The organism is Pseudoalteromonas sp. MEBiC 03485, from assembly GCF_004195145.1.
In the GTDB taxonomy this organism is placed as follows: domain Bacteria; phylum Pseudomonadota; class Gammaproteobacteria; order Enterobacterales; family Alteromonadaceae; genus Pseudoalteromonas; species Pseudoalteromonas apostichopi.
On the sequence record NZ_SGBT01000001.1, the window covers coordinates 3,427,423 to 3,485,093 of the forward strand.

Here is a 57,671-nt window from a genome sequence, read left to right on the forward strand (position 1 = left end):
TGCAAGTTTCATTAAATTTTAACGAAATATGTTGTGTAGCATCAGCAGCCGTTTGTTGTGCACGAATGTAAGGACTCACCAACAAGGCATCGGGTTTATGATAGGTTGCTAACCACTGCCCCATACGACTGGCTTCATAGTGACCGGTCTCGGTAAGTTGTCTTGCTGCATCATCTGCTTGCATTGGCGTAGCTTCGCCATGGCGCATGATTAAGATTGTTTTCATAAAAAATCAACCGATTAAAGAATATAAAACAGTAGCCAGTTTGCTTGATTGTCCGCTATATTAGAATATCATCACTAGATACATTAAACATCCGCTTATGATATTCAGGTAGATTTTCGTAGCTCTGTCTTTTTTAGCTTTCCTGAAAATATCATCTGTTGTTAGGACATTAACGCACTCTTTCAGGAGCATCTTTTGAATATCAGCCGCAATGATAACAGAACATATCAACCCCTAACACTGGACAATGGTCTAAAAGTACTTTTAGTGCAAGACTTAGAATCAACAAAATCAGCGGCTTCTATGGCTATCAACGCAGGCCATTTTGACGATCCTCTTGATAGACAAGGCCTTGCACATTTTTTGGAACATATGCTTTTTTTAGGCACAGACCTGTACCCGGAGTCGGGTGGTTTTTCTAATTTTGTATCACAATCTGGTGGCAACACTAACGCGTGGACAGGCACAGAGCACACATGCTACTTCTTTGATATTAAAAACCAACAGTTTGCTGAAGCATTAGCACAATTTAGCCGTTTCTTCATAGCACCGTTACTAAACCCTAAAGAAACAACTAAAGAGCGTAATGCCATAGATGCTGAGTTTAAGCTAAAAATAAAAGATGATGGCCGACGCATCTATCAGGCTCACAAAGAAACAGTCAATCCAGCCCACCCTTTTGCAAAGTTCTCGGTCGGTAACCAGCAAACCCTCGCTGATCGTGAAGGCTGCATAAGTGATGAGTTACGTGCTTTTTTCGATAGCCATTATCAAGCTCAGTGGATGACACTTGTGATATGTAGCAATGAAGATATTGCGACAATGACTGCTTGGGTAAAACAGTTTTTCAGCGAAATTAAAGGTCAACCAAAAAGCAAAGAGATCATAGAACAGCCACTTTACCGTAAACAAGACTTAGGTAAGGTGTTACACATTGAACCACATAAACATATGCAAAAGCTGATCATTAGCTTTGCAATGCCTAATATTGACGACTTTTATCGTCACAAAACCGTTAGTTTTATTGCTCACCTACTCGGTTACGAAGGCAAAGGATCACTGTACTCTATTTTAAAAGAGCAAGGCTGGATAAATGCCCTTTCTGCAGGTGGGGGCATTAACGGTAGTAACTTTAAAGACTTTAACATCAGCATGGCTTTAACTGATGAAGGTATTGAGTACTATGAAGATATCGTAGAGGTGGTGTTTGAGTATATCTGTTTAATAAACCAAAACTGCGATAAATTGCCACGTCTTTATCAAGATAAAAAGAATCTCTTACAAATTGCCTTTGATAACCAAGAAAAAGCTCGCTTAATTGATTGGGTTAGTAATTTAAGCATAAATATGCAGCATTACGATGAAGCTAATTATGTACAAGGCGATTATTTAATGGACGGCTTTAACCGTTGCGCTCACGAAATTGCCATGCAATGGCTCACACCTGACAATATGCGCTTGGTCTTAATTCATCCAGGTGTAGAACCAGAGCACACCACAGCTTGGTACAACACCCCCTATAAAGTGGAAGATATCTCGACAAGTTGGTTAGAAGCACTCAGTGAAATTAACACGCCATTGCCACAGATGTGCTTACCAAGTGCTAATCCATACCTCACTAAAGATGTTGAACTACTGCCATTAGAGAAACCAACTAGATCGCCTGAATTGCTAGTCAAAAAAGAAGGCTTTGACTTTTGGTTTAAACAAGATGCTACTTTTCGAGTGGCTAAAGGGCATTTTTACTTAGCGATGGACTCAACCTTTGCCATTAAAGATGTTAAACATATGGCCCTCACTCGTTTGTTTGCAGACTTGTTTATGGACAGTGTTGCTGAGCAATTTTATCCGGCAGAACTGGCAGGCCTTAGTTATCACTTAACATCTCACCAAGGCGGCTTGACCTTGCATACCGCAGGTCTTTCATCGAGCCAGTTAGAGCTAGTTAACGAATTACTTGAAGCTCTATTTAATGTTGAGATATGTGCAAAACGCTTTGCTGAATATAAAAAACAACTAGTTAGACACTGGCGAAACAGCAATCAAAACAAGCCTGTTAGTGAATTATTTAGTATTTTGGGTGCGCAAGTTATGCCGTGGAACCCAGAGCCTAACGCGCTCGCACAGGCTTTAAAGGATACTAGCTTTCATCAATTCAATTGCTTTAGAAATGAGTTTTTTAAAGCTTTGCATGTTGAATGTTTTTTACATGGTAACTGGCAACGAAGTGATGCGCTTAAGTTTCAAAAGCAAATTACTGAACACTTGTCTGGTAGCACCACTATCATTGATTTAACGCGACCACTTAATAATATTACCGAAGTGGAGCAACAGCGCTTCACGTTAAATTGTAGTGATCATGCGATGGTACTTTACTATCAAGCTCAAACTGATAACACCACCGAAAAAGTGCAAATGATGGTACTTAATCACCTGATAAATCAAGACTACTTTAATGAATTAAGAACCAAGCAACAACTAGGCTATTTAGTCGGTGCTGGCTATGCACCTTTTAACACACGCGCTGGTATCGCTTTTTATGTTCAGTCACCTAAACATAGTGCTGATGAGATTCTTCAACGTCACCAACAATTTATTAATAATTATGTGTCGCAAATAAATAACATATCTGAGCAGCAGTGGCTCGACACCAAAGCAGGTCTTGTCACTCACATCGCTGAAAAAGATAAAAATTTACGCTTACGTTCGCAGCGTCTATGGCTAGCTATAGGCAATCGCGATACAGAGTTTAATATGCAACAGCAGCTTTTAGAGGCGCTTGATAAGTTAAGCCTAACCCAAATGCAGCAATATATTGCCGTAACGTTTAGTGACAACAGGCCAAGAATAGAACTTTTAAGCGAACCTAAGGACAAAAAACAGCCAAAAGCAACACTTTCTTCGCATTCTCTTTGACTCGAACGCGAGCTTAGATTAGATTAATTGTTGCGAATTACGGTAATGCATTAATGATAAAAATAATAAAAATGATTTCTGCTTTTTTAACAATAACTATGACTGGGATTTTTTCAGCATCCGCTAGTCCTATAGAGCTTGAACAGAGCACATTGCTGCTTATCCCAAGCGCTATTATGATGCTATTATTGCCGTACCTATTATTTGTCATTTTTAAATTGAAGCGCTCTCGAAAGCAACTGCGTATTTCAGAACATCGCTTAAAAAGTACCGTAGAAGGCAGTGGCGACACCCTCTGGGATTGGAATATTAAAACCGGAGAAGTGTTACGAATTAATGATAAATACACTTCAGATACTAATAATAGCAGCGGCTTCCCCCCTAACCGCGAACATATCCACCCTCACGATTTACAACACGTCGAAAAAGCTCTTAAAAAACACTTTGCCGAACATACCGCCTTTTTTGAAGCGAGTTATCGCATTAAAGACACCCTAGGTCGTTGGCATTGGGTTCTAGATCGCGGCAAGATCATAGAAAAAGACGCAAACCTAAACCCTTTGCGAATGACAGGAACTGTGCGAGATATTTCTCAGCTCAAATCAACGGAAGCACGATTAAACCTATTTGCTAAATGCGTTGAGTCATTAACTGATGCTATCGCTATTTACGATAAAAACTTCAAGCTGGTTGACTTAAATCCAAGCTTCTTAACTTTGTTTGGTGGTAGCCGCGAACAATACTTAAAGAAAGAATTTACCCTAAATGGCTACGATCAAAGCTATGTAGATGAAATTAAAGCCACTGTAAAAGCGACAGAACACTGGCAGCAAGAGGTAAAACTTCGCAATGCGAAGAGGCAGCTGTTACCGATTGAAATTTCAATTGATGAGATTAAAAATGAGCACAATCAAATTTGCAACTATGTAGTTGTTTTTTCAGATCAAACTGAGCGTAAAAAAGCCGAATCACAATTACATAATTTATCGAACCGTGACCGCACAACGGGCTTACCAAACAGAAACTTGTTTTTCACAAACTTGAAGAAGCTCGCTAAACAAGATAATCATCACGCTTTATTAGTCTTCGACTTAGATAACTTCAAAAAGATCAACGACTCACTCGGTCATCAACTCGGTGATAGTTTGCTATCTAAGCTTGCGATGCGTTTGAATAAGTTAACCCGTGAAAAAGATGTGTTCTATCGCCTAGGGGGAGACGAATTTGCACTGGTAATGTCCGGAACTAACGATATTCATACCATTACTCGTATGGCTAAACTTTTTTTAGCGGCAATTGCCACACCGTTTAATATGGCTGGCCATGAACTTGTGATCACCTCAAGTGTGGGTATTGTGCTGTTTCCTGAGGATGGGAATACCCCAGAGTTATTGCTTAAAAATGCCGATACAGCCATGTATCACGCTAAGAAAAAAGGTAATAGCTACCTGTTTTTCAATGACACTATGAACCGTGAAGCAGTTAAACGCCTACAAATCGAAAACTTGATGCGCTACGGCCTAAAAGAAGATCACTTCGAAGTCTACTATCAACCGAAAATGAACATTCGCACAGGTAAGCTAGATGGTATGGAAGCACTGGTGCGTTTCATTACCCCAAAAAAAGGCGTGATCAGTCCAGGTGTGTTTATACCGATTGCTGAAGAAACTGGGCAAATTATCGAAATTGGTGAAGTTGTCTTAAACAAGGCATGCCGAGACGTAAAAGCATGGATTGATCAAGGCTTATTTAATGGTCGTGTCGCGGTGAATTTATCGGCTAAACAGTTTAGCTTGCCTGATTTAACCACCCGTATTGATGTAATATTACAAAAGAATGAACTGCCCTCTTACTTCCTTGAGCTTGAGATCACAGAAGGCACCGTAATGGATGATCCAAACGAAGCTATTGCCGTAATGCGTTCACTCAGCGCCCGTGGTATACACCTTGCAATGGATGACTTTGGTACGGGTTATTCATCATTAGCGTACCTAAAACAGTTTCCGCTTAATACCTTGAAAGTCGATAAAGCCTTTATTGACGATATGCAATCTGAACGAGGCCGCAATATGGTCGACTCTATTGTGACAATTGCTCATAACCTTGATTTACATGTGGTTGCAGAAGGTGTGGAACAAGCTGAACAAATAGCTATGTTAGAACAGTTAAAGTGTCAGACAATACAAGGCTACTATTATTCTAAGCCATTATCTCAGCCAGAATTTACCGCATTCTTGCAAAAGCAACTTGATAAGTCAGCGCCGAGTCTATTAAAAACCGTAAAAGCTTAAGGTCGCCAGCCACATGACTTGCGGCCAACATGGCGTACAAATGCGCGGCGATAGTGCACATTAAACAAACACCAAGCTACGGGCCCCAGCACACCACCTAACAGCATCCAACGTTTCACTGGCATCCCTTTAGAAAGAGACTCTAAATACATAACCACTATAAAAATACAGCTCAAAAATATAAATAGCACAAAGCACCTCATTAAAATCAGCGGCAGTGTACATAATTTCATCAAGCATTGAAACTTCACGCATGCTATAGCCTCTATAAGGCCTATTTATGCTCGCTTTAATACTCTTTAGCTTTGTCATCTAGGTTATTGAAACAATGTACAAAAACCAACCATTTTGCTATTATAGGGACGTGCGGTTAGCACAAAGGAATATACAAAAATAATCATGAGGAATCGTTATGTCTGAAGAATCAGCTAACATTTATGCAACGCCAGAAGCCGAACTTACTCAACAAAATAATGGCGGAAATAAACCAATTTTGAATTTTGATCGTTTCTCAGCTTGGGGCGTGTTTTTTTTAAGTCTTATCACATTGGGAATTTACTCAATATATTGGCTTGTAAGCCGAACAAATAAGGCAAACATGCTTGCTAAACATAAAGTAAACCAAAACTTAGTTTATGGTTATATTGTACTTTATGTAATCAACTTTGCTTTAGCATTTACAGCTATTCCAGAAGTAATATCTTCTATCTTTTCAATCATTACTTTTATTGTTGGTCTAGTATTCATTTTCTCCTTAAGAACTTCACTTCAAGAGCTTATTAATGAAGGCAGCAATGAACCTGTGCACTTAAGTGGCATACTTACATTTTTCTTTTATGCTATTTATTTCCAATACAAAATTAATGAAGCTATTGATAATCAGAAATAACCATTTCGTTATCTAATAAAAAAGGCATTGAATTCAATGCCTTTTTTATTGCCGGATGGTATTACAATGCCCCTGAGTGCTTCACATTTAAATAGGTGTTAAGCACATGCGGTAGTAGCTGCTCAGGGTTACAGTCTATGGCTATCACCCCTTGTTTTTTAAGCTTAGCCATATTGGCTTTGTGTGAATTTAATAGCGCTAATGCTGCACAATAGCTGGTTGCATCTTCGTACTTTTCTATAGGCTCTTCGAGTACTTCATTCACTGCACGATTGTTAATATTAATAAGTGCGACTAAGTGATGCTTTTGTAATAGCTTAATTGCAGGCATTAATTCATCAATACTTTGCTCATCGAGCGTGGTGACTAATAACACTAGAGAGCGTTTACTGCGCTTGGCAATTAATTGGTTCACAGCCACTAAATAGTCACTACTGCTTTTATCTGGGTATAGATCATAAAAGTGATTCATCACCCTTGATACATTTTGTGCGCCTTTTACATCGGGTAACCAACGCAGATTTTGGTTAAAGCTTTGCATGCTAAACCAGTCACCTTGCTTTAAAACCGTGTGTGACAGCAATAATAATGCATTTAAAGCATGATCAAAGTGACTGCCTTTATTGGCTTCTATGGCCATTTTTTTAGAGGCGTCTAGCATCACTATGACGTGTTGGTTTTGTTCTTCTTGATACTCACGAGAAATGAGTTTTCGACGCTTACTAGTCGCCTGCCAATCAATCTGCCTGACGCTATCACCTTGGCGATATTCACGTAACTGCTGAAACTCAATACCATCACCGCGCTTTTTAGTGAGTTTTAAACCTGAAATTGGCTTATTCACCACCCCATTTAAATGCTGCTTTGAAGTAACACGGCTAAAATCTGGGTAAACCTTTAATTGGATAGCTTGAGCAGTTAACCAGTTTGTTTGCCAAAGGCCCAGTGGTGACCCAACTCTAAGCTCAATCGCACTAATCTCTGCATCGCCTCGTTTGTGAGCACGTAAATTAAAGCTCTGCTTAGCTTGTTGCATCGCATCAATAAACACAGTTTGCTGTGGTTTTTGCAGCTCAATCGCATTACTTAAATGAACACTGACATCTAACATAGTCGCATGCTTAGCTTTATTTTTAATAACTACATTTAATGCTTGGCGTCGATATAAGGCCATGTTGAGATTAGTTTGTGCACTCACTTCAAGTAAAGGCTCTGACTTCGCTGCCATATAATCTACAAATACCACCAATAAGGGCACTAATAACAAGGCCGTTAGCACTAAGCTGTCAACCGATGCAATAGCACAGACAAGCAACAATAACAGCAGCAAAGCTGTTAATTGTACTAAGCGTTTTGCAGGTCTATGCTTGATGCGATTCATGAGCGCGGCGCTTCAACACTGGCTAAAATGGCACTGATCACTTCATCAAATGATACCCCTTCAAGCTCCAGATCAGCGGATAAAATTAAACGGTGCCTTAAAATATTCACTGACACTGACTTCACGTCATCTGGGGTTACAAAGTCACGGCCATTCATCAATGCCATTACTTTTGCAGCTTTAATGATGTTAATTGAGGCCCGTAACCCTGCGCCGTGCAGCACACCCTGCCAAGTTCGTGAACTTCGCACAATATCAACAGCATAATTAAGTATTTGTTCGTCCACTAAGATATCTGCACAAAGCTGTTTAATTTCAGCAATACGCTTAGCATCCAATACTGCAGGGAGCTGCTCTACTTTGGTTTCATTAGAAACTATTTGTGTATTCAGTTTTAAAAGCTCAACTTCCGATTCATGTGAAGGAAAACCAAGCTCGACCTTCATCATAAAGCGGTCTAATTCAGCCTCTGGCAGTGGGTAAGTCCCTTCTTGATCTAACGGGTTTTGAGTAGCGAGTACCATAAACGGTGAATCAATAGATAATGACTCACCATCAATGGTGATTTGTTGCTCTTGCATTACCTCAAGTAGTGCTGATTGCGTTTTAGCTGGTGCACGGTTAATTTCATCAGCCAGCAAAATATTAGTAAATGCTGGGCCTTTTTTGATATTAAATTCACCTGATTTCATATCATACAAACTATGACCAACAACATCTGACGGCATTAGATCCGGCGTAAACTGCACTCGCGAGAAATCTACATTTAAGCTCTTTGCTAGGGCTCTAACCAGTAGCGTTTTACCAAGTCCAGGAACCCCTTCAAGTAACACATGACCACCCGCAAATAGAACGGTAAGTACATCTTCAACAATGGCATCTTGACCAACTAACACACGTGAAATGTTATGCTTTACTTGTTTTACTGCATCAGCTGCCTCAATTAAGCTCATGCGATTAGTATCCAATTCCGTGCTCATAAGGCATTCCTTAATTGTTTGAATCGTTTTATATATTCTGTTCGTTGTTCTTTTGACTCAGGCAACTTGCTAGCAAGTAACTGAGCCACATGTTGTTTTTCAAAATGAGTTAAATTAGCGATGATCTGCGCCTGTTTTTCAGCACTGAGCATTTTAAAGTTAGGCACTCGCGACTCTACTTTGGCGTAAAAATCTTTTTCTAGTGCGGTAAATAATACGGCTTCGTGACCATGCTCTGTATAGAAATTTGCTACTGCACGAATATGCTGATTAAAGCTGGTTTTTATATCGAATTCAGGAGTATAAGAGCGGCCAATGCGACTACTTATATGCCACACTGCAAGCACAATTAATAACAGCAACGTCACCACAAATTGCCAGCTCCAGTGCCATAATTTGGCAAACCAATTTGGGTAAGTTAGGTAAGGTACATAAGTGACTTTATCAGCTCCTTTACTTAGCCAAAGTAATAAGCTGCCATGATCAAGATGGCGAAGTCGGTAATTGGTAAAAGGTAACAGTGACGGCATAACGATGACCCGACCTTGACCAAATGCAAAGTCACACATCAGGGTGTCACTATTTTCACTATTGGTGCTAACACCGGGGCAATTTTCTATATAAAACGCGCGACTTAACTCAAGATCGAGCTGAGTGTTTTCATCGATAGATAGCGTACTGTTTTTATTCCCTTCTTTAAGCATCGCAAAGTCATATTCAAAGACATCTTCTTGGCTTTGCACATTGATGCCAAGCTGACTAAAAAACACCGTGTTATCAATCGCCAGTTCATCGCGTTGCCTATTTAATACATAAATTAAACGCCCGCCATCAGCGACCCAATCAGCAAGTTGTACATCTAACTGGTAAGAATCAGCAAGCACTGCTTCATCCAAAATTAAGATACTTTGCGGGTCTATGTTTAACTCATCACTTTGTACTTGTTCTACCAAGCGCTTATTCTTCTGCCAATCGATGCCATTGGCTTTGAGTAGTCGTTGAGCCATCGTGAAATTGTCTTTTGCCACATCACTATGAAAACCAATTTCGATTTCTTTTTTCTGCCAATCTAAAGAAGCAATACCAGCAATAGCAAATATGCTAAACACCACTAGCGCCGCAATCAGCACATATTTAAGCTTCACGGGCTTGCTCCTTAGTCTCTGCTGTCATTGCTGTAATTTGCTCAGTCAGCTCGATAAAGTCGATATCAGGGGTTTTATGGCCCCAAGCAACTGTGACCCATGCAGAAAATAAGCGGGCAAAAATCGCTTGCCCTTGGCTAGGTACCTTTGCATCAATTGCACCTTTACATTCGCGCTCAGTCATCGAGCGGTGCAAGCGAACTTCATGTCGCTGCTGCGCCCAAGTCAGCGCATGATGAAGCAAGTACGCTAGCGCCAAGCGATGCTGACCTTGCTCAAAGCATTGCTTTGCAGCGGCAATTAAATCAGTAGGTAAATCTTTACTTTTAATTTCTGCAAATAAGGTCGGGATCACCGACTCTTCATTCACTTTACTACGCTCAGGCAAGCTTAAATTGGCAAAAAAACCGCGCTTTTGCATCAGGTAATAAACTAGCCAAATGACTAATAAACCTACCAATACCCAAACCAACATACCAAACATCTGACCAATGGCTGTAAACACATCGATAAGCCACGACCAATCACTATCTGATGAACTCGCTTTCGCTTCAATATTTGGCAGCCAGGTAGTCTCAGTTTCAATGACATTAGGCTCATTATAAAGAGCTGTAACTTGCTCTTTTACCGCTTGCTTATCGATTTGCTCTGCATAGCTAGTTGATGGTTGCAGCGTGAACGTTGTAAGTATAAGTAGTGCTACAGCACTGACTACGCCTGCAAGGCGGGTACGAATGTTTTTGAATGCGAGCTCTATATCCCAGCCCTCAAGTTCAACACGGCGATGTAAATAAGCAAGGAAACCGCCAGTGACGAAAAGCGGCGCCACTAAGGAAATACTAAGGATGTATATAAAATTAAACGCTATCTCAACCCAGATTGGCGCTTCGAAAATTTGATACATGGCTTCTTGTGCTGAAAATGAATGGGGCACAAGTGCAATTGTCAGCGCAGAAATCCCCATTAATAAGATAAACTCAAAATGCACACAAAATAGCATCCACAACGTTTGCTTTGGCTTCGTTGAGGCAAATAAAACCTGCTTGCGCTTTGTTTTTCGCTCGCCTGATAGCCGCTCAAGTTGCTCAACGGGCGCTAAAAATGCTCTATTTGGGCTAAGCCTGAAAATGGTTAAATGCGCTAGCATATCGGCAACTTTTAACTGTTTAAGTGACTTTAAGCTACTACTTATTTTGACCGGTTGATTGAATACCGCCTTTGACATGTAATCGAGTAAAGGTCGTTCAAATACAGGTTTAAGCCACCAAACAACAAATCCGCCTATGCCCCAATTTAATAAAAAGCCGACAATTAAAAATACTGGAACAGCCATCATCAAATACAAAGTGATCAGCGCCACAATATGCTGCTTAACTAACAACACAGTTAAATCAAAGGTCTCGTAAGCACTGCGCTTGCGGGGTGTGAAGCTAAGACGATTAAGCTCCATAGCGCATTCCCTTGTACAAACGGAAAATGACATAACACCAACAGCCGCTGCCAACTATATATTTAATTTCGTAAGCAATATCACGAGGTGACCAAAACGCTTCAATAAAAGCAGCAATTACTAACATTAAAAAAGCACCAACAATGAGCGGAAGTGCCTTTTGTGCAGCCTGTTTCATTGCATATGCACGGGTATACTGCCCAGGGCTTAATATGCCGTAACCAATCTGACATCCTGCAGCTGAGGCAATGATGATAGCAGTCAACTCAAACGAGCCATGAGTGATAACAAACGAAAAAAATGGCCCTTCAAAACCTACATTAACAATATGAGCAGCAACTGCACCAAAGTAAAAACTATTAAATAATAGGAAAAAAGCAGCGCCAACACAGAACAGCACACCACCTGCAAACATCTGAAATGCAATTCCTATGTTATTGTAAATGTAGACACCGAACATCATTAAGTCTTGCGGTGCACCGCGCTCAGCCGATTGAACGCTGCCACTGGGGTTATACATTTGTTCGATATTAAGCACTGTGCCTTGCCCTAAAAATGTATAAACGGCATCAGGGTCAATTGTCACCCAAATAAAAGCGATAAGGGCCAATCCCCAAAACGCGATTAAGTTTACAGCCAGCATTAAACGGTTTTCATACAGTGCGCGTGGAAATGCAGTTCGCGCCACATGCCATATTTCAGAGAATTGATTGCTTCGAGACAAATAAAGGCGCTTTTGCCCTAACTGCACAAGCCTATTTATTTGCTCAATCAACACAGGGCTGTATTGACGACTTTGGGCAATGGCTAAATCATTACAAACTTTGCGATATAAATTAGGAAAATTAACAGGTAAAGACTCAGCATTATTTTGCTCACAAAGGGCTTCGAACTCATCCCAACTTACGCTATTTGATTTTACAAATTGAGTTTGCTTCATTGTTTACCCTCCTGCTGCGGGTAATCGTTATCGTGTTGAACTTGCCCAGCGAAGTGGCGTGCGTAACTAACGAGCTGCGCTTCAATCTCGTGCTCTGCTGTAGAAAACGGTGCAGCTAAAATAGCTGCCAACTCACGACGCCTTGCATCAGATAATTCATCATGGCGCTCAGCAAAAGCAAGTACAGCTAATTGCTCTTCGGTAGTTAAGCTAATTGAAGGAATATGCACTTCACCTTGAGCTATTTCAGGCCGCTCTGCGAACTCATCGTCGTAAATAACCATGGTGCCTGCCGCCCAATCACCAATGCGTTTAAAGCGGTTGTTAAACAACATAACTACAAGGCCCAAAAAATAGCCTATCGGTAGCATATCTGCGGGGCGTAGCAAGTTACGCACAACTATTTGCGAAAAGCTCGCTGGTAAGCCATTGTCTTGCACAACACGAATATTAAGTCGTTTTTTACCTGGGGTTTGGCCACTTTCCATTTCAAACAGGATGTTATAGCCCCATGAAATTAAAAAGTAAGCAATTAATATAAGTCCTTGCCCTGCATCGCCAAAAAAGGCAAGTACAGTGCCTACAGCAAGTAAAACCAAACTACGGATAATAAAATCGATGGTGTAGGCATAGCTTCGGGCGACAACACCTGCTGGAGTGATAGCGATATTAACGCCTTCGGGGAGTTTGATGTATTCTCTGTTTTCCAATCCGTGGTTCAACATTAATCTACTACTGGTATTTATTGTTGTTTTCGTAAGCCAATAATAATGCGCGTTTTTAGTCCCTTTTTCAATGCATTTTGTTATAAGCGCGTTACAAATAAAACAAAAAAACCGGCTAAAAGCCGGTTTTTGAAGAGCCACAAAGTTATTTTTCTGCGCGGCCCATAAACTTATGTTCAACCGTGTTGATACGAATGCGATCGCCTGTAGAAATATGCTCAGGTACCTGAATCGTTAAACCGGTTGTCAAACGTGCAGGCTTTGAACGTGCACTTGCTGATGCACCCTTAATTGAAGGATCGGTTTCTTCAACAACAAGCTCAACACTTGATGGCAAATCTAGGCCAACCGGAGCGCCATCGATTACAATTACGTGAAGACCTTGAGTTTCTTCATTTACGAATAAAATCTCTTCGCTAATCGCTTCTTTATTTAAGTTATAAGGCGTGTAGTCTTCATTATCCATGAATACATACTCTTCACCGTCAATGTAAGAGAACATTGCTTCACGACGAATTAGATCCGCTAGTTTTAGCATGTCGCTGTCTTTGAATGTTTCATCAACTTTACCACCAGTTACCACATCGTATAAACGCATACGGTATAAACTGCCACCAGCACGACCTTGTGGTACAGAACGTTGAATATCTTTAACTACTAAAACACGGCCGTTATGCTCGATAGCGGCGCCTTTTTTAACTTCACTTGCCTTAGGCATGGGTGTATTCCTATCGTTTTTTGTTGACAGAAATTTACCACGTAATGGCTATTGTTCAATAAAAATTTGCAGTTTTAACTCACAGCCGTTATTTATTCGATTTTTCAGCAAATTATAATATTAGTTGTCTCAAAACTAAGAAAAAGCTGCTATGTTTATAACTACGAAAAATGACTTCAAGGATTGGATCATGAATCAACACACAGTACACGAATATTTAATGAAAAAGCCATTGGTGATGATCACCCAACCATTTGGCCAAGATGTCGACGTTTACAAGGTGAATCATAAAATGTTTGCCACCCTTGCTGAGGGCAAAGAAGGCCAAACAGACGATGAAGGTAATCTTGTATGGTGGCTAAATCTGAAATGCGAGCCAGATGAAGCCCAAGCATTGCGTGATATTTTCCCGTCGGTGATCCCGGGTTATCACATGAACAAACGTTTATGGAATACGGTTATTTTAGATGGTACCGTACCACAAGGAGAGATTGAGCGGATGATTGATAATTCGTTTGATTTAGTGGTTGCGAATATGCCAGAAAAAGACAGAAAAGCGATTGAGCTTCATCTGTAAAATTGCGCACTGATCACGCTCTGTGATCAGTGCAACCTAAATAAAAATGATGATCGGTATACAAAACACCGCCAATAGCATACGCATCTAGCTGCTTATCGACTAACTGAAAACCACATTTCTCAAGTACTTTTTCTGAACCGATATTACCTTCGGTGACAACCGCTTTAAATTCCCGCACAGCATGTTCTGATTTGGCGTAATCAAGCACTGCTTGCAAAGACTCTGTGGCATAGCCACGACCATGAAAATTAGGCAGCAGCAAATAACCGACTTCTTGACTATCAGGCACTGTTGATGAAGTAAACCCAGTTACACCCACCTCTTTACCTGTACTGGTTTCAACAATAACTAAGCACAGTGGTGAATTCGAATTTGGCTGCCAAGGCTTTAAGCGTTCATTAAACTTAGCTCGTAGCTGCGCCTCTGAGGGCTTATCGAAGCATTTCTCTATCACTTGGGCATCATTATGCAAAGTATAAAACAATGGCCAGTCATCGGCATTTAACAGCCGTAGTGTTAATCGCGAAGTGGTGAGAGTCATGGTGATTAATCGCTTAGTAAATAAACCTAGTTATAACAAACTGATTTCGAGAATTAAATACCACTTATGGCCAATATATAAGTAAAAAGCCCCGCTCAATAAGCAGGGCTTTTAAAATTAACTAATTAATTTAAAGAATTAGCTTTTAGTCGTTTCTGTATTAGCTTCTTCTGACGCTTGCTCGTCTTCAACCACTTCTTTGGTTACTTCAACCGGATCGACAGGCGTAGCTTCAGCTATTGCCAGCTCTTCGCTTTCTGCTTGGTAAAAACGCCCCCCCTTTTCAGCCATTGCTTTTAACGTATCGCAAGGTGTGAAAATAGGGTTGTAGTTAGCAAAAGTCGCCATTTCTGAGCTCACTTGTGCTGCACCCAGTTTATCCATATAGCTAAATGGACCGCCTAAGAATGGTGGGAAACCGATACCAAAAATAGCACCAATATCACCGTCACGCGGGCTTGCAATAATGCCATCATCTAAACAGCGTACCGCTTCGTTAAGCATTTGCGCAACACAACGTTTAGCAATTTCGCTCTTGTTTAAACGAGGTGATGGCGTAACACCAAGTAGCTCGTATACTGACTCATCCACTTTTTTATCTTTCTTGTCGTAAAGGTAAAAACCACGGCCAGTCTTACGACCTAAACGCTTAGAATCGATTAAGCGATTAAAGGCGTCAGGTGCTTTAAAGCGCTCGCCCAACTCTTTTTCAAGGATTGGCGCAATTTTAGAACCTATATCAATCCCTACTTCATCAAGTAACGCTAAAGGCCCTACCGGGAAACCAAACTCAACCAATGCTTGGTCAATCTTTTCAATTGGCTCACCTGCAAGCAGTAAATTAGCCGCTTCATTAACATAAGGCGCTAAGATACGGTTTACATAAAAACCAGCCATGTCTTTAACCACAATCGGGGTTTTACCTTGCTTACGGGCAAAGTTAACAACGCGTGCGATAGTTTCTTCAGACGTACCGGCGTGTGGAATGATCTCAACAAGTGGCATCTTTTCAACTGGAGAGAAGTAATGCAGACCAATTACATTTTCTGGGCGTGCTGCATCAGCAGCGATTTGTGCAATCGGTAATGATGAGGTATTACTTGCAAAAATAGTGTTGTCTTGGCATTCACGTTCAACATCAGCCACCATACCTTGCTTTAAAGCAAGATCTTCAAACACTGCTTCGATAACGATATCAATGTGTTTAAAGCCGCTGTAATCGGTTGTACCGGTAATGCGGTTCATGGTTTGTTGTAAATCAGCTTTAGATAAAATACGACGCTTTTGCTTTTTATCTAAAATCTTATAGCTGTAGTTCATTGCATTGCTGATGCCCTTTTCAGCCACATCTTTAATGCGCACTGGAACACCCGCTTTTACAGCACTAACATGGGCAATACCCGCGCCCATGAGGCCGCCACCTAATACTGCCGCTTTAGCGACTGCTGGTGCATCATCATTACGCCACTCTTTTTTCATTTCAGTGGTTGCAAAGAAAATACCGCGCAATGCTTTTGACTCATCACTCATTACCAGCGTGGCAAAGCCTTCTGCTTCAGTTTTGTATGCTTTTAACTGATCAAGCTCAACACTTGCACGAACCGCTTTAATAATGGCTAAAGGTGCTGGGTAGTGACCGCCTGTTTTCTTCAGCACGTTTTCTTGTGCTTTTTTGAAAATAATATTGCGACCAAATGGGTTTGACTCAAGTAATTGACTCAAACGGTCTAGCTTAGGTTTAGTAGCCTTCGCCTTACCTTTCAGAGCAAACTCTTTAGCAACGTCAAGTAATACACTGTGTGGTACACAGTCATTTACTAAGCCTGTTTTCTTCGCTTGCTTAGCACGCACTTGCTTACCTGTAAGCATCCACTCAAGTGCTTTTTGCAAGCCAACTAATTTTGGTAAACGTTGAGTACCGCCACCACCAGGTAATAAGCCTAACTGTACTTCTGGCAAACCAAGCTTAGTGATATCGCTGTCAGAACACACTCGATAATCACATGCTAAAGCAAACTCTAAACCACCGCCTAACGCTGCACCATGAATAGCACTTACTGTTGGGAAAGGTAGCTTTTTCATATCGAAAAAGGCTTGTTGGCACATTTCGCTTAACGCTAATGCATCTTCACGGCTATTCGCGCTATCAAGCATTTTAATATCAGCACCAGCGATAAAGTTATCGCTTTTACCACTAATAAATACCATACCTTTTACAGCTTGCGCTTGTGCGTCTTTGAGTAAGGTTTTTAAATCTTCTGCAAAACTGCTGCGCAGGGTGTTCATTTTCTCACCCGGCACATCAATGGTTACAACGGCTACGCCGTCATCAGCCACTGATAAACTAAATACTGAATCTGTCATTACGCACTCTCCAATACAAAGGCTGCGCCTAAGCCACCCGCTGCACACGCAGTCGTAAGCGCTAAGCCGCCACCGCGACGATTAAGTTCATTTAAGCTTTGCGTGATCAGGCGTGCACCTGTTGCCGCAAATGGGTGACCGTATGCTAGTGAGCCACCTAATACATTGAACTTGTCCATGTTAATTTCGCCGATCGCTTTACTGCGACCAAGCTTTTCTTGTGCAAATTTGTCTGACGCAAACATCTTCATATTAGCCAGTGTTTGCGCTGCAAATGCTTCGTGCATTTCGATTAAATCTAAATCTGCTAATGTAATACCTGCACGGTCAAGAGCAATTGGCGTAGAGTGAGCCGGACCCATTAGCATGTCCTCATGGACACCGATTGCCGAGAAAGCAAAGCTACGTACATAACCTAAGATATTGTAACCCAATGCTTTTGCTTTACTTTCACTCATCATTAATACCGCAGCAGCACCATCAGTTAGTGGCGTAGCATTAGCGGCTGTAACAGAACCGTGTTGACGGTCAAATACTGGTTTTAATTTCGCATAGCCTTCAACAGTCGAGTTATGGCGAATGTTATTATCTTGCTCAATAAAACTCTTATAAGGCGCTACATGCGCAGTCATCACTTCGTCTTTAAGTTTGCCATCAGCCCATGCTTGGCTTGCAAGAGTATGAGAACGATGTGCTAAAGCATCTTGGTCTTCACGGCTAATACTATGCGTTTTAGCCATTTGCTCTGCCGTTTGACCCATAGATAAGCCTGTAGAGTACTCAGCTACCGCTGGTGGCACAGGAAGTAAATCTTTTAGACGTAGTTTTGAGAAAATCTTTAATCGCTGACCAAGCGTGCGTGCTTTGTTTAAATCAACAAGGCTACCCGCTAATTTTTTGCTGACACCAATAGGTAATACAGACGATGAGTCAGCACCACCAGCGATACCCACTTGCACTGAGCCTGCCATAATTGACTCGGCTACGTTAGCAATGGCTTGGAAACTTGTCGCACACGCACGCGAAACAGAATAAGCATCAACAGAAACAGGCATGCCCGTACCTAATACGATTTCACGGGCAATATTTGGGGCTTCTGGCATTTGCACTACTTGACCAAATACAAGTTGATCAATTTCAGATTTATTAAAGTTAAGTCGTTCAAGCATTTCGTTGACAACTAACTTACCCATATCAAGGGCTGGTACATGATGAAATGCTGTGGCTTGCTTTGCGAATGGCGTTCGCAGGCCGCTAACGATAGCGATACGATCGCCTTTTGCTGTTTTAAGTATATTTTGCTCAGACATTTATGCTCTCCCGCTGACAGGTCTGACCTGTTTGTTTTTCCTGATTCTAAAACAACCCGTGTACGAATGCCAATATTAAGTTTTCAACCATAGGCTTTTTTTGGCCTATTTACAAAAAAACACTGTATTTATATGGTAGGCTAAAAATCCTTAAAAAATAACGAACTATTTGAGGATTTTGTGTCTAACACTTGTGTTATAACTTTTGAATCCTTATAACTTGTTAATAGCGCCCCACCACGGTACCGCGTAAAGAATTTATCGGTACTGAATATAACGCATTGGCGCATAACAAAAACAATTTTTGACTCACGCTTTTAGGACAGTCTTTTTATTATGGCAGTTAACGCATTTTCACAATTAAAATCATACTTAGACACGCAAATTATCGGCCAACCACAATTAACCCAAGCACTGTTAATCGCGATTTTGGCAGATGGCCATTTATTAGTAGAAGGCCCTCCGGGTCTTGCAAAAACCCGTGCAGTCAATGCCTTAGCAAAAGGGGTTGAAGGTAGCTTCCAACGTGTTCAGTTTACCCCAGACTTATTACCTGCGGATGTCACAGGTACCGATATATATCGTCAGCAAACCAGTGAATTTGTATTTGAAAAAGGACCGTTATTTCATAACCTAATTTTGGCTGACGAAATTAACCGTGCCCCTGCTAAAGTACAATCTGCGCTACTCGAAGCCATGGCTGAACGCCAAGTAACGGTTGGTAAAAACACTTATCCACTGTCTGATCTATTTATGGTTATGGCAACCCAAAACCCGCTAGAGCAAGAAGGCACTTACCCACTACCAGAAGCACAGCTTGACCGCTTTTTATTGCATTTGAGCATTGATTACCCGGGTGCTGAACACGAATTAGATATCCTACGCCTAACCCGTGGCGAGGCTATTTCTGATAAGCAAGCAGAGACACAACAAATTAGTCAAAGTGAACTTTTTGCTGCGCGTAAAGCTATTTTAGGCTTGTACTTAGCTGAGCCACTTGAAAAGTACCTAGTGCAATTAATTGTTGCAACCCGTGAAGCTTCAGAGCTTGATGAGCAACTTGGCCGCTGGATTGAATATGGCGCAAGCCCGCGTGCAACCATTGCCCTTGATAAATGCGCACGAGCTCATGCTTGGCTTGAAGGCCGTGATTTTGTAGCCCCAGATGATATCCAAGCGGTGCTGCATAATGTGTTACGTCACCGTATCATTTTAAGCTACGAAGCGCAGGCCGATGGCATCAGTAAAGATGACGTGATCAGCCGTATTTTAGAATTGGTAGCAGTGCCATAAGCTATGTCGAGCCAATTTGATACAGCGGCGTGGTTAGCAACGAGCCATAGTCAAGGCGTCAATTTATCACTCAAAGAGTTGATGTATTACAAAGCCAAAGCTCGTTTACTAGAACTTGCGCCCAAAGTAAAAATCAAAAACAGTTTAGCTGGGCAATACCTTGCGCCACATAAAGGTCGCGGGATGGAGTTTGCTGAAGTGCGTCATTATCAAGCTGGTGATGACATACGCTCTATCGACTGGCGTGTTACCGCCCGTACAGGCGAAACCCACACTAAACTGTTTCAAGAAGAAAAAGAACGCCCTGTTTTTGTATTTACCGACTTTTCTAACTCGATGCTGTTTGGCTCAAAGTTACTGTTAAAATCGGTGCAAGCAGCGCATATTAGCGCATTAGTTGCTTGGTCGGCGTGTCAAAGAGGTGACCGCATTGGTGGTCTGGTGTTTAATCAACATAGTCATCACGAATTAAAGCCTACGTCACGCGAAAAGGCGGTGTTAAAGCTCTGTCACAACTTATGTGATATTCACAACCAAGCGCTCAATAATATCGACAAAACAGCCAACAGCCTATTTAGTGAAAACCTAAAACGCCTTAACCATTTGGCTAAACCCGGTAGCCTAGTTTATATCGTTTCTGATTTTAGTGCCCTTGATGAAGCGAGCTTTAAACAACTTGAAATGCTGAGCAGACACTGTGAGTTGGTTGGTTGCCATATTAGTGACCCATTTGAACATCAGTTACCTGCTTTTAAACAAACAGTAACTGTGTCGGCAAATGGACAAGATCTTGCTTTACCATTAATGGACAAGCAATTTCGCGAGCGCTTCGCTAAATCTGCTGAAGAGTCTTTTTCTAATAGGTTAAAGCGCCTACAAAAATCTGGGCTTAGTTTAATTTCATTCAGTGCAGCCACTCCACTTGAGCTGCAATTAGTGAGAAAGTAACAATGCAAAAAAATCCGCTAGATGGCTTACATGATGTCATTGCACCGACCGAGGTTGCATGGTGGCCACTTGCTCCAATTTGGTGGCTGATCATCGCCTTAGTTGGTTCGTTATTAATTATCGGCTTAGTGCTTTTATATAAAAACCAACAGTTCAAAAAAGCCAAGAAACAAGCCATTAAATTAAGTAAAACCCTTAGTGATGATGATGCACAAGAGCTACACATTATTTTAAAACGTTTAACCCGTCATTATTACAGCAGTCAACTTGCCTCTCAGCCTTTGGCAAAGTGGTCTGAAAATTTATCTAAGCTAAGTGGCGATAACTTTAGTTACGACGAGTTGATGCCGCTTTATCAGCAGCAAAGTAATAATGCTGAACTTGCAGCTAAATTACGCAGTGCCATTCGCAACTTTAAACTCAAGGAGCCAATTAATGTTTGAGTTTAGTTGGCCATGGTGTTTTGTGCTTTTACCCCTACCTTGGCTTTTAAGTCGCTTTATGCCGTTAAAGCAACAAGGGCAATTACGGTTGCGTATTCCTGGCTTTGCAAAGCTTGGTTTGAATAATCAAGCGATGCAGCAACATAGTCGTAAAGTATCTTTGCTCGAATGGGCAGTATGGGGATTATTAGTTATTGCTATCGCAAACCCGACTTGGCTTGATGACCCCATCACCTTGCCCAATGAAGGCCGCGATATCATGCTTGCAGTAGATTTATCTGGTTCTATGACAGAACAAGATATGGCCTATCAAAACCAGTATGTCGACAGACTAACTATGGTAAAAGCGGTACTGAGTGACTTTATTGAGCAACGTCAAGGTGACCGCCTTGGTCTCATTTTATTTGGCGACACCGCATTTTTACAAACACCTCTTACGCGTGATGTTAAAACCGTGAGCCAAATGCTGAGCGAGGCGCAAATCGGCCTAGTAGGTAGAGCAACAGCTATCGGAGATGCATTAGGTTTATCGGTAAAGCGTTTTGCTAATAAAGATGAAAGTAACCGTATCGTTGTACTATTAACCGATGGTCAAAACACCGCAGGTAACCTTGACCCAGAAGATGCCCTGCTGTTAGCCCGCGAAGAAGGCATTAAGGTATATACCATAGGTGTTGGCTCTGATAACCCGCGTGGATTTAGCCTGTTTAATATGGGTGGTATGAGTGGCGGTAACTTAGATGAAAGCTTACTCAAGCGCATTGCCGAGCAAACCGGCGGCTTATACTTTAGAGCAAAAGATGTGGCTGGTTTACAGCAAATTTATCAGGAGCTCGATAAACTTGAGCCTATTAGTAGCGATGAACAAACGTTCCGCCCACAAATTTCATTGTTTTATATTCCACTGCTTGTGGCGCTAGGCTTAATCAGCTTAACAATGTTAGTCAATTTTATTCGCCAATTTAAGCAGGAGAGCTAGTATGGATTTTGAATTTATTCGCCCTGCACTACTTTGGTTATTGCTCCCCGCACTGATTATTTTTAGTGTGTTGTTAGTACGCAATAAAAAGAACGCCCCCGCTGATTTAATTGCCCCCCATTTGGCGCAGTTTGTAATGAGCGACAATCATAAAAAGCAAAGCCAACCGCTTTGGCTAGTTGCTATTTTTACCTTGCTAGCCATTGTGTTTGCAGCAGGTCCAAGCTTCGAGAAAAAACAAGTCCCAGTGTTTCAAGCGAAAAACGCACGGGTTATTGTGATGGATATGTCGTACTCAATGTTCAGTACCGACATCGCACCAAATAGATTAGTTCAAGCTCGCTTTAAAGCACTTGATATGATTGAACTTTTCAAAGAAGGTGATACGGCATTGGTTGCTTATGCAGGTTCTGCATTTACCATTTCACCGCTAACCAATGACGCCAGCACCTTAGCTAACCTCATCCCAAGCCTAAGCCCAGATATCATGCCGAGCAAAGGATCGAACGTTATTGAAGGTTTAGAAAAAGCCGACGATTTACTTAAACAAGCAGGCTATTTAGATGGTGATATTATTTTAGTTACCGATGGGGTTGATAGCCTTGATCAAGAAGATATTAGTCGCTTTACCGCTCAGTCGAGTTATCGCTTGAATGTCTATGGCGTCGGCACGGAGCAAGGTGCGCCTATTAAGTTACCTGAAGGTGGCTTTTTAAAAGATTCGCAAGGACAGATTGTTATTCCGACGCTAAATATGAGTCGTTTAAGTGCTTTAGCGCGCAACAGCGGTGGCAAATTTGCACTTTATCAAACCAGTAATCAAGATATTCAAACATTTGCCCCAACAGCCAATGCTGAAGTACTCAAAGACGAGAAACAAAGCCAAGCGTTATGGCGTGTTGATGCTGGTATATACGGTCTTGTTATTTTACTACCATTAGCGCTCTTTTTAATTCGCCGAAGCAGCCTAGTACTTGGCTTTTTGTTCGTTATGCTATTACCTCAGCAACAGGTTTACGCCGCCGAGTTACCAGAGGTGTTTAAAAACCAAGACCAACGCGCTCTCGATGCCTATCAGCAAAATCAATTTGAACAAGCCGCCCAAGCTGAAAACACGCAATTAAAAGGCGCAGCCCTTTATCAGCAGGGTAATTACCAAGCTGCCATGGATGCGTTTAGTGAAGATAAATCTGCGACGGGTTTGTACAACTATGGCAATGCCCTTGCAAAGGCAGGTGAACTAGAGCAAGCAATAGAAGCTTATAAGAAAGCCCAACAGCTTAAAAATGACTTCACTGAAGCAAAAGAAAACCAAGCCCTTGTTGAACAGTTAATGCAGCAGCAAGAGCAACAGCAGCAACAAGATCAACAGCAAAACACTGATCAACAAAACTCCGATGGTCAGCAAGATAACCAGCAAAAGCAACAGGGTGAAAACTCCCAGCAAGGCGATAACTCTGAGCAAAGTGAGCAGCAAGATAGCCAACAACCCTCAGAGCAAGGCGAACAGTCAGATCAAAAAGGTGAGCAAAGTGACTCTGAAAGTGATCAACAAAACAAACCTGAAATGCAATCTGAATCAGAAAAGTCGCCACAATCAGGTGAGCAAAAGCCAGAGCAATCTCCTGAGCAACAAGATGCCCAGCCAGAGCCATCGCAAAGCGATGAACAAGCTAAACAGCAAGCAGAGCAACAGGCTATGCAGGCACAAGCTGCTGAGCTGACTAATGAAGAGAAAGAAAAAGCCCAGCAACTTAATCAATTGCTGCGTAAAGTTCCCGATGATCCTGCGATCTTATTAAGAAATAAAATGCAATTAGAAGCACAAAAACGAAACTATCAACGTCGTCCACGAGGAGCCGAAAAATCATGGTAATGCGATTATTATGTTGTTTATTGCTAATCGCGGCAGCGCCGCTTTGGGCTGCCACCCAGCTACAGGCAAGTGTTGATAAAAACCCAGTCCTTGCCGGTGAGTTTTTTATTTTAACCATCTCAGCAGACGACTCTATTAACAGCGAACAACCCGACACTTCAGTGTTATTAAAAGACTTTGTTGTAGGGCCTACCAGTGTAAGCTCGCGTACCAACATTATTAATGGTGAAATCAGTAAGCAAACTAACTGGTCTGTAAAACTGATGACCCGCAAAGAAGGCACTTATACCATTCCTGCTTTTACCGTTGCTGGTGTCAGTTCAAAACCGATTGAGCTAACGGTGGCTAAGCGCAGCCAAACCTCTGAGCAAAATAAAGAAGCCTTCATTAAAACAAGCATCAAGCCAACTAGCTTATACGTGCAAGAAGCCGGTGTTTATACGGTTAAATTGTATTTAGACAACAACAAAGAACTGCTTGATGGCAACTTAACCACACCAGAAATGGAAAACGCTGAGCTAACTCCAATTAACAAGCAATCTGAAGACTATGAGTTAATTGATGGAAAACGCTATTTAGTGATCACCCGTGAGTATTTAGTGCAACCACAAAAAAGTGGCGTGAATACCATCACAGCCCCAGTATTCAATGGCCGTATTCGTCAAAATTACCGACAAATGGCTGTTTCAGCAATGGGCGAAGATGTCGATATTGAAATCAAGCCAATTCCAGAAAACTACTCAGGTGCTTGGTTACCGAGTGAATTGGTTAACCTTGATGAGCAATGGCAACCAAAAGATGACACCGTGGAAGTCGGTACGCCGATCACTCGAACTATCACCTTAACCGCATTGGGGGTTACTAAAGAGCAACTTCCTGATATCGATATGCCGCAGGTGCAAGGTTTTAGAAGTTACCCTGATGAAAAAGAGAGTAATCATCTGGTACGTGATGGCCGTGTTATTTCACAACAAACGGCTTCTTATGCTTTATTACCGCAAACACCGGGCACTTATACATTGCCTGAAATAAAGCTGCCTTGGTTTAATACCAAAATCAATCGTATTAGCTACGCGACCATACCTGCTCGAACATTAACAGTTGTGCCAAGTACAAATCCACTCACACCAACAGCCCCAGCTATCGCAGAGCCGCAAACAGCAAGCTCTAATGAGCTGAGTCATACGCCAACTAATGTGCAAACCGTTACGCAAGTCACGAGCCCGATGTGGCTTATTATCGTGGCAATTGTCGGCTATGGACTTTGGTTAGTCACCTTAGTGCTTTACATTAAAAAGCGCCCTCAACAATCAACGCCTAAAGCATTATCTAAGAGTGTTACATCCGTGTCATTAAATGAGTTAAAGCTGTTTGCAAAACAAAACAATAGCTCAGCGTTTTATAACGCATTAAACCTCTATGCAAAACAGTACACAGGTAAGAATGTAGCGGCCATTGAGTATTTACTCGCATCACTCAAAAACACACAACTTAATGATGAAATTGCTAAATTACGCACTAAACTTTATAGTTCAGCAGATGAACAAGTTGATTTAAGTTTAATTGTAAACTTGCTAAGCCAAGCAACAAAGCACACTCAATCGACAAGTAATAGCACTGAATTAAAAAATCTTTACGATTAACGATTAATCTAATAGATTGAATATAAACGGCTAATCTTGAATTAGCCGTTTTTTTAAGAAAAAAATAATAATCTCAGAAAGATTTTTTCTGATAGGCAGGTCTTAGTTACTATGACAGAAAAACAAAAGCGATATGAAGCGCTGGTTCATGTCTACCACAGTGAGCTTTTTCGCTTTGCGTATTGGTTGTGTCGTGATCAGAACATTGCTGAAGACTTAGTGCAGGAAACTTTCCTGAGGGCTTGGCGTGCCTTGGATTCACTGCAAGATCAACAAGCGGTAAAACCTTGGTTGTTAACTATCTTACGTCGCGAGAATGCACGTCGCTTTGAACGTAAACAATTTGATTACGCCGATGTTGAAAACGACACCCTTGTAGATGAAAAAAGTACAACCCTTGATGCTGAAATGGAACAAACAGTGATTCAACGACAAATTGGAAAGTTATCACAAGAGTATCGAGAACCATTACTGCTGCAGGTGGTAATGGGTTGCTCTGGCGACGAGATTGCCCAGATCCTCGATTTAAATAAAAATACTGTCATGACACGACTTTTTCGTGCCAGAAACCAGCTTAAAGAGGCTTTAAGCAGTGATGATGATCAACTTAGAGGAGCATCAAATTAATGGATGAACTCGAGTTTCGCCGCCGCATCCTCGCCGAGCCAAGCACTATTGATAAGGAACTTGAAGCGTTTGCCGAGCAGGACACTGATAAACAGGCGTTTATTGATGATGTACGTGCCCTCGATGATGAACTAAGCAAAGCGCTTAACGTACCCGTGCCTGAAAATTTGGCAAAGCGAATTATTGATAACACCTATGCTTGTGAAGAAAACCATGAGCAGCCGCTAGACACTATTATTGAGGCTAAGTCGCGCTTTGCCTTCAATCGCCTGTATTTAGCCGCCGCAGCATCGTTTTTAGTGGCAATTAGTGTGTTCTTTGTCATTAACAAACAACATACTTTATACAGTGTGGGTGAGCATGCCTTTACACACCTTTATCATGAGATTGGCGCGTTAGATAAGCATGAAGCGATAGACCTTGCTTATGTAAATGAAAAGTTTGCTACTATTGGCGGACACCTAGATGAGCTACCAGGTAAAGTAACCTATTTGATGTTTTGTGACTTTCAAGGCAAAAAAGGCCTACACTTGGTGTTTGAGTCTGACTTTGGCCCAATGACAGTATTCATAGTGCCTTCTGACGAGCAACCGTTTGGCACTGGCTCTGATGATTTCAATGATGAGCGTTTTGCTGGTCACATTAACCGCGGAGAGCGAGCAGATACTATCTTAATAGCGAGTATTGGCGCTCCGCTTGACAGCTACAACAATATGATTAATGACGCCATTCGCTGGCTACATTAATACCTACTCGTAGTAACACATATTACAGGCACAAAAAAACCGCAGTCATGCGGTTTTTTTTATCGCTATAGAGCCGATTATTTACAAACGTCTGCTACTGCATTTGCGAAGTAATCAATGTTTGCATCGCTGATACCAGCAACGTTTACACGGCTAGAACCAACAATGTAGATTGAGTACTCTTTTTGTAAACGTTCGATTTGCTCTTTATTAATACCTAGGAATGAGAACATACCATTTTGACGGTCAATAAATGAGAAGTCTTGATCAATGCCTTTCGCTGCTAAGCTTTCTTTGATTAAAGTACGTAAGCCATTAATACGATTACGCATTTCATCAAGCTCGTCATGCCACATTTGCGTCAGCTCAGTGCTGCCTAAAATCGTGCTAACAATATCAGCACCATGTGCAGGCGGCATTGAATAGATGCTACGTACAACGCTTAATAATACAGAGTTAGAGATATCAGCAGTCGCTGCATCTTTAGCAATGATTGAACATGCACCGATACGTTCGCGGTATAGACCGAAGTTTTTCGAACATGAAGAACAGATGATTAGTTCATCTACCGCTGCTGCTAATTTGCGAAGACCCGCTGCGTCTTCTTCAAGGCTTGAACCAAAACCTTGGTAAGCAATATCAACCAGTGGCGTGAAACCAACTTCAACAGCAAGCTCTGCAACTGTGCTCCATTGCTCAGCATTTAAATCCATACCGCTTGGGTTGTGACAACATGCGTGGAATAACACAACATCACCTTTAGGCACTTGCTTAAGGGTATTAATCATGTCATCAAATAAAAGGTCTTTATTTTCGTAATCGTAGTAAGGGTATTCTTTTACTGTTAAGCCCGCCGCTTCAAATAAGCTGATGTGGTTTGCCCACGTTGGCGTAGTTACCCATACCGTCGCATCTTTGTTGCAACGCTTGATGAATTCAGCTGCAACACGTAATGCACCTGTACCACCTGGTGCTTGTGCAGTGCGAACACGGTTAGCTAAAAGTGCTGGATGCTCACCCAGTAATAAGTTTTCCATTTTTTGACAGTAATCTAAGTTACCAGCCAAGCCAATGTATGATTTACTGGTTTCGTTTTCTAAACGAAACGCTTCCGCTTTTTTAACCGCTTTTAATACAGGCGTATTGCCTTGCTCATCCTTATAAACACCTACACCCAAATCAATTTTCTTTGGGTTTGTATCTTGTTTAAAGGCCGCCATTAGGCCAAGAATAGGATCTGTTGGTAATGGTTTTAATTCTGAGAACATTGACTATCTCTTTTTATAGGGGTTAGCGTTGCCACTAGCTTAACATAAAAACCCAGCCTGATTACTAGTAAAATTAGACCAAGAGTTGAGGAATTTTAATACAACAAGCCACAAGTAATGCAAGGGTCTGCTGATCAAAGAAATCATTACTAAATGCTTCTGCATCTATAATACCTAAGCATTCATTTTTAGCTGATAGTAAGGGTAAACAGGTTTCAGCTTTCACCTTTGGATCGCAGGTATAATACTCACCACCTTTTGCAAGATAATCAGCAACGTTATTGATCACGCGACCTTGCTTAGAAAGCGCGACTTGAACATTGTTACTACCTTTAGCAAACGCTTCTGTAAGCGGGAATAATGGTCGGCTAGGTGCCCCGTGATAAACCAGTTTTAATAACTGAGGGCCTTCCTCAGTATTTGTTGCTTGATAAATACCAAACCAATCAACTTGAGTCTGAGCAACGACAAAATCGATGATTTGTTGAAGCTTAGTCAGCTTTTCAGTATTTGTAGCATCATCTGCAACATAATCGTTTAATTTGAATGGTTCATCTTGCAAATAACCAAATAAGCTACACGCCCCCCCCTCGCCTAGCTCAGGAATTTGATACTCCCAACGCACTGCTGGTAAAGCGGACTCTGCAAGATATTGTTCAAGGTTCGATAATTGCTCAGCAACCAAGTTTTCTGGTAATTCAAGCTGTGCAGTAGATAAGTAGTTAGAAATCATTTAGCCATCCAAACATCTATAATGCCAGAATGATAACATGCGATTTTAGTGTGAGCTAGTACTGCTTGCTGTTAATTGATAATAAATTTCGACTTGATTACCAGCACTATTAAATGTCACTTTTGAAGCAACTTCTCTAAGTAAGCACAAGCCTCTACCATGCTCCCTTGCAAGGCTTTGTTGATTTGTTTGCTCTTTACTAAAACCGTTTCCTGAGTCACAAACGGTAAAATATAGAGCACACTCTTCGGGGCAATAACGGATATCAATAATGATTAAAGCATCTGTTAAATTTGCGAGGGCCTCTTCTCGTTGTTGATAATAAATTAAAAAGCCATCTTCTTGATTCTTAATCTCTGAGTCGAGACCTAACACACCGTGATCTAAGGCATTATTATAGGCCTCTGAGAGTATCAAAAAGATATTTGCGCGATGGGCATTTAACCCCGCCACTTTACTTATTACATCAACTACTTCCAACACAGGATCTGTGCTTTTGATTTGCTTTGAATTTAAGCTCAATGAAAAATTAAAGGGTAATGCAGATAGCTGTTCAGACTTTTGCTCAGACTCATCCATAGGTAAACAATTTAATAATACTAAGCTTAAGTCGTCTTGTTGTTTATTGCCGCGGGCAAATTTGTTTACTCGTTCTAATACTTGATTTGAAGAAATATTTGGCTTTGAGCCAAGCACCTTTTTAAAACGCTGCTCACCAAAATATTCATCATTTGGGCTAGTCGTTTCAATAATGCCATCGGTCGCCATCACGATACGAGAAGTATCTTCTACCTCTATGTGAATAAGTGCACGTTCAAATTCATCCTCTTCTAAAATACCCAGTGCCATGTGTTGAGATTCAAGAGTGCGAATGAGTTCTCCATTTTGGTCGATAATATACGTATCAGGTAATCCTCCAAGCCAAGCCGAAACACTTTTCCCGTTGTTACTGAGCTCTATAATGGTGGCAGCACAAAACATATGTCCTGGCAGTAATTTACCTAGTACTAAATTAATTTCTGCAGCAATATCACTGACTGACATCCCCTTACTTACCATTGTATAAAATACCCTTGAAGCAGGAAGTGCTCCGACCGCAGCAGCTAAACCATGGCCGGTAAAATCACCAAGCATGCAGTACAAGCTGCCAATTGGGCTTTGTGCTACCAAAAACATATCGCCATTAAACATAGCGGCAGGTGATAAATGAAAGTCTAAATGCGACGGAAATGACTGTTGGTTTTCGAGGGCGTTATTAAAAATATGTTCGACGATTTCATGTTCGCGCTCGACTTGATTTTGATGATATTCAAGTTGTAGATTTTGCTCTCTTGCCTTTTGGCTTAAATTACGGATCCGGCTATGCGCTTTAATTTTCGCGTTAAGAATGACCTCTTGAAATGGCTTATGTAAAAAGTCATCGCCGCCAACCGCTAAGCAACGCTCAAAACTCGCTTCATCTTCTAAAGAGGTAATAAATATAATCGGTAAGTAAACTTGGCTAAAGCGCTCTTTGATAATCGCTGCGGTTTCAAAGCCGTCCATCACAGGCATAATGACATCGAGTAACACAATATCAATGGTGTGTTCTTCGAGCAGGTTTAAAGCAACAAGCCCGTTTTCAGCGGTATAAACACGGTAGCCCTGCTGCTCTAACATCACGGTTAATAAGCGACGATTTAAGGCTAGATCGTCTGCAACCAGAATATTAAGCATCAATCAATGTCGAACTTTTTATCGAAACGTGAAATTTGCAGGATTTTTTTCAGTTGCGGTTGGCAATTACTAATTTGAATTGTCTCAACCTTGCCGGTAAGGTTTTTTTTCATGTTCAGCAACATGCCTAAAGCCGAGCTGTCCATGTAATCTGTTTCTCTGAGGTCAATAACCACTTTATCGATATTGTCGTTAAGATCGGCGTACGCCTGACGAAAAGATTGCACCAAATTAAAATCAAATTTTCCTTTGATTTGTACGGTTAATATAGCGCCATCAGCAGAAGTGCTGCGCGATAAACTCATAATAAACTCCTAATAAACAAATCTTTCCTGATACCTAATTAAATATAACCGCTTAGAACAAATAAGCCAAAAATTAAAACACTTAGGATGAAATTTGTTATCATTTAGCCAAGCTTCTACTACGAGATCCACTATGAGCGATAATAATCTAGTTTATTCAACTGCTACGGGTCGCATTGAGCAACCTAAAGAAAGCAAACCAACCCAAGGTAAAATTTTTAAAGACGGCTTTTTGCGTATTGAACGTCAAACCAAAGGCCGCAAAGGTAAGGGTGTCATGTTAGTTGTTGGGATCGACAGCGAACAGCACGACTTAAAAAAATTAGCTAAGACCATTAAAAGTAAAATGGGCCAAGGCGGTGCAGTAAAAGACGGTATCATCGAAGTTCAAGGTGATGACAGAGATAAGCTAAAAGCGATTCTCGAAGGACTAAAATTTAAAGTTAAAATTGCAGGGGGCTAGTCGCCCCCTATATTTTTGAGTTCTGTATTTTATGAATTCAACGAGTTGAGCTGTTCATAAAGTGCAGGCAACTCATCTTCAGGGATAGGCTTACTATAGTAGTATCCTTGCACAATATAACAGTTGTTATTTTGTAAAAACTCAATCTGTTCAATAGTTTCTACCCCTTCAGCAACAACATTAAGTTTCAACTTTTGCGCCATCGCAATGATCGCAGCGGTAATTTCCATATCATTAGTATCCTCAGGGATATCTTTCACAAAAGAACGGTCTACTTTCAAGATATCCACAGGGAAACGTTTTAGGTAACTTAATGAAGAGTAACCTGTTCCAAAGTCATCGATTGAAATTGATACCCCCAATGCTTTTAATTGATGCAGTTGTGAAATAGCGGCTTCAACATGCCCCATCAGCATACTTTCTGTTAACTCAAGGTGTAAGCGTTTAGGCTCAACCCCTGTTTGCTTGATTATCGTATCAAGAGTCGTCACTAGGTTGGCATCTTTAAACTGGCGAGCCGATAGATTGATTGAAATATTATTCTTCAAATCTTGGCTTGCTAAACGAGCCGCAAATTCACAGGCTTCCCGTAATATCCATGCACCTAACTCAACAATTAAACCGGTTGCTTCAGCAATTGGAATAAATTTCGTCGGTGGGATCATTCCTTCTTCAGGGTGGAACCAACGAATAAGCGCTTCGTACCCAACTACCTGATTATTGCGACAATCCACTTGTGGCTGATAATAAACTCTAAACTGCCCTTCACGGATACCAGTACGTAACTCATTTTCAATAAATAAGCGCTCATTCGCAGCTGCATTTAATTCTTGGCTATAGAAGTGGAAGGTATTGCGCCCTTTGGCTTTTGCTTCATACATCGCAAGGTCAGCATGTTTAAGTAATTGATCTTCTTCTTGACTATCAAATGGCGCCATAGTGATACCAATACTGGCACTAATGATCACTTCATTATTACCTAATTTGATAGGCTCATTGAGAGTGCGTTGAATCGTATTTGCGACTTCCATGGCGTGTGTTTGATGCTCAATACCACTTAATAATACCGCGAATTCATCGCCGCCTAAACGTGCAATCGTATCTTCTGTACGCAGACGCTTTTTCAGGCGATTAGCAACTTCTACTAGCAACTGATCACCCGCATCATGACCTAGCGTATCGTTGATACGTTTAAATTCGTCTAAGTCAAAATAGAATAAGGCAAATGCATAATGACCACGCTCGGCAAGTGCCATTGACTTGCGCAGCTGCATTCTGAAGAAAGTACGGTTAGCAAGTCCAGTTAAAGTATCAAAGTAAGCCAGTTGTTCCATTTTACGTTGGCTTTCTTTCACAAACGAAATATCTTGCGCAGATGCCACATAACTGGTGATCTCACCACCATCTTCACGAATTGGTGAAATACTTAGCGAAACCCAAACAGATTGGCGTTCATTAGCTTGTAATAAGGTATCCCCTCGCCAGTAATTACGGCTACGTAAGTCAATATCAATATCATCAACTAAAATAGCCATTTCTTGAGAGATGATATTTAACAGTGGCGAACCAATGAAATGACGCTCTTCGAAACCGGTCATTTCAACCATTTTCGGATTCACGTATTTGATCTCAAAATCTTGGTTCGTGATCACTACACCGGTGCCCGAGAAAGCCACAGCTTTAGATAAGCGGTTAGCTGCCTTTTCAGCTATTTCTTTTTCGCTAATGCGCTGGTTGAGACCATCAATTAATTTACGAATTTCAATAGCCATGTCTCTGAACGAGCCATTTAAGGTACCAATTTCATCTTTATTGGCTTTTGGAAACTCTGTTTGTAATTGCCCTTTGCCAAAACTCACCACCGCGTTAACTAATGAGTGAATACGACGCAGTACTAATTGGTAAAGTGCTTGATGCAATAACAAGGCAACTAAAATAGCGTACAAGATAAACAAGCCAAAGAATTTTACTTTTAGCTCTTCTAGTGCTGAAAGTGCCGACGAACGCTTTTTATAAATACCAATATACCAATTTAGGTTCTCAACTTTACGAATATTGATAATGTGAGTTTCGCCATCTTGGACAAATGAATTTGCAGACTCAGGTAATTTTAAGCGAATCGTTTCAGACACTAGCTTTTGCAGATCGGGATTAACAAAATCTTCTGTCAGTAATTTTTTACCTTCTCGTCCATATTGCTCTAAAGTTGTCCTATCTAAATCAGGGTGAGCTAATAACTGACCTTTTGCATCGAAAACAAATAGATGTTGCTCACGATCACCAATAGGCAGTTGTGCCAATAAAGTTTCAAGAGCAATATCGCTACCTGTTACACCAAAAAATTCGTTATCAAGGTAGATTGGCACAAGTACACTAACGACCCATTTATGCCAAATAGTGTCGTAATACACTTTTGACCATACCGCTTCTCGGCTTGGATTAGTTGCAGCTTGGGCATAATTGAAGGCTTCGTCTTTGGTGAAGTCAAAGTCGCCAGGTACATTTAGCGCCCAGTTTGGTGGCGCTATACGAATAAAGTTGTCTTTCGTAACTAAGTAAAAATTAAAGAAATCTTGAATTAAAGTAGGTGAAACGATTTTCCACAATGATTCAGAATCGTTTATAAGCTGCTTATAAAATTCAGAATATTTATCTTGAGGGATAAACGCTGCAGATAAACCATTTTCTGAAGTACTGCGGATACTGCCATCAACGGAAAATTTAATATCGGCGCTTCGTTTGCTTTGTAAGTGAGACTCATTGTGAAGCAGTTGGCTGCTTACAACATTATTAGCCTGCTCAGCGATATTTATTTTAGTTTTAATCAGGCGGTTAAATTGACGACTCAAGCGTTCACTCGAGTGTTTTAAAAGTTCATGCTCTTCAAAAACAAGCTGTTTTTCTTCAGATTTAAGCATCAAAGCCGCAGCACATATACCTGCAATCAAACAAATCGCAGAGATCAGCAGCGACAATTTCATACTTAATGAATTCACACCAAAACGTGATGGCGGTCGTCGATACACCACAGGACTACCTTATTAATAATTGTTATTATTTATTGTGCAAAAACAAATATACCAGATTCATTTTTATATTTATAAATTTTTTATGAAGATTAATGAATTTTCTGAATAAACACATATGATTTCAAAATTAGCCTCGATAGGCGGTTGACTTTACATACAAGTGTTTTTACATTAACTCAATGAAACAAATTATCTCTCGCACTTACTTTTCGTTTTTTAGCTTCTTTAAATAGAGGAGGCTTAACTGTTTGCGAGATAAATTCACCGAATAGCTAAAGCCTCCCACTTGGGAGGCTTTTTTGTTTGCGCACTGTTTTGGAATGAGGAAACCAACATGAGCATTGATACATTAAATGCGTTACGACACGATATTAATGAAATAGATTCCGACTTACTTGTCTTACTGGCAAAAAGACGTCGTATCAGCCACAGCGTGGTTGAGTACAAGATAGCCAATAACAAACCAATTCGCGATGAGGCTCGCGAACAAGCATTACTCGAAAAGCTCATTAGTTATGGAAAATCATTAGGTCTTGATGCGTACTACATTAATAACGTGTTCCAAACCATTCTTGAAGATTCTGTTCTAAACCAACAAGCGATGTTGCAAAAAAACCTTAACCCAGAAGCCATGAGCGAAAGTCATCGTGTTGCTTATTTGGGTGGTCAAGGTTCATATAGTCAATTAGCCTGTCATAAATATTTCAGCCGCCGCCCGGGTAAAGTAATTGAAATGGGTTGTTCTAGCTTTGACCAAATCACCGGTAAAGTAGAAAGTGGCCAAGCTGATTTTGGTTTATTACCCATTGAAAACACCAGTTCTGGTAGTATCAATGAAGTATTCGATTTATTACAGCACGCTCAAGTATCAATTGTTGGTGAAGTGACGCACAGCGTTGAACACTGTTTATTAGCGATGCCTGGTACTGAGTTATCTCATATCAATAAAATATTTGCTCACCCACAGCCTTTTGCTCAATGTAGCCGTTTCATTCAGGGCTTAGGTGACATTCAACATGAAACCTGTGATTCAACTTTCCATGCATTGCAATCAGCAGTTGAAACCGCAAACAGTGCCGCTATCGGCTCTGCACAAGCAGGGAAAAACGTCGGTTTAGAAGTGGTTAAATCAGGCTTGGCCAATCAAAGTGAAAACCATAGCCGCTTCATTGTAGTAGCCCGTAAACCTCTTCAAGTGTCGAAACAAATCCCAACCAAAACGAGTTTAATTATGGCCACCAAGCAACAAGCGGGTTCGTTAGCTGACGCCTTAATGATTTTTAAACATCACAAAATTAACCTTGTAAAACTAGAGTCACGTCCAGTACCTGGAAACCCTTGGGAAGAAGTGTTTTATGTAGATCTCGAAGCAAACCTTGATGACTTACATGTTAAACAGGCACTAGAAGAGCTAAAAGAACATACTCAGTACACCCGTGTACTTGGTTGTTATCAAAGTGAGTCTTTGCAAGCTGTAAGTGTTTAACTGACGATCATTACTGATTAATGAAAGGAGCCGCTTGGCTCCTTTTTCGTATAATTTCATCTTAGATACTTGCACCCACAGCCCCGTCTAAGCATAATCTTGAAAACAATTTCAAATTGGATCATTCATGAATTGGTTAGCAGAATTAGCAACTAAAAGAACACCTTGGTTATTATTAGCATTTATTTCACTAGCGTTTGAAGTCACTGCGTTGTTTTTTCAATACAGCATGGGACTTGAACCATGTATTATGTGTATTTATCAACGTACCGCTGTTTTAGGCTTACTTGCAGCAGGTGTGATTGGAGCGATTAACCCGCAAAATATGGTTGTTCGCCTTGTTGCATTTGCTACTTGGGGTATCTCTGCAATCTGGGGTTACTTTATTGCTAAAGAACACATTGCAATGCAAAACAATACCGACCCTTTTGCATTTAGCTGCGCATTTGAGCCTAATTTCCCAAGCTTTATGCCACTGCATGAATGGATCCCTAGCTTTTTTGCAGCCACTGGCGATTGCGGCAATATTGATTGGCAATTTGCATCAATGAGTATGCCTGCATGGATGGAGATTATTTTCGCTGCGTTTTCAATAGTCTTTGTAGCCGTTTTATTTAGCCGTTTAGTAACTAAAAAGTCGTTATAATGATTTATTTTTTTACTAGTCAAATCCCTGCTTTAAAAACTTTTAAAGTAAGGCAGCGCCAGCAAATAATTGCACTTGCTCTGGCTCATTTAAGCCCAAGTAAAAAGATTATTTTATCGGTGTGTAAGCTTGCCTTTCTTGCGCCATTATTTTTAGGTTTAGCCTACTTTGAAGGCTGGATGCTGTTACCTTGGTTATTATTAGCAGGCTTAAGTTACCCACTTATCACAACACCTATCGAAAATTTGTTCGCACTAGCGCATTTAGACAAAGCTATCAATGAATTTAAACAGGGCGAATAACGCCCTGTTTAGGGCGTGTTGACCTTTGTGGATTAAAGTTTGTTCACTCTAAGGGCAATTTAATCGCGGCGCGAGATTTGTAACCTAGTGGACTAAGTAAAAATCGAGCAAAGCTACCGCGTTCTGCCCACGCCCTTTAGCTTCATCTATTTAAGTAATAAAAAGATAATCGCCCCTAGGAAGAACCCAAAAGTCAGCGCGTGTTTGGTATGGATGCTGCGTTATCGCCTATTTATGTTGAACAACCACACGACATAGGCTCTGCCTTGCTTAAATACCAAACATACTGCTGCAAAATCAATCACAATAGGTCAACACGCCCTAGTCTTTTAAAGCGTAATTTTCCCCTCAAGTTTAGCAAATACCTTATCGCCTATTCCTTTTACTTCTTTTAATTGCTCTACCGACTTAAACGGACCTTGCTTATTGCGATGCTCAACAATCGCTTTAGCTTTAGACTCACCAATACCCGGTAATTGAGTAAGTTGATCGATGCTAGCTTTGTTAATACTGAGCTTTTGCATTTTAACTTGTGTTGCTTCGGTTGGTTTTACGGCGAATGCCGGTGTTGTAGGCAGTAACGCAATACTCGTGGCAAGTAAAAGACTTGATAGTAATTTCATAATTTCCTCCGTGATGTCCCTCTTAGACAGGTAGTTAGCTATTACCCAACACTCACTCCATCGCTTGTGTTTAACTTTGGGTAACAATATAAATAAAGCTAATGCCCCTATTATTGTCAAATTTGTTCCATAAAAAATTTCTTTAGATACTTGCAAAGTAAGGCCCGAAGCATTACTGTATATAAAAACAGTAATCAAAGTGGCGATTTTACGCTGCAAATGCCACGCTTAAATGCAGGAGAAATCATGGCTGTTGTTGTTAAATATGTTGTAGAAAGAAACGGAGTCGAGCGCATGACGTTTACTACTAAGAAAGAAGCTGATGCGTATGACAAAATGCTCGACATTGCTGAGTCATTAGAATTAATGCTTGAAAAAGTTGATGTACCATTAAGCGAGCAACAAATTGAATCACTAGCGCTTGAAATGGCAAAAGAAAAAGACCAATTTATGGCTGTACTTAAAGGTGCAAAAGAGGTTCCTGCGAAGCCTAAAAAAGCAAAATCAGACGATAACGTTGCAGATATAAAAGAAAAAGCTGCAAGCTAAGCATTGGTTATAAAATTAAAAAAGGGCAACAAATGTTGCCCTTTTTTGTGCTTACTCAAAACTAAAGTGATGACTCAACTTCATCAAATAAATCTGTAATTTCTTTTTTCGGCTCAGTCGTCATTAGGCTCACAACAATAATGGCAATCGTTGATAAAATAAAGCCAGGGACAATCTCATAAATAATTGCACTTAGCGATTGGCCATCGATCTTAATTGGCGCGTAAATCCAAAACAGTACTGTTGCAGCACCGACAACCATACCACTGATAGCGCCTTGTAAGTTCATGCGCTTCCAGTAAAGGCTAAGTAGTACTAATGGACCAAATGCAGCACCGAAACCAGCCCATGCATTACTTACTAAATCCAAAATAGAGCTATCGCGGTCATACGCTAGGTAAATAGCAAACAGAGCAACCAAGATAACACTAATACGACCGACTAATACTAGCTCTTTTTGAGAAGCACTTCGGTTTAAATAAATCTTATAGAAGTCTTCTGTTAGAGAGCTTGAACACACTAATAATTGCGATGAGATGGTACTCATAATCGCAGCTAAAATAGCAGCCAATAAGAAACCAGCAATTAGAGGATGGAAGATAAGTTCAGACAATACCAAGAAAATAGTTTCTTTATCATCAATTGGCATTTGGTTTTCAAGCATATAAGCAGCACCAAATAAACCTGTTAACACAGCACCAATTGCTGAAAGTGTCATCCACGACATCCCCACACGTCGCATAGTTGGCATATCTTTAACTGAACGCACAGACATAAAACGAACAATAATATGCGGCTGTCCAAAATAACCAAGACCCCATGCCATTGCAGAGATAATAGCAATCGTCGAACCACCAGCAAACCAGTCCATCATATTCAGTGCATGAATTTCAGTTTCTTTTGGTGAGCTTAACAATAAATCATAGCGTGCATTGGCGAGTGTATCCATGAATGGTTGATCAAGCATAGTATATGTCGCAATTGGTACTGCAAGCAGCGAGATAAACATGATACAGCCTTGAACAAAGTCTGTAAGGCTTACTGCTAAGAAGCCACCAAACAAGGTATATAACACTACAACGCCAGTTGTGATATACAGACCCATTTCATAGCTCATATTAAATGAGTTTTCGAATAACTTACCACCCGCGACAACACCTGATGAAGTATACAAGGTGAAGAAAACAATGATTACTATCGCAGAAATAACACGCAGTATATTTTTATTATCATCAAAGCGGTTTGCGAAATAATCTGGAATGGTGATTGAGTCATTCGCTTTCTCAGTATAAACACGTAAACGAGGCGCTACTAAGAAATAGTTAGCCCAAGCACCGAGTACTAGACCTATAGCAATCCAAACTTTGCTTAAGCCGAACAGATACATTGCACCTGGTAAGCCCATTAGCAGCCAACCACTCATATCTGATGCACCTGCTGAAAGCGCAGCAACACTTGGTGATAAATTACGACCACCTAGCATATAACCTGATACATCGTCTGTGGATTGCTTATAAGCGTATAGCCCAATCCCCAACATTACGATGAAGTACAATGCTAACGAAATTATCATTCCTGTTTCCAAATTAGCCTCCAATAATTGTTTAATGTTGGCTTTTAATCCGAATAATGACTCGCAAGTTACTTAATTTTAAGACATTATTGGGGTAAAAACCGATATCACTCATGACTATAACATGCTTCTACCCTACAACTCCAATCAAGCCGTTCAGTGGCAGGTTTACAATTACAACCTTTTCATAACAAAAATGTGATATTTAATCGCTAGTTATAGAATTTCATTACAATTTATCCTAGTCTTAGGATCACAGAAAATCAGTATTTATCCTCAAAAATGAATATTTAATTAATGCTATTTTAGGCACGATGACTTATATTGCTCATGGATAAATGAATTAACCGAAGTGGACTTGCTAGGACTATGTATTTTTACGCTGCACGCCAACCTATTTTAGATAAGGAAAAGAAACTTGTCGGCTACGAACTCTTGTTTAGGGATGGCGTAGATAACGTTTTTCCTGATATTGACGGTGATGAAGCGACATCTCGACTCATTGAAGGTAGTCAGTTCAATTTTGGTTTAGAAGATTTAACGGATAACAAACCAGCCTACATTAATTTCACTTTAGAGACACTCCAAAAAGGCTACCCACTTTTACTGGGTAAAGAGCAAGTAGTTGTCGAAATTCTTGAAACGATTCAACCGGGTAAACGTTTACTAGCAATGGTTCAAGATTTAAAAGAGCGCGGATATACGCTTGCCCTTGATGATTACATACACCAACCTGTTTGGCGCCATTTTTATCCGTATATCGATATTATCAAAATTGACTTTTTAACCTGTGATAAAGAGTCTATTGAATCCGTCGTTGAGGCAATCAAACCTCACCCGCACATCAAGTTACTCGCCGAGAAAGTTGAAACATACGAAAAATACCAACTTGCTTTGGACATGGGGTTTAGCTATTTTCAAGGCTTTTTCTTTTCAAAGCCTGAAATGGTGCAAAGTAAAACTTTACCACCTTCTGAGATGGCTCTTGCCGAGCTTTTATACGAAACCTCAAGTATTGATTTAAATCTCAGAAAAATCACCGAGGTATTTGAACGAGACGTTAACTTATCTTACAAGTTGTTACGCTATTCAAACTCAGCAGCTTTCAAACGCAGAGCTGAAATTAGCACGATAAAACAAGCGCTGATTGTTTTAGGCAGTGAAGAAATCAAACGTTTCTTATCACTTTTATTTGCTGCACAAGTTGCGGCAGATAAACCTGCAGAGCTGATACGTTTATCACTAACCCGCGCCCGTTTTGCTGAGTTATTAGCAATAAGCCATGGCAAGTTACGTGATACGGGTATGGCATTTTTAACCGGTATGATGTCGTTAATGGACGCTATCCTCGATGAAGATATGCCAAGCGTAATGGGTAAACTTCCTCTTACAAATGAAATCAAAGGTGCTTTGCTTCATGGTGAAGGATTACTAGCGACTTATTTACGCTTAGTAAAATTTTATGAACAAGCTGAGTGGGATAAAGCAAAGGATATTCAAGAAGAACTCGGTCTTAAACCCGAAGAAGTACCTGATGCTTACCACGATGCATTAAGCTGGTCTAATGAACAAATGGGTGTATTTGGAGATTAACTTCCCCCATATAAACATAAAAATGCCAGCAATTGCTGGCATTTTTATTGGTTTGATTTTTTAGGTTAGAGATTTTCTAGGAAATCTTCATCAAAATCATCGGGTTCTTTTTCTACTGGTGGATTACCATCATGTAGCTCATATAATTGACGCTGGAAGTAGATATCCTTCATAAAAATGTAAGGGTCTAACGACTCATTTAATAAGCTCTCTTGCGGCATCAACGAGGCACGTGCTTCAACGGCTTTTAGCGCAAATACCAGAATAGTCTGTGGTGTGGTTAGGGTAATTTCAGGTAGAACGAAGTTATCTACCACATCACCAGTTAGATTTCGTGCTGTACTTGGCCCCATACCTGGGATCATTAAATAAGCACCATCACCGACTCCCCATACACCTAGGGTTTGACCAAAATCTTCATCGACAATTTCTAAACCAAGCGATGAGGCTACATCAAATAAGCCAAGTAGACCTACCGTAGAGTTCACTAGAAAGCGCGCTAAACTAATACCCATATTACCTGGTTTACCCTGCAGACCAGCATTGACCATATCTGTCGGCGCTGTAATGTTATCAGTAAAATTAACAATACTGCGTCTAACAGGGGTTGGTGTCACTGTGACATAACCAACGGCTGCTGGACGAAGAATATAGGCATCAAGCACGTCCATATTAAAATCATACATAGGACGGTTAAACGACTGTAATGGGTCTCGCTCATCCACTTTTTCTTCAGGTATCTGTGCGCATCCTGCAAGTACTAAAAAAAAGATAAAAAATATACTGTGCCTAAACATCGGCTATCCTTACGGTATTAACTCATTAATTAGCAGTGAATATTCTTTAACGTTTGCACGCTCTAAGACATCCGACTTGCCTTCCAACTCGCCGCTTGAAGTTACCACAGTTGCATCTTTTGATAAACGCGCAGTTAAAATAATTTTATCGACACTAGATAGATTCAGACCTTCAACCATCGCATTAGTATCACTTAACATCACTGTTAACGGAAAACTATACTCTGTCATTTTAACTACAGCCAATGGCATTTGCGGGCCACTTGCCGCTTTAGCAAAAATAAACAATGTACCGTTTTGCGGCTGTGAATCGGCAAGTGCAGGGTCTAAATCAACTGTGATGCTAATTTCACTGCTTGTAGCCTCTGCTAATTCAGTCTTTTTGACTTGCTGATCATTACTTAAATGGGCATCGATTTCGGCAATACGCTCTGCAATCATGCTATAACGTGGGTCGCTTTGCTGCATACTTGCAAGCAATACTTCAAATGCTGTTTTAGCTTGAAGCCAATCTTTACGCTCATAAGCAATCAATGCTAATAATGAGATTGCATCAATATTAGTTGGCTCTGCTTTTAGCACTCTTGATAACATAGTCGCTGCTCGAGACATATTCGCATCACTGCCTTCCATTAGCAAAACTTGCGAGTAGCTGATCAGCACTTGTTTGTTATCAGGATTCATTTTAAGCACTTTATCAAATGACTGCATTGCCATATCAAATTCATTTAATGACATAGCAACACGACCTAGTAGCATCCACGCCACTTCATCGTCACCACTTTGATCAAGCTTAGTACGCAGTGCTAAAGCGAAAGCTTGTAGCTCATTCGGTGTTAAAGGCTCACCTTCTTGCATAACGGCACGCTCACCGTATGACTTAAGATTAGCCATCGCGTCATGCCAGCCTTTAATTTGCTGCTGACTACCGGTATAACCATAAAAGATAGCTGTTAAAACAATCAAAAAGCCTGCGCCAGTAAGGGCAAAAATACGGTTATTACCTTTACTGTTCAACGCTTTTTCAGGCGACAACTCATTGAGTAAACGACGTTTTTGTTCGATAACTGACTCATCGTGCATTTGTGCATCAATACGTTGGTTATCGAGTTCAGTTTTAAGTTCATCTAAACGTTGATGATAAATTCGGATTAACTCCGAGTTTGCATTGTGATCAAGACGTTGAATACGCTCACGTTTAAAAAACGGTACGACAACAAATAGCAATGCAATCAGTGTGAGTAAAACAAAAGAAGCCCACATTAATGCCATCTAGCTTTGCTCCTGACGTTGATTTTGTTCAATTAATTTTGCAAGTAATGCTTCGTCTTGCTCTGTCCATGTTTGTTTCACTGATGCCTTGCGTTGGCGTAAAACAATAAAGCCAAAGCCAAGAACCACTATCAATACAGGCAATACCCACAATACCAAGGTTGCTGGTGTGACTGGTGGATCGTAGTGTACGAAGTAACCATAACGGTCAATCATGTAATCAATGACTTCATCTTTGCTTTTGCCATCTTTTACCAGCGCTAACACCTTATCGCGTAAGTCTTTGGCTACAACCGCGTCTGAGTCAGCTATATTTTGGTTTTGACATTTTGGACAGCGCAGCTCTTTGGTTAGCTCACTAAAGCGAACGGCTTGTTCTTTATCATCAAATTGATACTTGTCTTGCTCTGCAAATGCTGTAAACGTGATAAACAAACTTACTAAAAAGATCACGAGTCTCATTACTGTAACTCCTGCATTAACGGTGCGAATTTAGCACGCCATACACGCGGATTAATATCACCTGTATGGTGCAGCAAAATAGTGCCTTGCTTATCGACTAAGAAGGTTTCTGGCGCACCAGAAACCCCTAAATCAAGAGCTAAAGTGCGCTTTAAATCTAAGATATTAAATTGATACGGGTCGCCGGCACGATTAAGCATGCTAGTTACGTCTTCACGTAGTGCGTTAATATCAAACTGACCATCGAAATCAGGGTCATAGCCTTGTTCATAGTATAAACCAACTATCTTAACGCCCTGCTCTCTAAGCTCAGTCAAGTAACCTAACTCAGCTAAACAAGTCGGACACCAAGTACCCCATACATTAAGTAGGTAAACTTCACCTTTTAAATCGGCGTCAGTCCAACGCTTTGACTCATCCATCAAATCTGGCAAGTTAAAAGTAGGCATAGCCTGCCCAATACGCCCTGTTTGTAACTCACGAGGATTAGCAAACAAACCTTGATATAAAAACACACACAGTAAAACGAACACCAATAAAGGCGCTAGTGCGATGAGTTTACGATTCATACTAAAGCCTCCTGCTTAGTCGACTTCTGGCGATAGCGTTTATCACCAAGCACTAAAAAGCCTGCCAGTGAAATCAAGATACCACCGAGCCACATCCAACGAACATAAGGTTTATGATAAATACGTAACGACCAAGCACCTTGGCTTAATTGCTCACCCAGTGCTAGGTATAAGTCTCGTGTAAAACCGGCATCAACAGCCGCTTCTGTCATAAATTGCATACCAATGTCGTAACGACGCTTTTCAGCATGTAAAACGGTCACTTTTTTATCGTTTTTCAGTACAGTGACGACACCTGCATGACCACTATAGTTTGCGCCACGAATTGTTTTAACACCGTCAAATCGGTACTGGTATTCATTTAAAGTCACGGTTTCGCCAGGCTTCATTGATACATCACGCTCAACTGAGTAAGCAGAAGTTAACGTTACACCTGCAATCACGAATGCTAAACCAATGTGACCTAAAACCATCGCCCAGTAACTTAGCCCTAGTCGTTTAAAGCCTTCGCCTAGAGAGCTATGAATAGTCACTTTTGCAGCTAAATCAACAAGAGTGGTAACAAAAATCCATACCGCCAATGCTGTTGCAATAAAAGTAATTGGCGCAATCACGTCGTAGCTTGAATACAACCATGCCGCCGTTGCAACTAAACTTACTGCTGCCGACAGAACAAGTTTATTCTGCAGCATTGACCATTTGTTTTGTTTCCAACGTAACAGTGGACCCATACCCATTAAAATGGCAAATGGCACTAGTAGAATAGCAAACATCTTGTTGAAGAAAGGCTCACCAATCGAAATACTGCCTAAGCCAAGCTCTTTGTGGATCATTGGCAGTAAAGTACCTAGAAGTACAATCAGCGTTGCCACAACTAAAAATATATTGTTTAACCAAAGGGCAACTTCACGTGAGGCAAACTTATAACGGCCCTCACTTTTCACCTGTGAAACACGCAGTGCATACAGCGATAAACCGCCACCCACAACAATGGCTAAGAAAGCTAAAATGAACATACCGCGATTAGGATCTGACGCAAAGGCATGCACAGATACAATAATGCCCGATCGAACAATAAAAGTACCCAGTAAGCTTAGAGAGAATGCCGCAATAGCCAGTAACACTGTCCATGACTTAAATACACCACGTTTTTCTGTGGTTGAGAGTGAGTGTAATAGCGCTGTTGCCACAAGCCATGGCATTAAAGAAGCGTTTTCAACGGGATCCCAGAACCACCAGCCGCCCCAGCCTAGTTCTGAGTATGCCCACCAACTACCGATGGTAATACCTAAAGTTAAAAACCCCCATGCAGCCATAGTCCAAGGACGAGACCACTTGGCCCAAGTATTATCGAGTTTACCAGTAAGTAGCGCAGCGATTGCGAATGAGAAAGACACTGATAGACCTACGTAACCCATATAAAGCAATGGCGGGTGAATAATCATACCTGGGTCTTGCAGTAATGGATTTAAATCGCGACCTTCAACTGGGAAATACGGCAATAGACGTTCAAATGGGCTCGACATTAACAAGGTATACAGCATAAAGCCGACACCTAAAAAGCCTAACACACCAAGCACTCGGGCACGTAAAACCCAAGGCAATGATTGCGAGCGCATAGCAACAACGGCTGTCCAACCTGCTTGCATCACTAACCAAAGTAAAATTGCTCCTTCATGACCACCCCATGTCGAAGTGATTTTGTAGTACCAAGGTAAGGTGCTACTTGAGTGATAAGCAACGTACGATACGGTAAAGTCGTCGGTTAAACTGGCATAAATAAGTGCTGCAAATGATAAAAGTACAAATACGAACTGCCCAATTGCTAATGATGGAGCTGCGCGCATTAAACGTAAATTGCCGGTATGCGCCCCCCACAAAGGAAAAATACACAGTAAAACACTGAGCACCATAGCCAGTGTTAAAGAAAAATAACCGAGTTCTGGGATCATATTAATTACCGTTCTCTAAGTTATACGTCGGTTTTTCGTGTTTAATACCTTTCACTGCTTCTGCAACTTCTGCTGGCATATACTCTTCATCATGCTTTGCAAGAACTTCAAAGGCATCAATTTCATTCGCTTTTACTAACACGCCCTGCGCCACAATCCCTTGGCCTTCACGAAATAAGTCTGGCAAAATCCCTTGATAATTAATGGTCACCATAGGGCCTTTATCTATTAACTTAAAGCTTACCTTTAAGCTTGATTCATCTCGAACAACTGAGCCTGGAACAACCATGCCACCTATACGTAGCTTCTGACCGATGTGCGGTTTTTCTTTATTTGGTCCTTTACCCTCAACAAGTTCACTTGGGGTATAGAATAGATTGATGTTTTCTTGCAGTGCATAAAGCACTAAACCAATGGTTGCACCCACACCAAAAATAATGGCTACAACAGCTAATAAACGTTTTTTACGTCTTGGATTCATTGCCCTGCCTCTTGCTTCGCTTTCTTAATGCGCTCTTCACGTTGTGCTTGCTGCCTAACTGAAGAGATAATACGCTTTGTATCGTTTAACGAACTAAATAAAATACCGAGTAAAATCAATGCACAGCTGCCAAAAGACAACCACACATAAAAGCCATAGCCACCCATGGCAATAAAATCTGAAAAAGAATCAAACTGCATGATTAACCTCGCTTAAGCATATCACGCACCCAAGGGCGGTGCTTTTCACGTTGTAAAATTTCGTTTTTAAGGCGGATTAAAGTCACAACCCCAACAAAACCTGCAAACGCAACTATGTTCACCATTAATGGCCAAAACATGCTTGGATCAATGGCTTTAGTATCAAACTTTGTAATGGTTGCACCTTGGTGCAAGGTATTCCACCACTCTACCGAGAAGTGAATAATCGGTAAGTTGATAACTCCAACAATCGCTAAAATACAGGCGGCACGACCCGCTGCTTTTTTATCTTCAAAAGCATGATAAAGCGATAACACACCCAAGTATAAAAATAACAGAATGAGCTCAGAGGTAAGACGCGCATCCCACACCCACCATGCGCCCCACATAGGCTTACCCCATGCTGCGCCGGTAATTAGTGCTATCGCTGTCACACATGCCCCAACTGGTGCAATTGCAATTACAGCAAGTTCAGCATTACGTAATTGCCATACTAGTGCGATCACTGCTGCAATCGCCATAGAAGAATAAGCGCCCATTGATAAAATAGCTGAAGGCACATGGATAAAAATAATTCGGTAGCTATCTTTTTGTTGGTAATCGGCTGGAGCATAAGCAAGCCCCCAGACCCATCCAACAATCATACAGACCACCGTAACGACGGCGAAATAAGGCAGTAAGGTGTTACACAATTGGTAAGCACGATCTGCTTTTGCGTAGGGATGTAACCACTTCCACATATTAACTTACACTCACTTTCAATGCTGACGATATGGCAATTGGCGCCGCTATAATCGCTACGATTAGCATGGCACCAAGAATTGCAAGCTGTCCGCTATAGGCAAGCTCCATAGAGCTGGTATCAATAGCAGAGGTTGCAAAGATTAGTACAGGGATATATAAAGGCAAAACAAGCAAACTCATCAGAATGCCGCCTTTTTGCAGTCCCACAGTAAGTCCAGCGCCAATTGCGCCAATGAAGCTAAGCAATGGTGTCCCCAACAATAACGTGAGAACAGTTGCTAAAAGCGCTGAACTTTCTAAATTCAATAACAAAGCAAATACCGGTGTCATTAACACTAAAGGCAGCCCCGTAATAACCCAATGAGCCGCAACTTTTGCAAGCACTGTCAACGGTAATGGATACGAAGAGGCAATTAATTGCTCTAATGTTCCGTCGTGATAATCATCACGAAATAGTTTATCTAGGCCTAACATTGTCGATAGTAACGCAGCAACCCAAATAATACCCGGAGCCATGCGAGCTAGCAGTCCAGGCTCAGGGCCAATTGCTAACGGAAAAAGTGTAATAACAATAAGAAAAAACAAGATGGGGTTAACGATTTCAGCACGCTGACGAAACGCTAATTTCAGATCTTTAGAAAAAACCGCAGAGAATAATTGCCAATACGAATGCTGCTTTACCATCAGTGGCGATACTCCAAAGTCACTGTTTTTAGGTCACTAAATTGTGTCGTTAAATCTTGGTGGGTGGTTAAAAGAATTGCGCCGCCAGCATTTAAATGCTCAACAAAGCGTTCTTGCAAAAATGCTACACCGCTTTTATCAAGAGCCGTAAATGGCTCATCAAGGATCCATAGCTTGGCACTATTTAACCACAACCTTACTAAGGCTACACGGCGCTGCTGTCCTGCTGACAACATGCGAACAGGCACATCTTCAAGGCCAACTAAACCTATTTTTGCTAGGATCGGATATAAGTCTTGCTTGCAATCATAACCATTAATTTTTAGCCAAAATGCAACATTCTCAAGGGCAGTGAGTTGCGTATTTACACCGGTTTTATGGCCGATGAACATTAGCTCTTGTGCATATTCATCATAGTATTTTGTAATCGAACGCTCTTGGTAAAAAACATCGCCTTCATCTGGCATAGCGAAACCCGCGATAATGCGCAATAATGATGTTTTACCAGCCCCATTCGGACCAGCTAACTGCATAATTTGCCCCGATTTCAAGCTGAAATTAAGATCCGCAAACAAACAACGATCTTGCTTGATGCAGGTGACGGCCTTAATGTGTAACAAGATGACGATTCTCTATACCCAAAATTAGGCGTTAGTCTACCATAATGATAGGGTAATACGAATATTGCTTTAAAACGATTAACTTATATTTGATCTAAAATAATGAATAAACAAAGCCAGTTGACTCTCAGCACTCAGCTTAATCTAGACCCAAAAGCAATAAGCAGTGCATCAGAACACTCACCAAATGATGCCTTAAAAATGCTGGCTGAGCAGAGCCTAACTGCCCGTAATATTGTGATTGGTAAGCACAGCGTGCAAATGGACGTGCTAATCAATAACTCATGGCAAACTTTACGCTTATCAACAGAGCAAGAGAATCTCAAAACTGAGCGCTTTTTAGCGGCCAACATTCAATTAAGTAGTGATGGTAAACAGCTGACTATCACACCATCACCGCTGACGATTACACTTGGCAAAAGCCAGCAGTTACAAGCACTACTGAACTTGCTAACGCAAGGGAGTGCAAATACAAATCTGCCACACCCAGCTCAAATTGCGCCAAGCAAACCTTTACTACAACTACCAACATTAAAAACAGAGTTTACTCTTAACAATAGCCTCGTTGCTCTTTTAAAAGCTGAAGCACCACTTAAAGCCATTTTGCTGCCTGCTACCAATCAACAAAACAGCTTTAACTTAAATATTATTAATCGCTTTGGCGATTCATTGCATCAACAAAGTGTTAACCAACAAAAAGTAGCCGAGTTGGTGGCTAAGCTAACCCCTGAAATGAACTTAAAACTAGCTGGGCAGCAAGTGCAACTGAGTGTTGCTAACAAACAACAAAACGAATTAATTCTACCTCTTTCAAGAATGTCGCCAAAGCAAGCCAAACAGATTCAAGCCCAGTGGCAATTTCACCCGCATGCATTAAAACTAATCCCCCAGCAAGTTAAAAATACTGTTGAACTGATAAATAAAGCACCTGTGCAACAAATACTGTTAAAGAATTCGCTGTCTGAAACATTTAACCAAGTATTAAAAAGCCAAGCTGTTGAACCTAAGAATACGTTGTTAGCACCATCGAGCAGCTCAAATTCACCAATTAGCTCTTGGCTAAAAGACAGTTTTGCTGATTTAAAAACGCGTATTAGTGATGCAGTGCGCTATTTTGAAAAACTCCCTGCTACCACAAAAGCTGCTGTTAACCAGTCAACGCATCAGCTGATTGAAAGCAAAAACATGATTAGCCAGCTAGGCTTTAATGCTAATAAAATCAATATAATAAAGTTTGCCGCTGTTCAACAAACCGCGCCACAATACGCTGCGTTCCAAGTAGCGCAAAAAGCCAGTGGGCCAGTTACAGCTAATACGCCATTACCTACGTCTAAACAGACAGAATCATTAACCGAAAGTCAGTCTGCAAAGCAAGTTAGTTTACCCGTAAGCTATAACAAGGCGGCACCTTTAATACAACTATTGCAGCGAATAAAAGTCAGTTTAGAGCCGCTTGTTAATGCACAAACTCAGGCGAGTCAATCATCAACAAACAGTAGCAAAACACAACCTTCTTTGCTGAGCACAGATAATACTTTGCAAACAGCGCCTACAGACAACAAAGCTGTTAATACACTGAGTTCTGGTAAGCCTGTACCTGAACAGCTTGCTCAAGTTAAAAGTAATCTTGCAAATTCAGTAGTTAAAAATAGCAGTGAGCAGGTTATACAAACTAAACAAGCGACATTAAACTCAGCGACTCGAGCACTTAGTGAGCAAACCGCAGGGTTACAAAAAGTTGCTCAGCAGCAAACTCAATTACACGCCCCTTTTTTAGCTTTGAAAGAACCGAACTTGAGTCAGCCATTATTGCCGATAAGACCGATTGAAGCGGCACTGATTTCGAAACTATTACCGCTTCCTGAAAGCAAGCCCATAGCAAGCATACCTCTACCGGTGCAATTAACAGAAAAACTTGTAGCACTGAGTGAACAAAATACATCATCTTCAGTAGATTTAAATCGACTCGTTAATCAAGCATTTAATCGCATGATCTCGAGTCAAAACATGCACCCTACAACGATTGAACGAGAACTTTTAAGTATCCTCAGGCCAACAGCGCTGCCTAGCCAAACTCAGCAAGCAAGCTTTAGCCAAGGGTTAGAACAATTAGCAGTGGCTACACTTGCCGCACCAATTATTAACCAAGCACCAACCAACCTTAGTTTTAATAATCAGACAGGTCTTGATGCCTTACTGCAAGTGTTAGTGCCCAACTTTAAAGCCGTTAACGGCAGTAAGTTACTAGAACAGCTACAGCAGCCTGCGATGCAAACTATGGCAGCTGAAGCTTCACAACTAAAAAACACTTTGGCTCAGGTGCAAACAACGCCCATCAATCAGCAACAAGATAACAGTGCTTTGGCGCAGTTTTTCTTGCCGATGAAGTTACCTCCTGATACTGGGCAAACAGAAATCAGCTTAGGGCAGTATAAAAAGCCAAGTAAAAATAAACTCGAAGCTAAGAATGTCTGGTTTGTGCGGTTGAACTTTGATTATGCCCAGCTTGGCAAGTTACAAATTACCGCAGAGGTGATGGATAAAGCAGTTGATTGTCAGTTACTCGCTTCTTCACAAGAAGTAACCGCACTTGCTCATCCGCACTTAGAAACACTGCGTCATAAATTAGCTGGCCATGGCTTAAATGTAGGCGAGCTAAACTTGCAGCAAGGTACATCAAGCCACCAAGCTTTTTATAAATCGCATGCGATTATTAATATTAAGGTGTAATATTTATGAGTGAACAATCGGTGCATAAATCAGCAATTGGCCTACTATATGAAGCAGGCAGCTCACCACGAGTAACCAGTAAAGGCTTTGGTGAATTGGCTGAAGAAATCGTTAAACTTGCTGAGCAAAAAGGTATTTTGATACACCAAGATGCTGACTTAGCACAAACCTTATCGCATCTTGAGTTAGGTGAAGAAATTCCAAAAGAGCTTTACTACGTGATTGCAGAGTTAATTGCTTTTTCATATGTATTACGTGGTAAATTTCCACCGGGTTGGCAAGATTTTCAGGGTAAGCTCAACATTCAAGCTTAGGGTTCAAAAACTCAAATAAAAAAGCGCCTCATTGGGCGCCTTTTTGTTTATGAAGTGACATGAGCAGCTCTGCTTCGGCTCTGGGTAATTCACATTCACGAATTATTTCTTCTAAATCAGCACCTAGCTCAACCATTTTTACCGCTCGCGAATAAATTTTCGCATTCGGATCATCATATTTTTGTGCATCTTGCAGCTGCTCAAGCTCTTTACTTTTCTCTTCAACAGCGACAACTCGTTTGCCAATACTAAGCATTCCGGCACGCATTTCAGCTACTTCGCTACGCAAAATACTCAACTGTTGCTGAGCTTCTTGTAGCTGTTTTTGCTTGGCTTGAATCGCCACCGCTTGCTTATTGTTATTGACAAAAATAAGCCCCAAACACACTAATACAAGCAAGATTGAGGCACCAAACAAAGAGTATAACAGCATATAATTTCCAAACGCTTATAGTGCGCTTAGCTCGTCCCACTCATCGTCATTTAATAATTTATTAAGATCAACCAAGATCAATAACTCACCATCACGGTTTGATACGCCTTGGATAAACTTAGCACTCTCTTCAGTGCCAATATTTGGCGCACTATCAATTTCAGAGCTACGTAGGTAAACCACTTCAGCAACACTGTCGACTAAAATACCGATCACTTGCTTTTCTGCTTCGATGATGACGATACGTGAATTATCAGTTACCTCTGCGCCCATCAGACCAAAACGCGCACGAGTATCGATAACAGTAACAACATTACCGCGTAAGTTGATGATACCTAACACATAAGAAGGCGCACCTGGCACAGGAGCAATTTCTGTATAGCGAAGTACTTCTTGTACTTGCATTACATTAATGCCGTACGTTTCTTCTTCAAGTTTAAAGGTTACCCACTGTAACACTTCATCGTTGCTATCAGCGTTTTTATTTGCTGACAGTAGTCTTTCTTCACTCATGCTATTACTCCGTAAAAATAGTTACTGCTCACGGCTGTCTAAGCCCTGCTCTAGCAATTGATTTAAATTTTCAACGTCAATCAAGGCGCACATTTTCTCTTTGATGACACCTGCAAGCCAAGGCCGCTTACCTGATTTCGCTCGCCATTTTACATCTTCTTTACGAAGCGTAATATTATTTACGAGCTTTTCAGCCAATAATCCCCATTGACTGTCGCCTAAGGTGATTAAATACTGATAATTTAGTGATTGTTCTAATTTTTCATCATATTTTTCTGGCATTACCCAGCGTGCTGTGTCAACAACATTAAGCTTTTCTTCTCGGTTAAGCATTACACCTTTAAACCATTTAGGCTTGCCAAATAATTGATTAACCTCTCCCAGCTGATGAATTCCCCCTAATGCTTTTAAAGGTACAGCAAGAGTTAAACCCGCCACTTCAAAGAACAACGCCTGAAACTCACCATCAAAATAGTCTTCTTGACGATCAGACGAAGTTTTTGCAACCAGTTCAGCTTTAGGTTCTGCAACTATATCTTTGATATTAGCTTGGTTCTCGGTTTTCTCAAGCTCTTTAGTCGGTTCAGGGGTCGGTAAAGCAGATTTTGGGGTAGGCTGAACCTCTGTCAGCTTTTCTTCTGTCTTAGTTTCAGGCTCTTTAACCTGCTCCAGTAACTTTGCAACCGGCTCTAGATTTTCTTCAGTAGGCTCATCTTCACACAACAAAGCGCCCAAATATTGGGTCATCACTTTTTCATTGGCAAATAAATGCTTACTCATCTTTAACCCTGTGCAATTAAGTAATCAAGCAGTGCGCGATATGCAAACACGCCACGTGAGCGTGGGCAAAATTGAATCGGCACCTGTTGTGCTAAACTAGCATCTCGAAATTTTGTATCGACGGGCACCACGCCTGACCATACTTTATCTTTGTAATTATCCTGCAGAGTCTTATAAGCTTCAAGTGATGCTTTAGTACGTTTGTCGTACATTGTTGGAATAATCGTATATTGGTACTGTTTTGCTTGCGATGTTTGCATCAGCTCCATCGTACGCATCATACGGTCAAGACCTTTCAAGGCCAAAAACTCTGTTTGTACTGGTACTAATATCCGTTCGCTCGCGGCAAGTGCATTCACCATTAAAACACCTAAAACAGGTGGGCAATCAATAATTGCATAATCGTAATGGTCACTAATTTTAGCTAGTGCTTTTTTAAGTATCAGACCCATACCATTTTTATTGCCCATGCTTCTATCTAGCGTAGCAATTGCCATTGTCGCCGGTAAAATGTCAAGATTCTCTAGCGTAGATGGGCACAGAGCCTGTAAAACTTCTTCACTGGCCATACTATTGCCGCGTGCAAAGATATCATACACGCTGACTTCAAGCTCTTCAGAGTCAATGCCAAAATAATAAGTTAATGATGCGTGCGGATCAGTGTCAATAAGTAACACTCGTTTTCCTTGTAAAGCAAGAATGCCAGCAAGGCTAACAGCTGTTGTTGTTTTCCCTACCCCACCTTTTTGATTCGCTACGGTCCAAACTTTCACATCACACCTTATTATTGTTCATTGCGCGTGGTAATCCTAATGCCACCGTGCGGTAATTGAATCACTTTAATGCTGTTATCATCACTTGGCAACTCAATTTCTGTCGTCTTTTCCGGTTGATTTTGTGATTCTTGTTCAGTACTTTGCGGCTCTTCGGGGGGTAAACCATACTTCGATAACGCTACGACCACTTTACGGTTCTCCGCGCGACCTTGCTCAGTGTCATTACTAGCGAAAGGTGAATATTCACCATAACCTTCAATAGCCATTCGAGCAGGATTAATACCTAAACTCTCAAGTTCAACAAGTATTGATGTTGCACGGGCTACCGATAACTCCCAGTTAGAGCGAAACATTTCATTACGAATACCTTCGTTATCAGTATAACCACGCACGCGGATATAGTTATCAACAGGCGCTATAATATCTCTAACTAAACCTACAACTTCCTTTGCACGTTGCTGTGCAACAGCACTGCCCGAAGAAAACAACATACCTGAGCTTAGTTCAATAATAAGCCAGTCTTGATGAAGCTCTAAACTTGCTTCACCATCACGAATTTCATCAATGAGTGCAGATTGTAGTTTAGTTAGCAAACTATCAAGGGGCTTGCCTAGATGCTTTTTATCAATATTACTCGTTTCACTTTGCCCATCAAGTAATTCAGGCCCTTGCTCATCCTTTCGGATACTTTCACCGTAAAGAATGTCTTTTTCTGGACTGACTCTGTCTGTTAAAATTCCGGTGCCGTTCACTCCGGTTCCAACTTGCTGTTGCTCACGAGCTGATTTCTCGAAAACCTGCTCAAGCGAATCGGAGAGAATTTGAAAGTCTTCATTTTTATTAATTGCTATGGCATACATGACCACAAAAAAAGCAAACATGATAGTCATGTAATCGGCATAAGAAACAAGCCAACGCTCGGTATGTTGGTTTTTTGACGTGTTATGACGCAGACGACGGCGCATCATAATAAATTACTCTTCAACTAAGCTTGGACGCTCAACACGGTACGCCTCAAGTTTTAGTTCTATATTCAGTGGGCTTTCACCTTGCGAGATAGCAATAATGCCTTCAGCAAGTAATTCATGATACAGCATCTTTTGTTCAATTTGCTGCTTTAACTTATTGGCCATAGGTAAGAATAATAAATTAGCTAAACCTACACCGTAGATGGTAGCGATAAAAGCGGTGGCGACACCCGCACCCAATTTTTCAGGATCTGTTATAAATTGCATTGCCTGAATCAAACCAAGTACCGCACCTAAAATACCAATTGTTGGGCTATAACCCCCCATCGCTTCATAAACTCGGCTAACCTCTAACAAGCGCTCTCGTTCAAGCATTAAGTCAATTTCAAGGGTATCTCTAAGCTTTTGCTCATCGATACCATCAACGAGTAGGCTCAACCCTTTTGCCGCGTATGGGTCTGTATGAGTAAGTGCCTCAGATTCAAGCGCTAAGTAACCTTCTTGGCGTGCTTTGTGCGACCAGCGCTTTACTTGTTCGATAGCTGCATCAATATCATTATATGGCGGAAAGAACACCCAATGACTAATTTTGAGTGTTTTTGCAAAAACACTACCAGGGGTCTGGAGCATAACAGCCCCAAGCGTACCGCCAAGAACAATAATCAGCGCAGGTCCATTGAACAAAGCTGTGACAACGCCGCCTTCTAATGCATAACCAAATGCAATAGCACTAATTGCGATAATTAAGCCGAGAAAAGACAGCTTATCCACAGCCAGTCTCACGCGTTAGGCGGGCTGCAACATCTGTGAGCGCTAAGCTTTCACTAGCCAAACCAGCATTCGCAACGGCTTGTGGCATACCATACACTACACTGGTTTTTTCATCTTGCGCCCAAATAGTTGCACCGACTTGCTTAAGCATACGCGCTCCATCACGACCATCAGCACCCATACCCGTTAACACCACGGCTAGAACATCACCGCCATAGGTTTTTGCTGCACTCGCAAAGGTGACATCAACACTTGGCTTATAAGTAATACGTGGGCTATCATCTTCAAACACACGTAATGTACGAGAGCCGCTCCGCCCTTCAATCAACATTTGTTGACCACCTGGCGCTAAATAGGCTGTACCTGGCATTAAGCGGTCACCATTTTGCGCTTCTTTCACATTGATTCTGCATAAACCATTGAGGCGTGCTGCAAAAGCAGGAGTAAACGCAGCTGGCATATGTTGAATAAGCAAAATAGGATGCGGAAAGTTAGCAGGCAGCTGAGTTAAAATGGTCTGTAGCGCAACCGGCCCACCAGTTGATGTACCAATAGCAACCAATTGATATTGCTTGCCCGAAGCTCGAATTTTACTTGTACTCGATGACGATTCCGCAGGCGAACTAGCAGGAGCTGAACGGCTAAAGCTGCGATCAGGCTGAACAATATCGCTGCTAGTACTTGTAGCGCTACTGCCCCTTGGTGCAGGAGCCGGAGTTGGTCTCGAAATAGGTGCCGGACGCGAAAAACGAGAGAGGCGACGACGACCAATTTCTTTTACTTTATTTTGTAAAAGCGCGATTGCATCTTCATTATTACGTGCAATGTCTTCGAATTTTTTCGGTAAAAAATCTAAAGCACCAGCATCAAGTGCATCGAGGGTTGCTGTTGCACCATCACGGGTGAGTGATGAGAACATTAAAATAGGAGTCGGTGTTGCTGCCATTATTTCTTTCACAGCACTAATGCCATCAAGAACTGGCATCTCAACATCCATAGTAATTACATCAGGTCTTAATTCACGGGTTTTATCTACCGCCTCACGACCATTAACGGCAAAACCAATTACCTGAATATTGCTGTCTTGCTCTAAAATTTCGCTTACTCTGCGGCGAAAAAAGCTTGAATCATCAACAACTAATACTTTGACTGCCATTGGCACTCTCTTGTTTTATATCATTTAAAGTGCAGCTAAACACTGCACTTTATTATTTATTATTAGCCAACGTAATGTTTAAGCATACTAGGTACATCGAGGATCAATGCAATCCCACCATCAGAAGTAATTGTCGCACCTGCCATTCCTGG

At 41.1% G+C, this 57,671-nt stretch carries 57 protein-coding genes and 1 pseudogene (2 of these 58 only partly in view); 20 read left to right on the top strand and 38 right to left on the bottom strand.

The window, feature by feature from the left end; all coding sequences use genetic code 11:
• Positions 1–226 carry the 5' portion of a phosphohistidine phosphatase SixA gene (gene sixA, locus EVU92_RS15725; RefSeq protein ID WP_130052006.1) on the bottom strand. Its footprint begins 251 nt before the window's first position, so only the first 226 of its 477 coding nucleotides appear in the window; the start codon lies at positions 224–226; the stop codon falls past the left edge of the window.
• A gap of 195 nt (positions 227–421) precedes the next feature.
• Between sixA and EVU92_RS15730 the strand changes: the two genes are divergently transcribed.
• Positions 422–3,142 carry an insulinase family protein gene (locus tag EVU92_RS15730; RefSeq protein WP_130052007.1) on the top strand — a complete coding sequence of 907 codons (2,721 nt, stop codon included), beginning with the start codon at positions 422–424 and terminating at the stop codon, positions 3,140–3,142.
• A 98-nt stretch (positions 3,143–3,240) separates the two neighbouring features.
• On the top strand, positions 3,241–5,433 hold the full coding sequence (locus tag EVU92_RS15735) for an EAL domain-containing protein (protein ID WP_254869091.1): 2,193 nt from the start codon (positions 3,241–3,243) through the stop codon (positions 5,431–5,433).
• On the opposite strand, the gene EVU92_RS21845 is transcribed toward EVU92_RS15735, so the two are convergent.
• Together EVU92_RS21845 and EVU92_RS21850 are read right to left on the bottom strand one after the other, a co-directional pair.
• On the bottom strand, positions 5,430–5,552 hold the full coding sequence (locus EVU92_RS21845; RefSeq protein WP_256854814.1) for a hypothetical protein: 123 nt from the start codon (positions 5,550–5,552) through the stop codon (positions 5,430–5,432). The two genes, EVU92_RS15735 and EVU92_RS21845, sit on opposite strands and share 4 nt — an antisense overlap.
• A gap of 10 nt (positions 5,553–5,562) precedes the next feature.
• Positions 5,563–5,688: a hypothetical protein gene (locus EVU92_RS21850; RefSeq protein WP_256854756.1), complete on the bottom strand. Its 126-nt coding sequence runs from the start codon at positions 5,686–5,688 to the stop codon at positions 5,563–5,565.
• A 157-nt stretch (positions 5,689–5,845) separates the two neighbouring features.
• Between EVU92_RS21850 and EVU92_RS15745 the strand changes: the two genes are divergently transcribed.
• Positions 5,846–6,322, top strand: coding sequence for a DUF4234 domain-containing protein (locus tag EVU92_RS15745; protein ID WP_130052010.1), 477 nt, complete (start codon positions 5,846–5,848; stop codon positions 6,320–6,322).
• A 61-nt stretch (positions 6,323–6,383) separates the two neighbouring features.
• Here the strand turns inward: EVU92_RS15745 and EVU92_RS15750 are convergent, their stop codons facing one another.
• From EVU92_RS15750 to yeiP, 7 genes are all read right to left on the bottom strand, one after another.
• Positions 6,384–7,703, bottom strand: coding sequence for a DUF58 domain-containing protein (locus EVU92_RS15750; protein ID WP_130052011.1), 1,320 nt, complete (start codon positions 7,701–7,703; stop codon positions 6,384–6,386).
• The gene (locus EVU92_RS15755) at positions 7,700–8,683 is read right to left on the bottom strand and encodes a MoxR family ATPase (RefSeq protein ID WP_130052012.1); all 984 of its coding nucleotides are present in this window, start codon (positions 8,681–8,683) and stop codon (positions 7,700–7,702) included. Before EVU92_RS15755 ends, EVU92_RS15750 begins: the two co-directional genes overlap by 4 nt.
• Positions 8,680–9,828 carry a DUF4350 domain-containing protein gene (locus EVU92_RS15760; RefSeq protein ID WP_130052013.1) on the bottom strand — a complete coding sequence of 383 codons (1,149 nt, stop codon included), beginning with the start codon at positions 9,826–9,828 and terminating at the stop codon, positions 8,680–8,682. Before EVU92_RS15760 ends, EVU92_RS15755 begins: the two co-directional genes overlap by 4 nt.
• Positions 9,818–11,278, bottom strand: coding sequence for a hypothetical protein (locus EVU92_RS15765; protein ID WP_130052014.1), 1,461 nt, complete (start codon positions 11,276–11,278; stop codon positions 9,818–9,820). The genes EVU92_RS15760 and EVU92_RS15765 overlap by 11 nt, the downstream gene beginning before the upstream one ends.
• Positions 11,268–12,218: a stage II sporulation protein M gene (locus tag EVU92_RS15770; RefSeq protein WP_130052015.1), complete on the bottom strand. Its 951-nt coding sequence runs from the start codon at positions 12,216–12,218 to the stop codon at positions 11,268–11,270. Before EVU92_RS15770 ends, EVU92_RS15765 begins: the two co-directional genes overlap by 11 nt.
• The gene (locus tag EVU92_RS15775) at positions 12,215–12,943 is read right to left on the bottom strand and encodes an RDD family protein (protein WP_130052016.1); all 729 of its coding nucleotides are present in this window, start codon (positions 12,941–12,943) and stop codon (positions 12,215–12,217) included. Before EVU92_RS15775 ends, EVU92_RS15770 begins: the two co-directional genes overlap by 4 nt.
• A 145-nt stretch (positions 12,944–13,088) precedes the next feature.
• Positions 13,089–13,661 carry an elongation factor P-like protein YeiP gene (yeiP, locus tag EVU92_RS15780; protein ID WP_130052017.1) on the bottom strand — a complete coding sequence of 191 codons (573 nt, stop codon included), beginning with the start codon at positions 13,659–13,661 and terminating at the stop codon, positions 13,089–13,091.
• Positions 13,662–13,851: 190 nt separating this feature from the next.
• Here yeiP and EVU92_RS15785 point away from each other — a divergent pair, with 190 nt between their 5' ends.
• Positions 13,852–14,238, top strand: coding sequence for an MmcQ/YjbR family DNA-binding protein (locus EVU92_RS15785; RefSeq protein ID WP_130052018.1), 387 nt, complete (start codon positions 13,852–13,854; stop codon positions 14,236–14,238).
• Positions 14,239–14,251: 13 nt separating this feature from the next.
• Here the strand turns inward: EVU92_RS15785 and EVU92_RS15790 are convergent, their stop codons facing one another.
• From EVU92_RS15790 to fadI, 3 genes are all read right to left on the bottom strand, one after another.
• On the bottom strand, positions 14,252–14,782 hold the full coding sequence (locus EVU92_RS15790; protein WP_130052019.1) for a GNAT family N-acetyltransferase: 531 nt from the start codon (positions 14,780–14,782) through the stop codon (positions 14,252–14,254).
• Between the two features lie 138 nt (positions 14,783–14,920).
• Positions 14,921–17,146: a fatty acid oxidation complex subunit alpha FadJ gene (gene fadJ / locus EVU92_RS15795; RefSeq protein WP_130052020.1), complete on the bottom strand. Its 2,226-nt coding sequence runs from the start codon at positions 17,144–17,146 to the stop codon at positions 14,921–14,923.
• Positions 17,146–18,456 (bottom strand): acetyl-CoA C-acyltransferase FadI, encoded by a 1,311-nt coding sequence (gene fadI, locus EVU92_RS15800; RefSeq protein WP_130052021.1) that lies wholly within the window; start codon positions 18,454–18,456, stop codon positions 17,146–17,148. The genes fadJ and fadI overlap by 1 nt, the downstream gene beginning before the upstream one ends.
• A gap of 336 nt (positions 18,457–18,792) precedes the next feature.
• Between fadI and EVU92_RS15805 the strand changes: the two genes are divergently transcribed.
• From EVU92_RS15805 to EVU92_RS15840, 8 genes and pseudogenes are all read left to right on the top strand, one after another.
• Complete coding sequence (locus tag EVU92_RS15805; protein ID WP_130052022.1) at positions 18,793–19,749, top strand: MoxR family ATPase; 957 nt, start codon at positions 18,793–18,795, stop codon at positions 19,747–19,749.
• Positions 19,750–19,752: 3 nt separating this feature from the next.
• Complete coding sequence (locus EVU92_RS15810; protein ID WP_130052023.1) at positions 19,753–20,697, top strand: DUF58 domain-containing protein; 945 nt, start codon at positions 19,753–19,755, stop codon at positions 20,695–20,697.
• Between the two features lie 2 nt (positions 20,698–20,699).
• Positions 20,700–21,140 carry a DUF4381 domain-containing protein gene (locus EVU92_RS15815; RefSeq protein ID WP_130052024.1) on the top strand — a complete coding sequence of 147 codons (441 nt, stop codon included), beginning with the start codon at positions 20,700–20,702 and terminating at the stop codon, positions 21,138–21,140.
• A complete protein-coding gene (locus EVU92_RS15820; protein ID WP_130052025.1) occupies positions 21,133–22,119 on the top strand; it encodes a VWA domain-containing protein in 987 nt (328 codons plus the stop codon). Before EVU92_RS15815 ends, EVU92_RS15820 begins: the two co-directional genes overlap by 8 nt.
• A gap of 1 nt (position 22,120) precedes the next feature.
• Positions 22,121–23,995, top strand: coding sequence for a VWA domain-containing protein (locus tag EVU92_RS15825; protein ID WP_130052026.1), 1,875 nt, complete (start codon positions 22,121–22,123; stop codon positions 23,993–23,995).
• Positions 23,989–25,638, top strand: coding sequence for a BatD family protein (locus EVU92_RS15830; RefSeq protein WP_130052027.1), 1,650 nt, complete (start codon positions 23,989–23,991; stop codon positions 25,636–25,638). Before EVU92_RS15825 ends, EVU92_RS15830 begins: the two co-directional genes overlap by 7 nt.
• A gap of 78 nt (positions 25,639–25,716) precedes the next feature.
• A pseudogene (locus EVU92_RS15835) lies at positions 25,717–26,265 on the top strand (sigma-70 family RNA polymerase sigma factor); the annotation flags it as partial.
• On the top strand, positions 26,265–27,011 hold the full coding sequence (locus EVU92_RS15840) for a DUF3379 family protein (RefSeq protein WP_130052029.1): 747 nt from the start codon (positions 26,265–26,267) through the stop codon (positions 27,009–27,011). The pseudogene EVU92_RS15835 and the gene EVU92_RS15840, both read left to right, overlap by 1 nt.
• A 77-nt stretch (positions 27,012–27,088) precedes the next feature.
• Here the strand turns inward: EVU92_RS15840 and EVU92_RS15845 are convergent, their stop codons facing one another.
• The 4 genes from EVU92_RS15845 to EVU92_RS15860 all read right to left on the bottom strand — a co-directional run bounded on the left by EVU92_RS15845 (position 27,089) and on the right by EVU92_RS15860 (position 31,033).
• Entirely contained in the window at positions 27,089–28,279 is a 1,191-nt protein-coding gene (locus EVU92_RS15845) for an amino acid aminotransferase (RefSeq protein WP_130052030.1), read from the bottom strand.
• Between the two features lie 73 nt (positions 28,280–28,352).
• A complete protein-coding gene (locus tag EVU92_RS15850; RefSeq protein ID WP_130052031.1) occupies positions 28,353–29,012 on the bottom strand; it encodes a GAF domain-containing protein in 660 nt (219 codons plus the stop codon).
• Between the two features lie 45 nt (positions 29,013–29,057).
• Positions 29,058–30,728, bottom strand: coding sequence for a fused response regulator/phosphatase (locus tag EVU92_RS15855; protein ID WP_130052032.1), 1,671 nt, complete (start codon positions 30,726–30,728; stop codon positions 29,058–29,060).
• The gene (locus tag EVU92_RS15860; RefSeq protein WP_130052033.1) at positions 30,728–31,033 is read right to left on the bottom strand and encodes an STAS domain-containing protein; all 306 of its coding nucleotides are present in this window, start codon (positions 31,031–31,033) and stop codon (positions 30,728–30,730) included. Before EVU92_RS15860 ends, EVU92_RS15855 begins: the two co-directional genes overlap by 1 nt.
• Before the next feature lie 133 nt (positions 31,034–31,166).
• On the opposite strand from EVU92_RS15860, the gene EVU92_RS15865 reads away from it, so the two are divergent.
• Complete coding sequence (locus tag EVU92_RS15865; RefSeq protein ID WP_130052034.1) at positions 31,167–31,496, top strand: stress response translation initiation inhibitor YciH; 330 nt, start codon at positions 31,167–31,169, stop codon at positions 31,494–31,496.
• 29 nt (positions 31,497–31,525) lie between these two features.
• On the opposite strand, the gene EVU92_RS15870 is transcribed toward EVU92_RS15865, so the two are convergent.
• Positions 31,526–34,525 carry an EAL domain-containing protein gene (locus EVU92_RS15870; protein WP_130052035.1) on the bottom strand — a complete coding sequence of 1,000 codons (3,000 nt, stop codon included), beginning with the start codon at positions 34,523–34,525 and terminating at the stop codon, positions 31,526–31,528.
• A gap of 334 nt (positions 34,526–34,859) precedes the next feature.
• On the opposite strand from EVU92_RS15870, the gene EVU92_RS15875 reads away from it, so the two are divergent.
• The 3 genes from EVU92_RS15875 to EVU92_RS15885 all read left to right on the top strand — a co-directional run bounded on the left by EVU92_RS15875 (position 34,860) and on the right by EVU92_RS15885 (position 36,959).
• Positions 34,860–36,011: a chorismate mutase gene (locus EVU92_RS15875; RefSeq protein ID WP_130052036.1), complete on the top strand. Its 1,152-nt coding sequence runs from the start codon at positions 34,860–34,862 to the stop codon at positions 36,009–36,011.
• Positions 36,012–36,138: 127 nt separating this feature from the next.
• Entirely contained in the window at positions 36,139–36,657 is a 519-nt protein-coding gene (gene dsbB / locus EVU92_RS15880) for a disulfide bond formation protein DsbB (protein ID WP_130052037.1), read from the top strand.
• The gene (locus EVU92_RS15885) at positions 36,657–36,959 is read left to right on the top strand and encodes a DUF6170 family protein (RefSeq protein WP_130052038.1); all 303 of its coding nucleotides are present in this window, start codon (positions 36,657–36,659) and stop codon (positions 36,957–36,959) included. Before dsbB ends, EVU92_RS15885 begins: the two co-directional genes overlap by 1 nt.
• A 329-nt stretch (positions 36,960–37,288) precedes the next feature.
• Here the strand turns inward: EVU92_RS15885 and EVU92_RS15895 are convergent, their stop codons facing one another.
• On the bottom strand, positions 37,289–37,582 hold the full coding sequence (locus EVU92_RS15895; RefSeq protein WP_130052039.1) for a helix-hairpin-helix domain-containing protein: 294 nt from the start codon (positions 37,580–37,582) through the stop codon (positions 37,289–37,291).
• A 246-nt stretch (positions 37,583–37,828) separates the two neighbouring features.
• On the opposite strand from EVU92_RS15895, the gene EVU92_RS15900 reads away from it, so the two are divergent.
• Complete coding sequence (locus tag EVU92_RS15900) at positions 37,829–38,131, top strand: YebG family protein (protein ID WP_130052040.1); 303 nt, start codon at positions 37,829–37,831, stop codon at positions 38,129–38,131.
• 61 nt (positions 38,132–38,192) lie between these two features.
• Here the strand turns inward: EVU92_RS15900 and putP are convergent, their stop codons facing one another.
• Positions 38,193–39,704, bottom strand: coding sequence for a sodium/proline symporter PutP (putP, locus tag EVU92_RS15905; protein ID WP_130052041.1), 1,512 nt, complete (start codon positions 39,702–39,704; stop codon positions 38,193–38,195).
• 369 nt (positions 39,705–40,073) lie between these two features.
• Between putP and EVU92_RS15910 the strand changes: the two genes are divergently transcribed.
• Positions 40,074–41,297 (top strand): HDOD domain-containing protein, encoded by a 1,224-nt coding sequence (locus tag EVU92_RS15910; RefSeq protein ID WP_130052042.1) that lies wholly within the window; start codon positions 40,074–40,076, stop codon positions 41,295–41,297.
• A 65-nt stretch (positions 41,298–41,362) separates the two neighbouring features.
• Here the strand turns inward: EVU92_RS15910 and EVU92_RS15915 are convergent, their stop codons facing one another.
• From EVU92_RS15915 to ccmA, 10 genes are read right to left on the bottom strand one after another with little or no spacing between them, the layout of a single operon-like run.
• On the bottom strand, positions 41,363–42,094 hold the full coding sequence (locus EVU92_RS15915) for a VacJ family lipoprotein (RefSeq protein WP_130052043.1): 732 nt from the start codon (positions 42,092–42,094) through the stop codon (positions 41,363–41,365).
• Positions 42,095–42,103: 9 nt separating this feature from the next.
• Positions 42,104–43,366 (bottom strand): c-type cytochrome biogenesis protein CcmI, encoded by a 1,263-nt coding sequence (ccmI, locus tag EVU92_RS15920; RefSeq protein WP_130052044.1) that lies wholly within the window; start codon positions 43,364–43,366, stop codon positions 42,104–42,106.
• Positions 43,367–43,828 carry a cytochrome c-type biogenesis protein gene (locus EVU92_RS15925; RefSeq protein ID WP_130052045.1) on the bottom strand — a complete coding sequence of 154 codons (462 nt, stop codon included), beginning with the start codon at positions 43,826–43,828 and terminating at the stop codon, positions 43,367–43,369.
• Complete coding sequence (locus EVU92_RS15930; RefSeq protein ID WP_130052046.1) at positions 43,828–44,397, bottom strand: DsbE family thiol:disulfide interchange protein; 570 nt, start codon at positions 44,395–44,397, stop codon at positions 43,828–43,830. The genes EVU92_RS15925 and EVU92_RS15930 overlap by 1 nt, the downstream gene beginning before the upstream one ends.
• Positions 44,394–46,349 (bottom strand): heme lyase CcmF/NrfE family subunit, encoded by a 1,956-nt coding sequence (locus EVU92_RS15935; protein WP_130052047.1) that lies wholly within the window; start codon positions 46,347–46,349, stop codon positions 44,394–44,396. Before EVU92_RS15935 ends, EVU92_RS15930 begins: the two co-directional genes overlap by 4 nt.
• Position 46,350: 1 nt before the next feature.
• Entirely contained in the window at positions 46,351–46,830 is a 480-nt protein-coding gene (gene ccmE / locus EVU92_RS15940) for a cytochrome c maturation protein CcmE (protein WP_130052048.1), read from the bottom strand.
• Positions 46,827–47,030 carry a heme exporter protein CcmD gene (gene ccmD / locus EVU92_RS15945; RefSeq protein ID WP_130052049.1) on the bottom strand — a complete coding sequence of 68 codons (204 nt, stop codon included), beginning with the start codon at positions 47,028–47,030 and terminating at the stop codon, positions 46,827–46,829. The genes ccmE and ccmD overlap by 4 nt, the downstream gene beginning before the upstream one ends.
• Positions 47,031–47,032: 2 nt before the next feature.
• Positions 47,033–47,770, bottom strand: coding sequence for a heme ABC transporter permease (locus EVU92_RS15950; RefSeq protein ID WP_130052050.1), 738 nt, complete (start codon positions 47,768–47,770; stop codon positions 47,033–47,035).
• A gap of 1 nt (position 47,771) precedes the next feature.
• Complete coding sequence (ccmB, locus tag EVU92_RS15955; RefSeq protein WP_054553246.1) at positions 47,772–48,458, bottom strand: heme exporter protein CcmB; 687 nt, start codon at positions 48,456–48,458, stop codon at positions 47,772–47,774.
• On the bottom strand, positions 48,458–49,078 hold the full coding sequence (gene ccmA / locus EVU92_RS15960) for a cytochrome c biogenesis heme-transporting ATPase CcmA (RefSeq protein ID WP_130052051.1): 621 nt from the start codon (positions 49,076–49,078) through the stop codon (positions 48,458–48,460). Before ccmA ends, ccmB begins: the two co-directional genes overlap by 1 nt.
• Before the next feature lie 102 nt (positions 49,079–49,180).
• Here ccmA and EVU92_RS15965 point away from each other — a divergent pair, with 102 nt between their 5' ends.
• Entirely contained in the window at positions 49,181–51,808 is a 2,628-nt protein-coding gene (locus EVU92_RS15965; protein ID WP_240701324.1) for a flagellar hook-length control protein FliK, read from the top strand.
• A gap of 5 nt (positions 51,809–51,813) precedes the next feature.
• The gene (locus EVU92_RS15970; protein WP_130052052.1) at positions 51,814–52,122 is read left to right on the top strand and encodes an EscU/YscU/HrcU family type III secretion system export apparatus switch protein; all 309 of its coding nucleotides are present in this window, start codon (positions 51,814–51,816) and stop codon (positions 52,120–52,122) included.
• 28 nt (positions 52,123–52,150) lie between these two features.
• On the opposite strand, the gene EVU92_RS15975 is transcribed toward EVU92_RS15970, so the two are convergent.
• The 8 genes from EVU92_RS15975 to EVU92_RS16010 form a co-directional block, all read right to left on the bottom strand.
• Positions 52,151–52,555, bottom strand: coding sequence for a DUF2802 domain-containing protein (locus EVU92_RS15975; protein ID WP_130052053.1), 405 nt, complete (start codon positions 52,553–52,555; stop codon positions 52,151–52,153).
• Between the two features lie 15 nt (positions 52,556–52,570).
• Positions 52,571–53,068: a chemotaxis protein CheW gene (locus tag EVU92_RS15980; protein WP_054553251.1), complete on the bottom strand. Its 498-nt coding sequence runs from the start codon at positions 53,066–53,068 to the stop codon at positions 52,571–52,573.
• A 21-nt stretch (positions 53,069–53,089) separates the two neighbouring features.
• Complete coding sequence (locus EVU92_RS15985; RefSeq protein ID WP_130052054.1) at positions 53,090–53,848, bottom strand: chemotaxis protein CheW; 759 nt, start codon at positions 53,846–53,848, stop codon at positions 53,090–53,092.
• A gap of 2 nt (positions 53,849–53,850) precedes the next feature.
• Complete coding sequence (locus EVU92_RS15990; protein WP_130052055.1) at positions 53,851–54,621, bottom strand: ParA family protein; 771 nt, start codon at positions 54,619–54,621, stop codon at positions 53,851–53,853.
• Positions 54,622–54,632: 11 nt separating this feature from the next.
• A complete protein-coding gene (locus EVU92_RS15995) occupies positions 54,633–55,592 on the bottom strand; it encodes a flagellar motor protein MotB (RefSeq protein WP_130052056.1) in 960 nt (319 codons plus the stop codon).
• Between the two features lie 6 nt (positions 55,593–55,598).
• A complete protein-coding gene (locus tag EVU92_RS16000) occupies positions 55,599–56,363 on the bottom strand; it encodes a flagellar motor protein (RefSeq protein WP_130052057.1) in 765 nt (254 codons plus the stop codon).
• Entirely contained in the window at positions 56,356–57,519 is a 1,164-nt protein-coding gene (locus tag EVU92_RS16005) for a chemotaxis response regulator protein-glutamate methylesterase (RefSeq protein WP_130052058.1), read from the bottom strand. Before EVU92_RS16005 ends, EVU92_RS16000 begins: the two co-directional genes overlap by 8 nt.
• 62 nt (positions 57,520–57,581) lie before the next feature.
• Positions 57,582–57,671, bottom strand: partial view of a chemotaxis protein CheA gene (locus EVU92_RS16010; protein ID WP_130052059.1) — the 3' portion only. Its footprint extends 2,208 nt past the window's final position; the window shows 90 of its 2,298 coding nt (coding positions 2,209–2,298); its start codon lies beyond the right edge, outside the window; the stop codon is at positions 57,582–57,584.

Excerpts from the sequence above, each read along its gene's own strand:
- ccmD (WP_130052049.1), bottom strand. The coding sequence starts at position 47,030 with ATGCAGTTTGATTCTTTTTCAGATTTTATTGCCATGGGTGGCTATGGC.
- EVU92_RS15895 (WP_130052039.1), bottom strand. The coding sequence starts at position 37,582 with ATGAAATTACTATCAAGTCTTTTACTTGCCACGAGTATTGCGTTACTG.
- EVU92_RS15865 (WP_130052034.1), top strand. The coding sequence starts at position 31,167 with ATGAGCGATAATAATCTAGTTTATTCAACTGCTACGGGTCGCATTGAG.
- EVU92_RS15915 (WP_130052043.1), bottom strand. The coding sequence starts at position 42,094 with ATGTTTAGGCACAGTATATTTTTTATCTTTTTTTTAGTACTTGCAGGA.
- EVU92_RS15765 (WP_130052014.1), bottom strand. The coding sequence starts at position 11,278 with ATGGAGCTTAATCGTCTTAGCTTCACACCCCGCAAGCGCAGTGCTTAC.
- EVU92_RS15860 (WP_130052033.1), bottom strand. The coding sequence starts at position 31,033 with ATGAGTTTATCGCGCAGCACTTCTGCTGATGGCGCTATATTAACCGTA.
- putP (WP_130052041.1), bottom strand. The coding sequence starts at position 39,704 with ATGATAATTTCGTTAGCATTGTACTTCATCGTAATGTTGGGGATTGGG.
- EVU92_RS15900 (WP_130052040.1), top strand. The coding sequence starts at position 37,829 with ATGGCTGTTGTTGTTAAATATGTTGTAGAAAGAAACGGAGTCGAGCGC.
- EVU92_RS15770 (WP_130052015.1), bottom strand. The coding sequence starts at position 12,218 with ATGAAGCAAACTCAATTTGTAAAATCAAATAGCGTAAGTTGGGATGAG.
- yeiP (WP_130052017.1), bottom strand. The coding sequence starts at position 13,661 with ATGCCTAAGGCAAGTGAAGTTAAAAAAGGCGCCGCTATCGAGCATAAC.
- EVU92_RS15790 (WP_130052019.1), bottom strand. The coding sequence starts at position 14,782 with ATGACTCTCACCACTTCGCGATTAACACTACGGCTGTTAAATGCCGAT.
- EVU92_RS15995 (WP_130052056.1), bottom strand. The coding sequence starts at position 55,592 with ATGATGCGCCGTCGTCTGCGTCATAACACGTCAAAAAACCAACATACC.
- ccmI (WP_130052044.1), bottom strand. The coding sequence starts at position 43,366 with ATGGCATTAATGTGGGCTTCTTTTGTTTTACTCACACTGATTGCATTG.
- EVU92_RS15970 (WP_130052052.1), top strand. The coding sequence starts at position 51,814 with ATGAGTGAACAATCGGTGCATAAATCAGCAATTGGCCTACTATATGAA.
- EVU92_RS16005 (WP_130052058.1), bottom strand. The coding sequence starts at position 57,519 with ATGGCAGTCAAAGTATTAGTTGTTGATGATTCAAGCTTTTTTCGCCGC.
- EVU92_RS15850 (WP_130052031.1), bottom strand. The coding sequence starts at position 29,012 with ATGATTTCTAACTACTTATCTACTGCACAGCTTGAATTACCAGAAAAC.
- EVU92_RS15845 (WP_130052030.1), bottom strand. The coding sequence starts at position 28,279 with ATGTTCTCAGAATTAAAACCATTACCAACAGATCCTATTCTTGGCCTA.
- EVU92_RS15820 (WP_130052025.1), top strand. The coding sequence starts at position 21,133 with ATGTTTGAGTTTAGTTGGCCATGGTGTTTTGTGCTTTTACCCCTACCT.
- EVU92_RS15815 (WP_130052024.1), top strand. The coding sequence starts at position 20,700 with ATGCAAAAAAATCCGCTAGATGGCTTACATGATGTCATTGCACCGACC.
- EVU92_RS15855 (WP_130052032.1), bottom strand. The coding sequence starts at position 30,728 with ATGCTTAATATTCTGGTTGCAGACGATCTAGCCTTAAATCGTCGCTTA.
- EVU92_RS15910 (WP_130052042.1), top strand. The coding sequence starts at position 40,074 with ATGTATTTTTACGCTGCACGCCAACCTATTTTAGATAAGGAAAAGAAA.
- EVU92_RS15755 (WP_130052012.1), bottom strand. The coding sequence starts at position 8,683 with ATGAGCACGGAATTGGATACTAATCGCATGAGCTTAATTGAGGCAGCT.
- EVU92_RS15885 (WP_130052038.1), top strand. The coding sequence starts at position 36,657 with ATGATTTATTTTTTTACTAGTCAAATCCCTGCTTTAAAAACTTTTAAA.
- fadI (WP_130052021.1), bottom strand. The coding sequence starts at position 18,456 with ATGTCTGAGCAAAATATACTTAAAACAGCAAAAGGCGATCGTATCGCT.
- EVU92_RS15980 (WP_054553251.1), bottom strand. The coding sequence starts at position 53,068 with ATGAGTGAAGAAAGACTACTGTCAGCAAATAAAAACGCTGATAGCAAC.
- EVU92_RS15810 (WP_130052023.1), top strand. The coding sequence starts at position 19,753 with ATGTCGAGCCAATTTGATACAGCGGCGTGGTTAGCAACGAGCCATAGT.
- EVU92_RS15965 (WP_240701324.1), top strand. The coding sequence starts at position 49,181 with ATGAATAAACAAAGCCAGTTGACTCTCAGCACTCAGCTTAATCTAGAC.
- EVU92_RS15785 (WP_130052018.1), top strand. The coding sequence starts at position 13,852 with ATGAATCAACACACAGTACACGAATATTTAATGAAAAAGCCATTGGTG.
- EVU92_RS15750 (WP_130052011.1), bottom strand. The coding sequence starts at position 7,703 with ATGAATCGCATCAAGCATAGACCTGCAAAACGCTTAGTACAATTAACA.
- EVU92_RS15985 (WP_130052054.1), bottom strand. The coding sequence starts at position 53,848 with ATGAGTAAGCATTTATTTGCCAATGAAAAAGTGATGACCCAATATTTG.
- EVU92_RS15975 (WP_130052053.1), bottom strand. The coding sequence starts at position 52,555 with ATGCTGTTATACTCTTTGTTTGGTGCCTCAATCTTGCTTGTATTAGTG.
- dsbB (WP_130052037.1), top strand. The coding sequence starts at position 36,139 with ATGAATTGGTTAGCAGAATTAGCAACTAAAAGAACACCTTGGTTATTA.
- EVU92_RS15935 (WP_130052047.1), bottom strand. The coding sequence starts at position 46,349 with ATGATCCCAGAACTCGGTTATTTTTCTTTAACACTGGCTATGGTGCTC.
- EVU92_RS15775 (WP_130052016.1), bottom strand. The coding sequence starts at position 12,943 with ATGTTGAACCACGGATTGGAAAACAGAGAATACATCAAACTCCCCGAA.
- EVU92_RS21850 (WP_256854756.1), bottom strand. The coding sequence starts at position 5,688 with ATGCGTGAAGTTTCAATGCTTGATGAAATTATGTACACTGCCGCTGAT.
- EVU92_RS15830 (WP_130052027.1), top strand. The coding sequence starts at position 23,989 with ATGGTAATGCGATTATTATGTTGTTTATTGCTAATCGCGGCAGCGCCG.
- ccmB (WP_054553246.1), bottom strand. The coding sequence starts at position 48,458 with ATGGTAAAGCAGCATTCGTATTGGCAATTATTCTCTGCGGTTTTTTCT.
- EVU92_RS15875 (WP_130052036.1), top strand. The coding sequence starts at position 34,860 with ATGAGCATTGATACATTAAATGCGTTACGACACGATATTAATGAAATA.
- EVU92_RS15925 (WP_130052045.1), bottom strand. The coding sequence starts at position 43,828 with ATGAGACTCGTGATCTTTTTAGTAAGTTTGTTTATCACGTTTACAGCA.
- EVU92_RS15840 (WP_130052029.1), top strand. The coding sequence starts at position 26,265 with ATGGATGAACTCGAGTTTCGCCGCCGCATCCTCGCCGAGCCAAGCACT.
- EVU92_RS15805 (WP_130052022.1), top strand. The coding sequence starts at position 18,793 with ATGGCAGTTAACGCATTTTCACAATTAAAATCATACTTAGACACGCAA.
- EVU92_RS15745 (WP_130052010.1), top strand. The coding sequence starts at position 5,846 with ATGTCTGAAGAATCAGCTAACATTTATGCAACGCCAGAAGCCGAACTT.
- ccmE (WP_130052048.1), bottom strand. The coding sequence starts at position 46,830 with ATGAATCCAAGACGTAAAAAACGTTTATTAGCTGTTGTAGCCATTATT.
- fadJ (WP_130052020.1), bottom strand. The coding sequence starts at position 17,146 with ATGACAGATTCAGTATTTAGTTTATCAGTGGCTGATGACGGCGTAGCC.
- EVU92_RS15930 (WP_130052046.1), bottom strand. The coding sequence starts at position 44,397 with ATGAATCGTAAACTCATCGCACTAGCGCCTTTATTGGTGTTCGTTTTA.
- EVU92_RS15825 (WP_130052026.1), top strand. The coding sequence starts at position 22,121 with ATGGATTTTGAATTTATTCGCCCTGCACTACTTTGGTTATTGCTCCCC.
- EVU92_RS15950 (WP_130052050.1), bottom strand. The coding sequence starts at position 47,770 with ATGTGGAAGTGGTTACATCCCTACGCAAAAGCAGATCGTGCTTACCAA.
- EVU92_RS15735 (WP_254869091.1), top strand. The coding sequence starts at position 3,241 with ATGACTGGGATTTTTTCAGCATCCGCTAGTCCTATAGAGCTTGAACAG.